Raw genomic sequence first — 57,671 nt, forward strand, 5'->3', positions numbered from 1 at the left:
ATGTCGCCGGAGTAGGCGTACGTCGTGTCGGCCCGCGAGAACCCCCGCTTGGGATAGGTGACCCCGTTGATCTCGGTGCCCTCGCCGTCGATGTCGACGACCACCTTCTCCTCCCACGACGTGACGGTGAACCTGCCTGTGCTGGTGTGTGCTCTGCTCATGGTTCGACGCTAGGAGGCCATGGCCGGAAGTGTCTTGGACAAACGCGACACTGGACGCATGACCTCAGAGCCCGCCGGCAGGGGAGACTCGGCGATCGTGCGGCCGACCGCTGCCGCGCAGCACATCGACATTCGCCGCGTCGTGCCGTCGGAGCGGTGGCAGCCGTTCATCCAGTACCACTGGATCGTCCGCTGGGAGTGCCCCGAGCCGTTCGCGCAGCAGGTCATCCCGCAGCCGTGCGTGCACGTGTCGGCCGAGCCTTTCGAGGGCGCCCCGCGGCTGCTCGTCAACGGGATCACCCGCGAGCCGTTCGTCCGTACGCTCACCGGCACGGGTCACGTGCTCGGCGCCGCGTTCAGGCCGGCGAGCTTTCGTGCCGTGCTCGGCGCCGACCTGAGCTCCGTGGCCGGCCGGATCGTGCCGCTCGGTGAGCTGGTGAGTCACGATGACTCACCAGCCGCCACCGAGATCCTGCGGCCGGACGCGACCGACGAGGATATGGTCGCGGCGCTCGAGGCATGCCTCGACCGGCTCGACGTCATCGCCGATCCCTACGCCGAGGAGCTCAACGACCTCGTCGACGCTGCAGAGCGCGACCGGTCGCTGATCCGCGCCGAGCAGCTGGCTGAGCTCGCCGGGGTGAGCCTGCGGACGCTGCAGCGGCAGTTCACGGCCTACCTCGGCATCGGTCCCAAGTGGGTCGTGCAACGGTTCCGTCTGCTCGATGCCGCGGCGGCTGCGCACACCGGCGTGCGCACGGACTGGGCGGCGTTGGCGACCGACCTCGGCTTCAGCGACCAGGCGCACCTGACCCGCGCGTTCACCGCGGTCGTCGGCACCCCACCCGCGACGTACGCCAGGGACGCCTGACCGCCGCGATGTGGCCTAACCGCCGCGATGTGGCGGCAGAACCACCACGGGAGCGGCACTCCATGGTGGTTCTCCCGCCAGATCGCGGGCGACTACTCTGGAGACATGAACGTGTACGCGATTGCCTCCTTCGTCACGGCCGAGCCGGCCTTCACCGACGACGACGTCAAGCCCGGCTGGCTCGCGCTCGGCATCGTGGTGGCCCTCTGCGTCGCGACGTACTTCCTCGCGCGTTCGTTCCTCCGCCACTCCAAGAAGGCGCAGCAGCCCTGGGAGGGCGAGGACCGCTAGCCGGTCAGAGCCTCAATCGCGGACGACTGAACCAGGCGGTCACGAGTCCGATGACGGCCGCTGCCGCGCACCAGATGGCGATCGAACGCACGGTGGCGGTCGGCATCGGGTCGTACATCGTGCCCGAGTCGTCGCCCAGGTCCGAGATCTGGGTCCCGAAGAAGAAGGCCAGCCACGCACCATTGACCGCGGATGCCGTGCCGGCCGCGAAGGCGACGTCGCGCCACATGAGTCTCGGGTTCCTGACGGACAGGAGGATCAGGACGAGAGTCGTGAGCACCGCCGAGATGACACCCCATTGGAGATAGCTGAGGTTGTCGGCTCTTCCGGGGAGGTCATTCATGAAGTAGCTCGACAGGCCGGCCCAGAAGTAGATGGGGATGCCAACCCCTAAGGTCACGCCGAGCGCGATGAGGGTCGCTCCTGTCGCCGGACTGGAACGCGCCATGCCGACATCGAATCACGCACCTAGGCTGGCGGTATGCCGAATCGCCTCGCGCAGGCCACCAGCCCGTACCTGCAGCAGCACGCTGACAACCCCGTCGACTGGTGGGAGTGGAGCGACGAGGCGCTGGCCGTGGCCCAGGAGCTGGACCGGCCGATCCTGCTGAGCGTCGGCTACGCCGCATGCCACTGGTGCCACGTCATGGCGCACGAGTCGTTCGAGGACGCGGCGACCGCGGCGTACATGAACGACCACTTCGTCAACATCAAGGTCGACCGCGAGGAGCGGCCCGACATCGACGCGGTCTACATGAAGGCCACGACCGCGATGACGGGGCAGGGCGGCTGGCCGATGACGTGCGTGCTGACGCCGACGGGTGAGCCGTTCTTCGCCGGCACCTACTTCCCGCCGGAGCCGCGGCAGGGCGCGCCGGCGTTCACCCAGGTGCTGCAGGCACTGGCGGAGGCGTGGCGTGATCGCCGTGACGAGGTGCTGAAGGTCAGCGGCGACGTGCTCGAGCACCTCCGGCAGAACACCGACGCCGTGGGTGGGCCGCTCGGCGCCGACGTGCTCGACGGGGCGGTCGCGGAGCTCGCCAAGCAGTACGACGCGGAGGCCGGTGGTTTCGGCACCAGCCCCAAGTTCCCGCCGTCGATGGTGCTGGAGTTCCTGCTCCGCAACGCCGCACGTACGGACTCGGACCAGGCGCTCAGCATGGTCGCTGGGTCGTGCGAGGCGATGGCTCGCGGCGGGATGTACGACCAGCTGTCGGGCGGGTTCGCGCGCTACAGCGTCGACCGGTTCTGGCGCGTCCCGCACTTCGAGAAGATGCTCTACGACAACGCGCTGCTGCTGCGGGTCTACCTGCACTGGTGGCGGCAGAGCGGATCGCCGCTCGCCGAACGGATCGCCCGCGAGACCGGGCGGTTCCTGCTCGACGAGCTGCGTACGCCTGAGGGCGGGTTCGCCTCGGCGCTCGACGCCGACAGCGACGGTCATGAGGGGACCTTCTACGTCTGGAACGCCAACCAGCTCATGCGGCTGCTCGGCGCCGACGACGGCGCGTGGGCGGCCCAGCTGCTGGGGGTCACGGGGCCGGGGACGTTCGAGCGCGGGTTCTCGACTCTCCAGCTCCGTGTGGATCCCGACGACCGCGAGCGCTGGGATCGCGTACGCACGACGCTGCTCGCCGCCCGGGCCGAGCGCACCCGGCCGGCTCGTGACGACAAGGTCGTCGCGTCCTGGAACGGCTTGGCGATCACAGCACTCGCCGAGGCCTCGGTGCTGCTCGGGGAGCCGGACTTCGCCCATGCCGCGATCGCGGCAGCCCAGCTGCTGGTCGACGTCCACCTCGCCGACGGCTTCGCACGCACGTCACGCGACGGCGTCGCCGGCGCCAACTCAGCGGTGCTGGAGGACCACGGCGCAGTGGCCGAGGCGTTCATCGCGGTGCTCGGCATCACCGGAGAAGCGGTGTGGCTCGACCGGGCGCGGCAGCTCCTCGACCGCATCGTCGAGCACTTCGCCGACCCCGAGGGCGGGTTCTTCGACACCGCCGACGACGCCGAGTCCCTCGTCGTACGCCCCAAGGACGCCTCCGACAACGCCTACCCGTCTGGCACGTCGGCGGCGGTTGCCGCGTTGCTGTCGTTCGCCGCGATCACCGGCGAGCACGGCTATCGCGCAGCGGCGGAGTCCGGCATTGCCTCGGCGGCCAACATCGCGACGCAGGTGCCGCGCTTCGCCGGCTGGACGCTGGCTGCCGCCGAGGCCGTGCTCGCCGGGCCCCTGGAGGTCGCCGTCGTCGGTCCGCGAGAGGACCGCGTCGCCCTGCACGAGGCAGCCCTGCGGCTCGCGTCGCCGGGCGCCGTCGTGATCGCCGGCGAGGTCGGTCTCGGCATCCCGCTGTTCGAGCAGCGCGGTCTCGTCGACGGCCGCCCTGCGGCGTACGTCTGCGAGGGCTTCGTCTGCCGCCGGCCCGTCACCGATGCCGACGAGCTGGTCAGTGCTTCTGGTACGCCAGCAGGCTGACGCCGATGTAGTGCACGATGAACGCCGCGATCGTGAACGCGTGGAAGATCTCGTGGAAGCCGAAGTACTTGGGCGAGGGGTCGGGCCACTTGAAGCCGTAGACCACGGCGCCGAGCGAGTAGAGCGCTCCGCCCGTGATGAGCAGCACCAGGACCGCGGTCGACGCGTTGTCGACGAACTCGGGGAAGTAGAGCACCGCCGCCCAGCCCAGCAGCAGGTAGAGCGGGACGTACAGCCACCGCGGAGCGCCGATCCAGAAGATCTTGAACGCGACACCGAGCAGCGCGCCGCCCCACACGAGCGAGAGCATGATCGCCGCGTGCTGCTTCGACAGCAGGAGCAGCGAGAACGGGGTGTAGGAGCCGGCGATGAGCAAGAAGATGTTGGCGTGGTCGAAGCGTTTCCAGAAACCCTTGACGCGGTCGTTCCAGGTGCCCCGGTGATAGACCGCGCTGACGCCGAACAACAGCATCGAGCTGACCATGAACACCGCGACACCGACGCGCACCAGGAAGTCGTCGGAGATGACCAGCATCACGATGAACGCGAAGAACGCCAGGGGCAGCGTGATGGCGTGCAGCCACCCGCGGAGCTTGGGCTTGATCTCGTCGACGGTCTCGCGGATCCGATCGGTTGCCTCGTGCACGATGCCCTCGGGCTGCCGGTCGGTCATGCGCACAGCGTAGTGCGTGGCCGGGTACTACTCTGGCCCGCATGGGAGTCAGCGACCTCGCGTACGGCGTGTATGAGCGGCGTCTCGTCAAGAGCCTCGATCCCGCCCGGCTCCCACACCACGTCGGGGCGATCGTCGACGGCAACCGGCGCTGGGCGAAGGGCGCCGGCACGCGGTTCGAGCACGGCTATCAGGCTGGTGCCGACAAGATCTCGGAGTTCGCCCAGTGGTGTGACGAGCTGGGTGTGGAGATCGTCACGCTGTGGCTCCTGTCGACCGACAACCTGCAGCGCTCGCCCGAGGAGGTCGGCAGCATCCTCGCCGCCGTCGAGGGCTTGATGGAGAAGCTGTCGGCCGAGCAGCGCTGGTCGCTGGCGGTCATCGGCAACCTCGACATGCTGCCCGACGAGTCGGCCGGGCGGATGAAGCGGCTCGCCGACTCGACCTCGAACGTCAAGGGCATGCGGGTCAACATCTGCGTCGGCTACGGCGGTCGCCAGGAGCTCACCGACGCGATGCGTTCGCTGCTGCTCGACCAGGCGTCCAAGGGCCGCAGCCTCGCCGACGTGGCCGAGACCCTCGAGGTCGACGACATCGCCGAGCACCTCTACACCAAGGGCCAGCCCGACCCCGACCTCGTGATCCGTACGTCGGGGGAGCAGCGGCTGTCGGGCTTCCTGCTGTGGCAGAGCGTGCACTCGGAGTTCTACTTCAGCGACGCCCTGTGGCCGGCGTTCCGGCACGTCGACTTCCTCCGCGCGATGCGCTCGTACGCCGCAAGGGAGCGAAGGTTCGGCCAGTAGGGCGCACGGCTCGCTGCGCTCGCCGTTCCAGCGACTGCGTCGCTGCCGGGCTTCGCCCGGGCGCCTGCCTCGCTGCGCTCGGTCCATGGTCACCCTGGGCTCGTGTTCACGTGGATGTCACACGCAGTCGGGCGTGTCATACCGAAATCGGCGACCGGCCGCCGTACGTTCGAGATGTGTTGACGCTCGCCCCTGAGCCCCGATTTCCCGCCCACGAGTAGGGCCGGCGCAGGGTGCGCGCGGGCTCGTTGAGGAGACAGTTGTGGCCGCAACGCGCACGAAGAAGCCGAGCACGAGCCCTGTCCGCCGCACGTACGTCCTGGACACCAGCGTCCTGCTCGCGGACCCCAACGCGGTCAACCGCTTCCACGAGCACGAGGTCGTCATACCCGTTGTGGTGATCACCGAGCTCGAGGGCAAGCGGCACGACCCGGAGCTCGGCTACTTCGCCCGCAGCGCGCTGCGCTTCCTCGACGACCTGCGGGTGCTGCACGGCACCCTCGACGTGCCGCTGCCCATCGGCGACGAGGGCGGCACGATCCGTGTCGAGCTCAACCACACCGACTCGTCGTCGCTGCCGTCGGGCTTCCGCCTCGGCGACAACGACACCCGCATCCTGTCGGTCGCCAAGAATCTCGCCGACGAGGGCAACGACGTCACGATCGTCTCCAAGGATCTGCCGATGCGGGTCAAGGCGTCGGCGGTCGGCCTGATTGCCGAGGAGTACCGCGCCGAGCTGGCGCTCGAGTCCGGCTGGACCGGCATGCGCGAGCTCGAGGTCGAGAGCATCGACCTCGACACGCTCTACGAGGGCGGCACGCTCGACCTGCCCGAGGCGCGGGACCTGCCGTGCCACACGGGCCTGGTGCTGCTGTCCGACAAGGGCAGCGGACTCGGCCGGGTCACCGCCGACAAGGAAGTGCAGCTCGTACGCGGCGACCGTGATGCGTTCGGCATCCACGGCCGGTCGGCCGAGCAGCGGGTCGCGCTCGACCTCTTGCTCGATCCCGACATCGGCATCGTGTCGCTCGGCGGCCGCGCCGGCACCGGCAAGTCGGCCCTCGCGCTGTGCGCCGGGCTCGAGGCGACGATGGAGCGCGGCCAGCACAAGAAGGTCGTGATCTTCCGCCCCCTCTACGCCGTCGGCGGCCAGGAGCTGGGCTACCTGCCGGGCAGCGAGTCCGAGAAGATGGGTCCCTGGGGCCAGGCGGTGTTCGACACGCTCGGCGCGGTCGCCTCACCTGCGGTCATCGAGGAGATCCTCGACCGCGGGATGCTCGAGGTGCTGCCGTTGACGCACATCCGCGGCCGCTCGCTCCACGACTCCTACGTCATCGTCGACGAGGCCCAGTCGCTCGAGCGCAACGTCCTGCTGACGGTGCTCTCGCGCATCGGCGCCAACTCCAAGGTCGTCCTCACGCACGACGTCGCCCAGCGCGACAACCTGCGGGTCGGCCGCCACGACGGTGTCGTCGCCGTGGTCGAGAAGCTCAAGGGCCACCCGCTGTTCGCCCACGTCACGCTGACCCGCTCGGAGCGCTCGCCCGTCGCCGCGCTGGTCACCGAAATGCTGGAGGACGTCACCTTGTAGGTCAGAGGGAGGCCGTGGAAGCCGCGGCCTCCCGAGGGGTGACCGGATGTCGCGGACATGTGGCGGCAAACCGGCTGGGGCGGGCCACGCCGTACGACGAGACTTGAGCCGTGCTCGGGGCCAGGTGGATGCGGCGACGCCCCGACCCGGCCGAGTCGCCGTGGCGATTCACCGACTTCAACGTTCTGTTCCGCTCCGCCAGCCTGAGCCAGCTCGCCAGCAACACCGGCTACGTCGCACTCCCTCTGATCGCCGTCACGGCTCTGCGCGCGGGCCCCGCCGAGGTCGGTGCGCTCGCCGCGCTCAGCACGGCGGCGTTCCTGCTGATCGGGCTTCCGGTCGGCGCGTGGGTCGATCGCACTCGGCACCGCCAGGTGCTGATCGTCGCCGACGTCGCCCGAGCGGTCCTGTTCGCCACGATCCCCGTCGCGTGGTGGCTGGACTCCCTCACGATGCAGCAGCTGTACGCCGTGGCGTTCGCAAGCGGCGCGGCGACGGTGTTCTTCGACGTCGGATCGCAGAGCGTGCTGCCCCGCATCGTCGGGCCGGCGGCGCTCGTGCGGGCCAACGCCGCGATCGTCACGATGATCGCGCTGGCCAACGTCGCCGGGCGTGGTGCGGGCGGGGCGCTGGTCCAGCTGCTGACCGCGCCCGTGGCTGCGTTGTGCTCCGCGATCGCCTACCTGCTGTCGGCCGTCACGCTCACCCGGATGACTCGGGTGCCGCGTGCACCGGCCGGCACGGAGGCCCGGCCCCGCCTCGGGGTCCAGATCGTGGAGGGCCTGCGCCACGTCCTGGGGCACGCGGAGCTGCGCGCCCTCGCGTTGACCGCGACGCTCAACAACCTCGGCAGCCAGGTCATCAACACGATGCTGCCGATCCTGTTCGTCCGCGGTCTCGACCTGCCGGCCGGCGCGCTCGGCACCTTCTGGGCGGCCGGCGGCGCGGGCCTGCTCATCGGAGCACGCTGTGCCTTGCCGACGGCGCGACGGCTGGGGTACGGCCGCAACCTCGCGCTGATCGGGCTCTGCGTCGCACCCGCCGCCCTGCTCGTGCCCCTGGTCGACCGGGGTCCGTTGCTGTGGCTCGCCGGCGCCGGCTGGACCCTGGCGCTCTGCAAGACCGGGATGGACAACGTCGTCGGGGTGAGCCTGCGGCAGCGGATGACCCCGCCGGCGCTCGTCGGCCGGATGAACGCCACGTTCCGCTTCCTGCTGACCGGGGCCCTGGCCCTCGGCGCCGTCCTTGGAGGTGTGCTCGGCGAGCTCATCGGCGTCCGCGGGACCCTCTGGGTGGGCGCGGTGATCCTCGCGCTGGCGTTCGTCCCGGTCTTCGTGTCGCCCGTCCGCCGACGCCGCGAGCTGCCCACAGCGCTGGCTGTGACGTGAGTCAACTCATGTGACGGAGGGGCCTTTCCCGGTATCCCCGGGAATGGCCCCTCCTCTGTGGCAAAGTTGCGCAGGTGAGCGCACCAGGGAGGGTATGGGCACGCGTGGGCGCCGCTGCCCTGCTGTGCGTCCTCGCTGCCTGCGGGTCGGCCGGCACCAAGCCCGGCGGGACCCCCACGCTCACCTGGTACGTCGGCCCGGATCGCGCCGACACCGCGGCCCTCGCGCGTACGTGCACCGAGGCGGCCAAGGGTGCCTACGACATCAAGGTCCAGCAGCTGCCGACCGATGTCGACGCGCGGCACGCCCTCCTCGTCCGCCGGCTGGTCGCCAAGGACACGTCGATCGACCTGTTGAGCCTCGACTCGGCGTTCACCGCCGAGTTCGCCGCCGCCGGGTTCCTCGCGCCGCTGCCCGAGGAGCTCAAGGCGCCCTTTGCGCAGGACATCGCGCCGGCTGCGCTCGCGGCTGCGACGTACGACGGCCAGCTCGCCGTGGCGCCGTGGTGGTTCGACCCGCAGCTGCTCTGGTATCGCGGCAACGTCGCCGAGCGGGCCGGTCTCGACACGACCAAGCCCATCAGCTGGGACGACCTCGTCGCGGGCGCGGAGCGGCTCGGCGTGACGATCCAGATCGCCGACGACGACGGCTCGGGGCTGGCGCAGTGGGTCAACGCGCTGGTCAAGGGTGCGGGCGGCTCACTCGTCGACGGCGCGGGTCGCCGCGCCAAGGTCGGTCTCGACACCGCAGCCGGACGAGCCGCCGCTTCGGTCGTCGAGTTCTACCTCGAGTCCGGGGGAGCCGGGCCGTCGAAGGACGCGCTCAAGAAGTTCGCCGGCGCCGAGGGCGGATTCCTGCTGGCCCCGAGCTCGGTCATCGCCGACCGGGACCTCGCCGCGGTGGCCTCGGACCTGTCGTGGACGGCCTATCCCACGGTCGCCGACACCAGCGTCGCGCCGCTGTCCGGTGTCGGCCTCGCGGTGCCGCTCTACGCCCCGCACACCGACCTGTCGTACCAGGCGATCAGCTGCTTGACGTCGCCCGCCGTGCTCACCTCGATCATGGCGAGCACCGGCCACAGCGCGAGCCGCCTCACGACGTACGACGACCCGGCGGTCAAGCGGGCCTATCCGCTGGCCGCGGTGACCCGTCCTGCCGTGCTCTCGGGCGCGACGCTGCCCGTGACGCCCTACTGGCAGGTCGCGGAGCAGGCGCTCGACGACACGTGGTTGCCGCTGCGGGACTTCTCGCAGGACACGACGCTCGAGCACTCGCAGAAGGCCGTACGCGCCGCGATCCGAGGGCAGCTCCGGTGAAGGGCTGGCGCTGGCTCGCCCTGCCGTTCGCGGTCCTGCTGACGATCACAGGCTGGCCGATCGGGCGCGGCATCTGGCTGTCGCTGCACTCCGCTCCGCTGACGAACCCCGACGACCGTACGTTCGTGGGCGCCGACAACTACACCGACGTGCTGACCAACCGAGGTTGGTGGCTCGCGGTCGCCACGACTCTCGTGATCGTCCTGGCCGTCGTGATCCTGCAGCTGCTCGTCGGTCTGGTGTTCGCCGTGGCGCTGCGGCGGCTCACGTTCCTGTGGCCGGTGACCCGCATCATCGTGCTGATCCCGTTCGCCCTGCTCGCGGTCGTGTCGGCCGTCGTGTGGCGCGACGCCGTCACGACCGGGTTCGCGGCCGAGTGGTTCCGTCTCGACGACGTTGGGCCGTTCGGCCAGCTCGTCGGTGTCACGGTCGGTGAGCTCTGGCGCGGCACCGGCATCACGGCCCTGATCCTGCTCGCCGGGCTGCTGCGGGTCCCGAGCTCGCTCATGGCGTCCGCCATCGCCGACGGCGCCACCGCCTGGCAGCGCTCACGACGTGTGGTCCTCCCGGCGATGGGTCCGGCGATCGCGGTCGCCGCGACCTATCGCGGCCTCGACACCTTCCGCATCCTCGAGGGGCCACTGCTGGTCGACCGGCCCGGCGCCACGATCCGCACCGCACCGCTGCTGGTCTGGGACACGACGTTCTCGTCGCTCGAGCTCGGTCTCGGCGCCGCGATGTCGATGGTCCTGCTGGTCATCGCGTTGCTGATGGGCGCGATCATGGTGCCGTTGTTCCGTGTGAGGAGGGTCGTGTGACGCCCTCCGTACGCTCGCGCCTCTGGGCCTCGGGCTTCGCGTTCGTCCTGGGCTTCGCGGTGGCCAACTACGGCATCATCCGGGTCGCCCGGCCCGACCTGTGGATCTGGGTCGGCCTCGCGGTCGTCCTGATGGTCACGAGCGCTGCCGGGGTGCTGTTCGCCGACACCTCGCGACCGCTGTCGATCTGGTCGATCATCGGCATCGAGCTGTTCGCGGTGTTCACCCTCGTGCCGCTGCTCTGGACGTTCACCGTGGCGACCGCGCCGGACGGCACCACCCCGCGATCGGTGTGGCCGCAGGACATCTCGTGGGACGCGTTCGACGGCGCGCTGCACTCGCAGATCCTGCAGGACGCCGCGGTCACCTCGGTCGTGGTCGCCGGCATCGCCACCGCCGTCGCGATGCCGCTGGCGATCGCCGCCGCATACGCCTTCGTGCGCCAGCCGATGCGGGGGCGCCGTGCGGCGTACGGGCTGGTCGTGGCGACGCTCCTGATCCCGCTGCTGGCGCTGGCGGGGCCGATCACCGACCAGGTCATCGCCGCCGACAGGTTCGGCAGCCGGATGTCTCTCGTCCCGCCGGCGCTGCTCATCACGCTGCCGCTGGCGATCTGGCTGTGCGTCACGGTGTTCCGCGACGTGCCGTGGTCGCTGCGCGACGCGGTGCGTGCCGACGGGGCCACCTGGCTGCAGGCATTCGTACGCTTCGGGCTGCCCAACGTCGCGCCGGGCGTCGCCCTCGCGACGGCGCTGGTCTTCGTGGCCGGCTGCAACGACTTCGTCCTCGGCGCCGCGCTCTCGGCCAACGACGAGTCGCGGCCGCTGCCGGCCACCCTGATGCTCGCGACGGGCCAGCTCGAGACCTCGAGCTCCGCCGTCGCCGCGGCCGGGCTGCTGTGGCTCGCGCCGGTCGTCCTCCTGCTGCTCGTGTTCCCGCGCCGGATCACTCAACTCCTGGGAAGGTCGTACCGATGACCTCGATCGAAGTCCGCAACCTCACGACGTCCGGCACGGGTGATCGCCCGCTGCTCGACGACATCAACCTCACGGTGCCGTCGGGTGAGACGCTGGCGCTCACGGGTCCGTCGGGTGCGGGCAAGAGCCTGCTGCTCAAGACCCTCATCGGCCTCGAGGAGCAGACCTCCGGCGACATCCTGATCGACGACGTCGTGGTCAACACCGCCGATCCGCGTCGACGTGACCTCGCGATGGTGTTCCAGGACTACGCCCTGCACCCGCACCTCGACGTGTTCGACAACCTCGCGTTCGCGGCGACCCTGCGTCGCGGCTACAACCGAGGCGAGCTGTCGGAGCGCATCCACGAGGTGGCCGACCTGCTGGCCCTCGGTGAGCTGCTCGACCTCAAGCCCGCCGAGCTCGACGACGCACAGCGCCAGCGCGTCGCCCTGGGCCGCTTGCTCGTGCGCGACGCCAAGGCGTACCTGCTGGATGCCCCGTTCTCGCAGCAGTCCGAGCGCGTGCGCACGCAGGTCCGCTCGGTCACCAGCCAGTGGCAGCAGGAGAACAAGCGCACCTCGATCTTCACGACCAACGACGTCGCGGAGGCGCTCAGCACCGCCGACCGGGTCGCCGTGATGCACCAAGGGTTCATCCACCAGGTCGGCACGCCGCGAGATCTCTACGAACGGCCCGCCGACATGTTCGTCGCCGGCTACCTCGGCTCGCCGCCGATGAACCTCGTGCCGGCGTTCCCGATGGGGCGCCAGCTCGTCATGCCCCTGGCCACGATGCTGCTCGACGACCACCTGCTGGAGCGCATCGGCGAGCGCGGTGTCGTCGTCGCCGGCATCCGGCCCGAGCACTGCTACGACGCGACGGGTCACGGTGGCCAGGCGGTCACCGACCGGGTCGAGTTCACGACCCGCATCGACGACGTGGAGTGGCGCGGCAGCAGCCAGTTCGCCTACCTCGGCTACGACATCGCGCCCGAGGTCGAGGAGCTGCTCAACGAGGTCGAGGACCTGCTCGAGTTCGACCTGTTCCAGAGCTTCCTGGTCGCCGAGCTCGCCGCCGAGAGCACGCTGCGACCGGGCATGTCGATCCGGGTCGTCATCCCGCGCCAGAGGGTGCACGTGTTCGACCCCGAGACGGGTGAGAACCTCACGCTCGCCCGATGACGGGGTCCACTCGCGGCCAGCGGCTGATCGCCGGGCTGCTCGCCGTCGCTGTAGGCGCGGCGTACGGCGTGCTGACGCTGATGCGCTATCGCCGGTTCACGATCTCGTCGTGGGACCACGCGATCTTCGAGCAGGCGGTCAAGGGCTATGCCCGGCCTGGCGCGCCGATCGTCGACGTCAAGGCGCCGGGGTTCAACATCCTCGGCGACCACTTCTCGCCGATCGATGCGCTGATCGCGCCCTTCTACCGGGTCTTTCCGTCAGCGCAGACGATCCTGCTGGCGCAGGTCGTGCTGATCGCGGTCTCCGTGGCGGTGATCGCCCTCGTCGCGATGCGGCACGTCGGCACGCTGACCGGCGCGGTGATCGGCCTCGCGTACGGGTTGTCGTTCGGGCTCCAGTCCGGGGTCGAGGCGGAGTTCCACGAGGTGGCGTTCGGCGCTCCTCTGCTGGCACTGGCCGGTGCGGCGTACGTCGACCGGCGGTTCCGGGCTGTCGTGCTGTGGTCGCTGCCGTTGCTGCTGGTCAAGGAGGACCTCGGACTGACGGTCGCGATGATCGGCGGCGTGCTGTGGCTCGCGGGGGAGCGGCGCCGCGGCGTGCAGCTCGCCGCGACCGGGCTCATCGCGATGGCGTTCATCGTGCTGGTCATCGTGCCGTCGTTCAACCCCGGCGACTCGTACGCCTACACGTCATCGCTCGGCGGTGATCGCGGGATCGTCGCGACGCTGCTCGACGACCCTGACCGCAAGCTGGGCACGGTGGCGCTGACGGTCGGGATCACCGGGCTCGCGGCGCTGGTGTCGCCCTGGGTGCTGCTCGTGCTGCCGACGTTCGCGTGGCGGTTCGCCGGAGACAACGCGTACTACTGGGGCACCGAGTGGCACTACTCGCTGCTGCTCATGCCGATCGTCTTCATCGCGATGGTCGACGGGATGCGCCGGTGGCCGGTGCTGCGGTGGGCGACGGTCGCGGCGGTCGTCGTCACCGGGTTCACGCTGGTCAGCTCGCCGCTCTCGACGCTGCTCGACTCCGAGACGTACGACGAGCCGCCACGTGCGACCGCCGCCCACGCGGTCATCGCCGCGGTGCCGAAGGGCGCGACCGTCGAGACCGACATCGCGATGATGAGCCATCTCGTCACCGACCACACCGTCTACTGGTGGGGCACGATCGGCAAGCAGGTCACTCCGTCGTACGTGCTGTTCGACGCCGCTGCCGGCATCGACTCACCCGTCGACGTCGTCGCGTACGCCGAGGAGGCCCACGGTGGGACGTACGACCTGGTGTTCAACCGCGACGGCTACGTCCTCGCCAAACGCCGCTGAGCCGGCTCAGGGGTGCGTCATGGACATGACGTCGAGCGCCTTATCCAGGTCCGCCTCGCTGATCTCGCCGCGCTCGACGAAGCCCATCTCGACGACGACCTGACGGATCGTCTTCTTCTCCTTGACCGACGTCTTGGCGACCTTGGCCGCGTTCTCGTAGCCGATGAACCGGTTGAGCGGCGTGACGACCGACGGCGACGACTCGGCGAGCTCGAGGCAGCGCTCCTCGTTGGCCGTGATGCCGTCGATGCAGCGGTCGGCGAGCACGCGCGACGCGTTGCCGAGCAGGCGCATCGACTCGAGGATGTTGCGGCCGATGACCGGCAGCATGACGTTGAGCTCGAACGACCCGGAGGCGCCGGCGGTGGCGATCGTCGCGTCGTTGCCGATGACCTGGGCGGCGACCATGAGCGTCGCCTCGGGCAGGACCGGGTTGACCTTGCCCGGCATGATGCTCGAGCCGGGCTGCAGGTCGGGGAGGGCGATCTCGCCGAGACCCGTGCGCGGGCCCGAACCCATCCAGCGCAGGTCGTTGCAGATTTTGGTGAGGCTGACCGCGATCGTGCGGAGCTGGCCCGACATCTCGACGAGGCCGTCGCGTGCGCTCTGCGCCTCGAAGTGGTCAGTGGCCTCGGTGATCGGCAGGCCGGTGTTGTCCGCGAGGATCTCGATGACCCGCTGGGGGAAGCCGATCGGCGTGTTGATGCCCGTGCCGACCGCCGTGCCGCCGAGGGGGACCTCGGCCGTACGCGGGAGGGAGGCCTCGACGCGCTCGATGCCGCGGCGGATCTGCGCCGCGTAGCCGCCGAACTCCTGGCCCAGCGTGACCGGGGTGGCGTCCATGAGGTGCGTACGGCCGGACTTCACGACGCTCGCGAACTCCTTGGCCTTGGCCTCGAGCGAGGTGGCGAGGTGGTCGAGCGCGGGGATCAGCTCGTTGGTCGCCGACGCGGTGGCGGCGACGTGGATCGAGGTGGGGAAGACGTCGTTGGACGACTGGCTGGCGTTGACGTGGTCGTTGGGGTGCACGTCCTTGCCGAGCGACTTCGTGGCCAGGGTCGCGAGGACCTCGTTGGTGTTCATGTTGCTCGACGTGCCGGAGCCGGTCTGGAACACGTCGATGGGGAACTGCGCGTCGTGGGCACCGGAGGCGACTTCCTCGGCCGCGGCGACGATCGCGTCGGCGATGTCCTGGTCGAGGATGCCGAGCTCGGCGTTGGCCTTGGCGCAGGCGGCCTTGATCTGGGCCAGGGCGCGGATCTGCGCGGGCTCGATCGGGGTGCCGGAGATCGGGAAGTTCTCGACGGCGCGCTGGGTCTGGGCTCGCCAGAGGGCGTCGGCGGGGACGCGGACCTCGCCCATGGTGTCGTGCTCGATGCGGTATTCGGTCATGCTTCCGACGATATCGCTGCGGTGTCGACGCGTATCGGGCAGGCGTGGGTCAGAACGCGGAGACCGAGCCGGGCGCACGTTGTGGCCGGCTCAGGGTGCGTACGACCGCCGCCTGGCCGTGCCTGCGCATCGCGACGCCGCCGAGCAGGTCGACCACGTGCGCGGCGACCGTGCCGGGGAACTCCGGCGTCGGGAGCCCGACGCTCGCGGCGAGGTCGTCGGAGTGCACCATCAGCTCCATCGACCGGGTGACGAGGAAGTCGTCGGTCGTGAGCGCCCAGCCCTGCCACGGGATGAAGATCGTGTCGGGGTCACGCGGCGTGCGCAGCAGGTCGGGCAGCTGGTCGAGCAGCGGCGCAACCTCCGCGAGCACCGCGTCGCGTCCCGCCCGGGCTGCCTCGTTGCCCTCGTCGCGGATCGAGGTGTTGGCCTCGTCCTCGGGACGTGCGGTCACCCACTCGGCCCCCGCGTAGTGGTCGAGCAGCGGGATCGGGTCGTCGGTCGTCGGCGGCTGCGCCAGGAACCGCGCCGCGTGCTTGACCTGCGCGAGCAGGTGGTGCGCCAGCCCGCCGACGGTCATCCCGGCACACGCGCTCTCGGCTTCCCACGACTCGGCGACCTCAGGGCGCTCGGCCAGCCGGTAGGCGATGTGGCCGGCGTCGACGAACTCGGTGCGATCCAACGGCTGCATGCGTACGACGTTAGTCGGCGGCGGCGGCATCGTCGCGCCGAGTGCCCGACACGATCCAGTAGCGCTCGGCCCGACCTTGCAGCTGTACGTCGAAGGCTTCCTCGCGGACGTCGGTCAGCACGGCGTCGAGGCTCGCGGTGAGGCTCGCCGACGGCGCCATGGTCCAGATGCACAGCCCCCCGCCGGGCCGGAGCCGCAGGGCGCACACCTCCACGAACTCGGCGGCATAGACCGCGGCATTGGCGTCGTGCACGAGGAAGTCCGGCCCGTTGTCGACGTCGAGCACGATCGCGTCGAGCGACGCGGGCGACTGCGCGGCGACCACGCCGCGCACGTCGCCGACCGTGACCTGCGTACGTGCGTCAGCCAGCAGGTCGGCGCCGGGGATCGTGCCGTCCCGCATCCAGCCGACGATCTCGGCGTGCAGCTCGGCGACGACGACGCGGGTGACCTGCGGCGACGCCAGCAGGGCGCGCAGCGTGTAGCCGAGCCCCAGGCCGCCGACCAGGACCTCGCGGGCGCCGAGGTCGATGACCGTCCGCGCGAGGGCCCGTTCCGACGAGGTCTCGACGTCGTCCATGACGAACACGCCGTTGACTCGCAGCTCCAGAGCGCCGTCGTCGCGGCGGCGGAGGGTTGCACCCGTCATGGTCCGACCCTACGGTCACCCGAACGCGTACGAGAAGACCTCCAGCTGGCCGCGAAATCGAATCGTGAGCGTCTCGCGGTCCGCCTTCGGCGCTGCGTAGACCTGCACGAAGTCCGGCCGCCCACGAACTGGAATGCGCCGGCTGACGCCCTCGGACGTCGAGACCTCGAGCCATCCCCGACCGCCGACGAGCACGTACGCCCGCCTCGCCCCGAACGTCACCCGGCCGACGGCGCGGGCCTTCGGCACGGCGCTCTCCGGGTCGACGCGCCAGCGGCCGCCGATGCTGGCGATGCCCGGTCGAGGCCGCTTCGCCAGCCGGTAGAGCTGCTCACGGCCGATGATGCCGTCGACCTCGGCGTCGTAGTGCGAACCCACCGTGCTGCCCAGCTTGATCTGCGGAGGGGTGCCGCGCGTGGCGTCGCCGCCGTCGTCGAGGCTGCCGACGGGGCGGGGGAGAGCACTCGTCGATCCGCCCTCGGTCAGGAGCTTGCGTACCTGTCGCTCGAGGCGCTGGCTGCCGTGATCGCCGATCGTGATGGCACGGACGGTCCCAAAACGATCGATGAGGTACGTCGTGGGCCGCACCGCGGCGCGGTAGCGGTCCATCGTCGCCCGGGCGTCGTCCATCAGCACGGGGAAGTCGAGCGACAGGTCGGCGACGGTCTGCTCGACCTCGGTGTCGTCGGTCTCGAACGAGAACTGGGGCGCGTGCACGCCGACGATCGCGAGGTCGTCGTACGCCGCCTGCCACGCCCGGAGGTAGCGGGACTCCCGCCGGCACTCCACGCACGAGCCCGAGAACACGAAGACGATCGCGACCCTGCCCTCGAGGGAGCCGATCGAGACGCCCGACGACCCGATCCACGGCCCCGGCCCGAGCGTGGGCGCACGGCCGCAGCGCGAGAGCCGTTCGATGCCCGGCGTGCAGGCGGTCAGCCGGGTGTTGGCGCGGGTCACGGTGCTCGTCAGACCCGTCGGCACGGGAGTGGGTCCGGTCCGCACCGGGGCGACGGCCGGAGTCGTCGTCGCGACCGGGTCCTCGGGCACGAGGTGCCCAAGTCGTGTCGGCAGGTCGCCGACCGCCGCGACGACGAGCAGGACGACGACCGCGATGCCGAGGAGGACGCGTCGGTCCGCGGACACTCGTCGGAGGAACACGCGGAGCTGGGTCATCACTGGAGGTTCGTCACCGCGGCACGCCATGACGGGTCATGCTCCGTAGATTGCCACCTCGCTTGCCTTGACCGCGAGGAACACTCCGGCCCCCGGTGCCAGGTCGAGCTCTGCGACGACGGGTGCCGTGACATCGGCGCTGATGGCACCGGCCCGGACTCGCACCTGCGCACCTCGCGGCTCGAGCTCCGTGACGGTTGCGGCGATCACGTTGCGCGGGCTTCCGGCCGGTCGTTGCAGGAAGATGCTGACCGCGGACGGGCTGAACACGGCCAGGGCCGTCGCGTCCGGTGCCAGCTCCTCGTCGGACAGGCCGGACACGACCAGGCCCTCGGGCGTACGGACCGCTCCTCCCTCGACGCGGCCGCGGACCAGGTTCAGCCCCGCGATGTTCGCACCGAACGCGCTGCGGGGGCGAGCCAGGACGTCACGCGTCGGGCCGGACTCAACGATGCGGCCCGCCTCCATGACGACGACACGGTCGGCCAGCAGCAGGGCGTCGAGGACGTCGTGCGTCACGATCACGGCGGTCCTGTCGGCGAGCACCCGGCGCAGCACCTGGCGCATCGCCGGGACAACCGTGATGTCGAGTGCCGCCATCGGCTCGTCGAGCAGCAGGAGCCTCGGCTCGGCGGCAAGTGCACGGGCAACCGCGATGCGTTGTGCCTGACCTCCGGAGAGCTCCGACGGCCTGCGTCCCGCGAGCTCGGCGGCGTCGACCTCCGCCAGCCAGGTCATCGCGGTGGCGCGCGACTGCGCTCGCGTACGACCGGCGCTGCGCGGCCCGAACGCGACGTTGTCGAGCGCGTCGAGGTGTGGGAACAGCAGCGGGTCCTGGGCGAGCAGCGCGGTGCCTCGGGCGTACGCGGGCTGCCACGTGCCTGCGGCGACGTCGAACAGGACGTCGTCGCCGAGGATCGCGCGACCGGTGTCGGGCCGTACGACACCGGCGATGGCCGCGAGCACGGTGGACTTGCCCGCCCCGTTGGGTCCGAGGATCGCCACGACCTTGTGCGCGCCGATGTCGAGGGACACGTCGACTCCGCGATCGGCGACCGTCGCCTCGAGGTGGAGACTCACAGCGCGGTGCTCCTCGTCCCGCGCACGAGACCGATGACCAGCACCGCCACGACGACCAGCACGAGCGACAGCGCGACGGCAGCGTCGGGATCGGTCTCGCGCTGCAGGTAGATCTCCAGCGGGAGCGTGCGGGTCACCCCCTCGAGGCTTCCGGCGAACGTGATCGTCGCACCGAACTCGCCCAACGCCCGGGCGAACGACAGCACCGCGCCGGCCGCGAGCCCCGGCAGCACCAAGGGGAGGGTCACCCGGCGCAGGACGGTCGTCGGTCGCGCGCCGAGTGTCGCCGCGACGACCTCGTAGCGCTCGCCTGCCGTCCGCAGCGTGCCCTCGAGGCTCACCACCATGAACGGCAGCGCGACGAACGTCTGGGCGATGACCACGGCGGTCGTCGAGAACGCGATCTGCAGGCCGAGCACGTCGATCGTCTCGCCGAGCAGCCCCTTGCGGCCGAACGTGTAGAGCAGGGCGATGCCGCCGACGACGGGCGGCAGCACCAGCGGCAGCAGCACGATCGACCGCAGCAGCGACTGGCCGCGGAAGGTCGTACGGGCCAGCACCAGGGCCATCGGCACGCCGAACACCACGCACAGCAGCGTGCTGGCGGCGGACGTACGCAGGCTCAGCCACAGGGCCGCACGCGACGAGTCGGACGTGATGAGCGAGAAGAAGCTGCCCCACTCGACCCGGGTCGCCAGTGCGACGAGCGGCAGCACGACGAACGCCGCTCCCAGCGCAGCAGGCACGAGGACCCACCGCGGCACGCCGGACTGCCGGGTCAGGCTCATGTCAGGGCTTCTGGAAACCGTACGTCGACAGGACGGACTGGCCCTCGGGACCGACGACGTAGTCCGTGAACCCTGCGGCGAGCGTCTCGTCGTGGGTGCTGCGAAGAGACGCGATCGGGTACGTGTTGACGGCCTGGCGGGACTCGGGGAACGTCACGCCGTGCACCTTGGCACCGGCCCCGAGCACGTCCGTGACGTAGACCAGCCCGGCATCGGCCTCCCCGGAGATGACCTTGCCGAGCACGTCCGTGACGGACTGCTCCTCGCTGACCGGCTTGATCCTCAGGCCGGCGGCCTCCTCGACACGCGCGGCGGCGGCGCCGCACGGCACCTCGGGTGCGCAGACCACGACCTTGGCGCTGCGGCCGGTCAGGTCGCGCAGCGACTCGATGTGTGCCGGGTTGCCTGGCGGGGTGACGATCTCCAGCGTGTTGCTCGCGAAGTTCTGCGGGACCCCGCCGATGACCCGCGCCTTGACGGCCTTGTCCATGTTGGCGGTGTCGGCCGAGGCGAAGACGTCGGCCGGAGCGCCCTGCTCGATCTGGGCGACGAGGTCGGACGACCCGCCGAACGTGAACTTCACGGTCACGCCGTCGTTGGCGTCCTCGAACCGCTTGCCGATCTCGGTGAAGGCGTTCTGAAGAGAGGCAGCGGCATAGACGTGCAACGTCTTCTCGGGCGCGTCCGCCTGGTCACGCGCGCCGCCAGAGCAGCCGGCCAGCGGGACGAGCAGGAGCAGAGCCGCCGCGAGTCGCCTCATGACGCCACCTCCAGCGACTCGATGATGACGTTGGTCGACTTGATGACCGCGACCGCGACGGAGCCGGGCTCGAGGCCGAGCTCGTCGACGGCCTCGCTGCTCATGAGCGACACGACGCGGAAGGGTCCGCACTGCAGCTCGACCTGGGCCATGACGGCGTCGGCCTTGACCGCGGTGACCAGGCCGACGAAGCGATTGCGGGCGGAGCTGGCGGTGCCGGCATCGCCAGAGGAGCCGGCCTGCGCCTTGGCGAACTGTGCCAGCTCTCGCCCGTCGATGGCCATGCGGCCCGCTGCGTCCGTCCCGGACGGCAGGCTGCCGGCACTGACCCATCGGCGGACGGTGTCATCACTGACGCCGAGGAAGCGGGCGGCGTCCGAGATCCGTATGTGCGGCATGCACCGAACTCTAGGCCATGATCTGCGGGAGTGTGGCGCGAAAACCTCCGCAGGCGCGGTCAGCGGGAGATGGCGCGTTCAGCCGTGCGCACGATGGCGTCGACGTACGTGTCGTAGAGCTGCACCGGCAGATCGTGCCCCAGGCCGGCGATCTCGATGTGCTCGGCGCCTGGCACGGCATTGGCCACGGCCCTGCCGCCGGAGCGGTGCACCAGCGGGTCGTTGAGCCCGTGGATCACGGTGACCGGGAGGTCGAGCTTGGCGAGGTCGCTGGTGCGGTCGGGCTGCGTCAGGACGGCGAGCATGTGCCGAGTGACCCCGCTCGCGGTCCAGCCGCGGTCGTACGTCTCGTAGGCCCGGGCCCGCGCGAGCTCCTCGTCGCCGGGGAATGCCGGGGAGCCGAGGATTGTCGACGTCCGCAGCGACCGGGCGACGTACGAGTCGCGGGTCGAGCCGGCCGAGGCGAGCAGCGTCGGCATGATCTTGGGGTGCTGCCAGCCGACCCGGCGGTTGCCGGTCGTCGACATGATCGACGTCATCGACATCGCCCGCTCGGGTCGCGCGATCGCCATGGTCTGCACGATCATGCCGCCCATCGAGACCCCGACGAGGTGCACCCGCTCGACGTCGAGGTGGTCGAGCAGCCCGAAGGCGTCCTCGGCCAGGTCGGCGATGCCGTAGGGCGGCTTGCCGAGCCCGGCGAACGCGCGGATCACGTCGAGCTTGCCGACGCGGTGCTGGCGCAGCTTGGTCGACCGTCCGGTGTCGCGGTTGTCGTAGCGGATCACGAAGTAGCCGCGCCCGGAGAGCCGCTCGCAGAAGTCGTCCGACCACCAGCCCATCGGCCCGCCGAGACCCATGACCAGCAGGATCGCCGGGTCCTCGGCGTCGCCGAACGTCTCGTAGCAGATGTCGATGCCAGACGGCAGCGACGCGAACTCTTCCCCCGAACCCGGCACGATCAGGACTCGTAGTCGATCGTCGAGTAGGCCTTGAGCTTGGCGAGCTGGTGCTCGCTCGTGATCTTGCGGATCGTGCCACTGCGCGAGCGCATGACGATCGACTCGGTGTAGGCCTTGCCCGCGCCGTAGCGGACGCCGGCCATCAGCTCGCCGTCGGTGATGCCGGTCGCGACGAAGAAGCAGTCGTCGGCGTTGACCAGGTCGTTGGTGTAGAGCACGCGGTCGAGGTCATGGCCGGCGTCGACGGCGCGCTGGCGCTCGTCGTCGTCGATGGGCCAGAGCTTGCCCTGGATCGTGCCGCCGATCGCCTTGATGGCGCACGCCGTGATGATGCCCTCGGGCGTACCGCCGATGCCGACCAGCAGGTCGACGCCGGTGTCGGGCCGCGCGGCGGTGATGCCGCCGGCGACGTCGCCGTCGATGATGAACTTGATGCGGGCCCCGGCGGCCCGGATCTGGTCGACGAGGTCCTGGTGGCGCGGCCGGTCGAGCACGCACACCGTGACGTCGTTGACCGAGATGCCCTTGGCCTTGGCGACGAGCGCGATGTTCTCGGCGACCGGCAGCCGGATGTCGACGACGTCGGCGGCCTCGGGCCCGGCGATGAGCTTCTCCATGTAGAACACGGCGGACGGGTCGTACATCGAGCCGCGAGGCGCCACGGCCATCACGGAGACGGCGTTGGGCAGGCTCTTGGCGGTCAGCGTCGTGCCGTCGATCGGGTCGACCGCGACGTCGCAGTCGGGACCGGTGCCGTCGCCGACGTGCTCGCCGTTGAAGAGCATCGGCGCTTCGTCCTTCTCGCCCTCGCCGATCACGACGACGCCGTTCATCTGAACGGTGTTGATCAACGTGCGCATCGCGTTGACCGCGACCCCGTCGGCACCGTTCTTGTCACCGCGGCCGACCCAACGGCCGGCCGCCATGGCTCCGGCCTCCGTCACCCGGACGAGGTCGAGGGCGAGGTTGCGGTCGGGCGCCTGAGCGGCTGGCTGAAGGCTGTTCACGCGGTCATCGTACCCGCCGGTAGCCGTCCGTGACCGGCCGAGTTCGCGCCGATCGCGCCCCGTAAAGTTGCGTGGCATGAGCGAGCTCGCGAGCGAAACGACATGAGCACCCCTCGGTCGAGCCGCGGCAATCCCTCGATGGGTGACATCGTCCGGTCCGTCGTCGTGATCGGCCTGATCATCATCGGGTTGTACGGCATCGGCAAGGTGTTCAGCGACAAGCCCGACACCCCGACGCCGGCCGTCGACTACGCCAAGCTCACCGATCAGGCCCGTCCGGTCGCGGGCTTCGACCTGCTCGCGCCGTCGAGCCTGCCGAAGGGCTGGCACGCCAATGCCGCCCAGCTCAACATCGACTGGTGGCACCTGGGCATCGTGAAGGGTGACCACGACTACATCGGGCTCGAGCAGGTCAAGGGGATCAGCGTCACCCGGGCGCTCCAGCGCTTCGCCGACGGCACCCGCGCCGACGGCAGGACCGACATCGGCGGCGAGACCTGGTCGGTGCGCAAGGGTCCTGGAGACCGCACGACGTACGTCCTGACCAAGGGCGAGGTGACGACGGTGGTCGTGGGCACGCCGTCGCGCTCGGTGATCGAGGACTACATCGCGTCGCTGTCGACGTCCTGACGCAGCGGCTAGAACGGCGCCGGCTCGTCGTCGACCGGCGGACTCTGGGCGGCCGCCAGATCCTGGTTCTCGTGGACCTGCCGGTCCGGGCACCACTGGCGCACGGGGCACCACGCGCAGTGCGGCCCCGGCCGGGTGTGCCACTCGGCGTCGACGTGCCAGTCGCGCGCCGCGGCGGCGACGTCGGCCCTCACCGCCTCAGCAAGCTCCGGCTCCTCGAGGTCCCAGGCGTAGACCTCACTGGTCTCGGGCGTCAGCATCTCGACCTCGACCGTCGCGGTCGTGCAGCCGTGCGCCTCGGCGACGCCGGCGCCCAGCATCGCGAGCAGGAACGGCACCTGCAGGTTGTCGGCATAGACGTCCTCGGCCCCGCCGGCCGGCAACGACGAGGTCGTCTTGACCTCGCGGGCGACGAGCCGGTCGCCGACGCGGAACACCAGGTCGGGCTTCGTGACGGCGATGACCTCCGCGTCGTGGTCGAAGCCGTGGAGCGCCGTCTCGCTCGCCACGTACGCCACACCGTCCGTCGCGAGCGGGCAGCTCGGGACGTGGTGGCGGAGGTAGGGGTGCGCGATCGCGTAGTCGTCGGCGTCCATGACGGTCGCGGCGAGGCCGATGTCGCCGCCGGGCTCTGGCAGGTCGTCGATGCTGCACCCGGTGCCACGGGCATGCGCGGTCTCGAGCCACGTGTGGACCAGCAGCCCGCGGGTCTGGGCGCCGGAGTACTCGGCGTCGCGCGGCACGCGGGCATCGGCGAGGAACCACTGAGCGGGGCAGCGCTGGTAGCGGTCGAGGTCTGACGGCGACACCGACCGTGAGGCGTAGCCCTTGCTCGGCTGGCCCAGCATCTCGGGCACGGGGATGAGGGCGTCGCAGGCGCCAGCGACCTTGCAGCTCGCGCACTCGCTGCCGGGCACCGCCGTGCCGAGGTCGCCGAGGCTGCCGGCGACATGCTTGGCCTCGGCGGAGAACTCGGCGCCGGCGTCGGCGGGCGTGCCGTCGAACAGCACGGCGATGCTGCCGTCGGCGGCACCGATCTCGACGACCCTGATGCGTACCGGGATGTCCCGCGACGGGTAGCCCGCGGCGACCTGGGCCGCGGTGTGGGTCCACAACAGGTCGTCGTGCGTCGGCTCGACGTGCGCCGTGCCGAGCCGGTAGCGCCGGACCTCGCGCACGCCGTCCTCCGTGCGGTAGAGCGGCCCCCACACCGTCAACGTACGTTCGACCGTGCCGATCGTCGGGTCGGTCTGGAACAGCTGGAGTGGCCCGATCTCGTCCTCGATGTCCCAGTGCGCCTCGAGGATGTTGGTCACCGCGGCGGTGGCGTAGGGGCGCAGCAGGCGGTGGACGCGGCGCCGTTCGAGCTCCTGCGCGATCCAGCCGGCGAGGTGCTGCGGGTCATGGGCCCACTCCGACGAGTGGGACGCGCGCACGAGGTCGGTCACGATGCCGAGGACGAACGTCTTCTCTGAGCCGAACGAGCGGCGCCAGCGCCGGGACTTCACGTCGGGGCGGATCTTGACCGCCAGGTGGCGGGGGCACGAGTCGGCCGAGGCGATGTCGGTCGCGGAGACCTTGAGGATCGAGGGATCCCCGAACAGGTCGAGGGCGTCGATAGTCATGCTGACCCCTCTCCGCGTGGAGTCACGATGATAGGCCGCGCGGCTAGTCGTCGGTGGCATCCTCGGCGTCGAGTCCGGCCGCAGCGGCCAGGCGGCTGCGGGCGCCGTCGAGCCACTGCTGGCAGATGCCGGCGAGGACCTCGCCGCGCTCCCACAACGCGATCGACTCGTCGAGGCTCGTGCCGCCGACCTCGAGCTTCTGCACGACCGAGATGAGCTCGTCGCGCGCCTGCTCGTAGGGGATCTCGGGAGTCTGTGGGTTCTCAGCCATGGGGCATCTCTTCCTTGGTCAGGGTGCGTACGCCCAGGGTGCCGTCGGACACGCGCACCGTGAGCTCGTCGTCGGGGGCGACCTGGTCGATCGAGGTGACGACCGTGCCGTCGGAGAGCTGCGCGACGGCGTAGCCGCGTTCGAGGGTCGCGAGCGGGGACAGCGCGCGTACGCGGGCCAGGTGGTGACCGACCTCGTCGTGCGCCCGGTCGAGTCGGTGGCCCAGCGAGCGGCGGGCCCGGTCGCGGGTCTCGTGGACCAGGTTCTGCTCGGCATCGACCAGCGTCGTGGGGTTGGCCAGCACGGGTCGGGACCTGATCGCGGCGAGCCCCTGCACCTCGCGGCCGAGGATCGCCCGGATCGCGTGCGACGAGCGCCGGCGCATCGCCGAGAGACCGGCGAGCTCCTCGCGGACGTCGGGCACGATGCGCTTGGCGGCGTCGGTGGGCGTCGACGCGCGCAGGTCGGCGACGAGGTCGAGGATCGGGCTGTCGGGCTCGTGGCCGATCGCGCTGACCACGGGTGTCGTGCACGCGTGGACGGCCCGGATCAGCGCCTCGTCGGAGAACGGCAGCAGGTCCTCGACCGACCCGCCGCCGCGGGCGATGACGATGACGTCGATCGAGGCGTCCGCGTCGAGGTTCTTGAGACAGCCCATGACGTCGAGCGCCGAGCCGTTGCCCTGCATCAGCGCGTGGCGGACCACGAAACGTACGTCGGGCCAGCGCAGCTGCGCGTTCTGGAGCACGTCGCGCTCGGCGGCGGAGTTCTTGCCGGTGATCAGCCCGATGCCGCGGGGGAGGAGCGGCAGCGTCTGCTTGAACCGCGGGTCGAACAGCCCCTCGGCGGCGAGCAGCTGCTTGCGGCGCTCGAGCTGGGCCAGCAGCTGGCCCTCGCCCTGCGGCCGGATCTCGCGCAGCTCGAGCGCGAGCTGGCCACGGGGGAGGTAGAACGACGGCTTGGCGTGCACGATGACGCGGGAGCCCTCGGTGATCGGCGTGGGGGAGGCGTCGAGGATCGAGGCGTGGCACGTCGCGTCGATCGACATCTTGGCGACGAGGTCGCGCAGCGTGAGGAAGCAGACGCCTTGGCGGCGGGTCAGCTGGGCGATCTCGGCCTCGACCCAGACCGCTCCGAGGCGGCCGATGTAGCCGTCGATCAGCTGGGAGATCTGCCGCAAGGGCGCGGGTGCGTCCGAGGTCGTCTCCAAGGCCATACCGACACCCTAGGGTGCTGGGCGGACACCGTTAGACTCGTCCACATGTCTTCCACGATCGAGCTCGGCATGCCCCCCGTCGGAGGCAGCGTCCTGCTGGCCGACCCGCGCGGCTACTGCGCCGGCGTCGACCGCGCCGTGATCACAGTGGAGAAGGCCCTCGACCTCTACGGCGCACCGGTCTACGTGCGCAAGGAGATCGTGCACAACAAGCACGTCGTCAACAACCTGCGGGACCGCGGGGCGATCTTCGTCGAGGAGCTCGACGAGGTCCCCGAGGGCGCGACCGTGGTGTTCTCGGCGCACGGCGTCTCGCCGATGGTGCACGCCGAGGCGGCCGAGCGCAGCCTCAAGACGATCGACGCGACGTGCCCGTTGGTGACCAAGGTGCATCACGAGGCGCGGCGCTTCGCCAACGAGGGCTACCGCATCCTGCTGATCGGGCACGAGGGCCACGAAGAGGTCGAGGGCACCGCCGGCGAGGCACCCGACCACATCACCCTCGTGCAGACCCCCGACGACGTCGACGACCTCGAGTTCCCCGAGGGCACGCGCCTGTCGTGGCTGTCGCAGACGACCCTCAGCGTCGACGAGACGATGGAGACCGTACGCCGGCTGCGTGAGAAGTTCCCGCAGCTGGAGGACCCGCCGAGCGACGACATCTGCTATGCCACCCAGAACCGCCAGGTCGCGGTCAAGGAGATCGCCAAGAACGCCGATCTCGTGATCGTCGTGGGCTCGGCCAACTCCTCCAACTCCGTACGCCTCGTCGAGGTCGCGCTCGAGGCCGGCGCCAAGGCGTCCTACCGCATCGACGACATCTCCGAGATCGACGAGGCCTGGCTCGACGGCGTCGAGAACGTCGGCGTCACGTCAGGTGCTTCGGTCCCGGACGACCTGGTGCAGGAGGTGCTGGGCTACCTCGCGGAGCGCGGCCACCCGGGCGCCCAGGCCGTACGCACCGCCGACGAGAGCCTCATCTTCGCCCTCCCGCCGGAGCTCCGCCGCGACATGAAGGCCGCTGCTCAAGCCTGACGCTCCGAAATTTGGCGGCTGAACCACCACGCCGGTCCGTGCGCGTGGTGGTCGAGCCGCCAAATCTCGGCGGTTAGCGTGACGGGTGCACCACCAGGGCTGAGCCGCCGCCTCGGCGTACGGGTTCGGACGCCGCGATGAGCCTGCCGTGGCGGCCGACCTCGATCGTGGCCGCCGCACCGATCTCCGCCGCCGACGTGAACTGGTCGCCCGACGGCGTCAGCGCCTGACCGTACGGCGCCAAGAGGCCCTGGTACGCCGTGATGAACTCCGGCTCCGCCGGCGTCGCGGCAGCGTTGCGCTGCGACGCCCGCGGCGCCGCGACAGCCTCGGGCAGCGTCATGCCCAGGTCGATCCGGTTGAGCAGGATCTGCAGCACCGTCGTGATGATCGTCGCGCCACCCGGCGACCCGACGACGTACTTGACCTTGCCGTTCTTGAGCACGATCGTCGGCGACATCGACGAGCGCGGCCGCTTGCCGGGCTCGATGCGGTTGGGGTCCTTGGGGTCGTAGACCGCGCTGAAGTCGGTCAGCTCGTTGTTGAGCAGGAAGCCGCGCCCGGGCACCGTCATCGCCGAGCCGCCGGTCTGCTCGATCGTCAAGGTGTAGGCCGCGGCGTTGCCCCACCTGTCGACGACCGAGAGGTGCGTCGTGGAGACGTTCTCCGTGTCGGCCTTCTCCTCGTGCTTCGCGGTCGCGCAACCGGATCCGTCGAGCGCGCCCGCGGCGACTGGCTTGGGTGTCGCGTGGTCGGGGTCGATCGTGCACGCCCGCGAGTCGGCGAACTTCTGGCTCAGCAGCGTCGTGGTCGGCACGTCGACGTAGGCCGGGTCGCCGACGTATGCGCCGCGGTCCGCGAACGCCCGTGCCGACGCCTCGAGGTAGAGGTGCAGGCTCTGGGCGAGCTCGGGCCCGCTGCCGAGGTCGTAGTTCTCCAGGATGTTGAGCGCTTCACCGACCGACGTACCACCCGACGACGACGGCGCCATGCCATAGACGTCGAGCCCGCGATAGCTCACCTTCGTCGGGTCCTGCTTCCTGACCTCGTACGCCGCCAGGTCCGCGGTCGTCATCGATCCCGCCGGAGCCGGCAGCGTCGACGCCGGATCCTTGCGCGGGTGCTGCACGACGTCGGCGATCTCGGCGGCCAGCGGACCGCGGTAGAACGCTCCGGGTCCGCGCTTCGCGATCGTGCTCAGGGTCGCGGCGAGCTCGGGGTTGCGGAACCGGGTCCCCACCTGCGGGGCGTCGCCGCCGGGCAGGAACAGCTTGGCGGTGTCGGGGAACGCCGCGAACCGCGCCTTGTTGTCGAGGGTCTGGTTGCGGAACGTGCTGTCGACGACGAACCCCTTGCGGGCCAGCTCGATCGACGGCGCGAGCGTACGGGCCAGTGAGAGCGTGCCGAATCGCTTGAGCGCGGAGTCCCAGGTCGCCAGCGTGCCGGGCACGCCGACCGCGACGCCGGAGGAGACGAGCTGAGGGGTGAACGGGTAGGGCTTGCCGGTCGCCGGGTCGATGAATGCGTCGTGCGTGATGCCGGCGGGCGCCGTCTCGCGGCCGTCGATCGTGCTGACCTTGTGGGTGCGGGCGTCGTAGTAGACGAAGTAGCCGCCTCCGCCGATCCCGGCGCTGTAGGGCTCAGCGACGCCGAGCGCCGAGGCAGTCGCGACCGCGGCGTCGGCGGCGTTGCCGCCCTTGCGGAGCACCTGGAGCCCGATGCGGCTGGCATTCGCATCGACGGACGACACCGCCCCGCCATACCCGTACGCCGTGGAGCCGCTCGCCTTCGCCGAGCTGGGGCCTGCGGTGCTGGTCGCGACGAGTGAGCCGGCCGCAAGCGCTGCGGCGAGGCCGACCCCGAGTCGGCGCGGTGTGCTGATGGACATGCCCATGGCTTCCCCCCGAAAGACAGTCAGTGGTGTCCCATCACGCTAAGCCCAACCCCGACGTCACGCGAGATGACGCCCGAGCGAAGCGAGGGAAGGGTTCCTGGGCGAAGCCCAGGCCGCGACGAAGTCGCGGGCGGCGGCGGAGCCGCCGCTACCCCCACCAGAACGCCACCGCGATGATCGCGTACAGCGCGATCAACGCAGCGCCCTCGAGCCAGTTGGACTCGCCGTCGATCGTGATCACCGTCGCCAGGACGACCGACAGCAACAGGCAGGCGACGAGCAGGGGGCTGAACACCAGCGTCAGGGTCGAGAGCCCGAACGCGACGCTGATCAGCACGAGCGCGGGTGCGAGCACCAGGGCGATCTGGATCGGGCTGTTGAGGATCACCGCGAACGCGTACTCCGACTGGCCCTTGGCGGCGAGCTGCACGCCGACGATGTTCTCGATCGCGTTGCCGGCGATCGCGACGACGACGAGCCCGGCGAACACCTGCGAGACGTCGAGCGCGTCCATCGCGGGCTCGAGGGCATCGACGAACCAGTCGGAGACGAACGCGGCGAGGGCGCTGGCGATGGCCAGCAGGCCGATCGCGAGCCCGACGTTCCACCGCGGCGCCTCGGCGTGCGGGTCAGCCGTGTCGGTCGCGCCGCGCTTCAGGGACGCGGGCAAGGACAGCGCGAACAGCGCCAGCAGCACCACGGCCACGATCACCGAGAACGCCTTCTCGTGCGCGACGGCAGGCGTGTGGAGCCCGTGCGCAAGGGAGGGGATCGCCATCGCCGACACCGACAGCAGCATGAGGACCGCGATCGTACGGGCGCGCTCCGAGTCGAGCCGTTGCGTCCCGTGCTTCAGGCCGCCGACGACGAACGCCAACCCGAGGACGAACAACAGGTTGGCCAGGACGGAGCCGACCAGTGCCGCCTTGACCACGTCGACCAGGCCGGCGCGGAGCGCGAAGATGCAGATGAACAGCTCCGGCAGGTTGCCGAGGGCCGACTGGAGCACGCCGGTCGCGCCCGGACCGAACCGGTCGCCGAGCTGCTCGACGCTCCGCCCGACCAGCGTGGCGAGCAGGGTGACCGCGACGGCGGAGACGACGAACGCGACGACGGCGGTCCAGTCGGCGTAGTGGGCGATCCCGGCGAGCACGACGGCGATGCCGCCCCCGCCCAGGATGATGAGGTCCGAGCGGATGAACGTCGGCGACGAGGTCAGGCTGGTCATGGCTCGATCGTGGCAGACGCGCGCGGACGGTGCTGGACGCCACTGAGAGAATGGACCCGTGCACACCGCCCTGACGCTCGTGACCCTGCTGGCCATCGTCGTCACGGTCAGCGCCGCGGCCGGCCGCTTCAAGATCTCGGCGCCCTTGGTGCTGATCGTCGTGGGAATCATCGGGTCCTACCTCGAGTTCGTCCCCGACTTCAAGCTCACCCCTGAGATCGTGCTGGTGGGCCTGCTGCCACCCCTGCTGTACGCCGCGGCGATCCGCACGTCGCTGATCGACTTCCAGACGTACCGGCGGCCGATCGCGCTGCTGAGCGTCGGACTGGTGCTGTTCACGACGGTGGGCGTGGGACTCGTCGTCTGGGCCATGCTCGACGTCAAGCTCGCCGTCGGCCTTGCGCTCGGTGCGGTCGTGGCGCCGCCCGACGCCGTCGCCGCGACCGCCATCGCCCGCCGGGTCGGCCTGCCGCGCCGGGTCGTCACGATCCTCGAGGGCGAGAGCCTGGTCAACGACGCCACCGCGATCGTCACGCTCCGCACCTCGATCGCGGCGATCTCCGGCACCGTCAGCGTGTGGCAGGTCGGCGGCGGGTTCCTGGTCTCGGCGATCGGCGGCGTCGCCATCGGGCTCGGGGTCGCGTTCGTCATCGGCCACATCCGCAAGCTGATCCAGGACGACGTGACCGACGTGGCGGTGTCGCTGCTGACGCCGTGGATCGCCTACCTGCCGGCCGAGGAGATCCACATCCCCGGCATGGACTCGCAGCCCTCGGGCGTGCTGGCGGTCGTCGTCGCCGGGGTGATCCTCGGGCACAAGTCGCCGCGCATCCAGTCGGCGTCGTCGCGACTCTTCGAGCGCACCAACTGGACCACGATCTCGTACGTCCTGGAGAACGCCGTCTTCTTGCTGATCGGCCTCCAGATCCGGTCGATCGTGGACGACCTCAGCAACAGCGAGCTGTCGGCCACCCGTATCACCTGGTCGTGCGTGGCGGTGCTCGCGGCCGTCATCGTGCTGCGCATCGTCTGGGTGTTCCCCGCGACCTACCTGCCGCGGATGATCCCCAGGATCGCCGAGGCCGAGGCGCGGCCCACCCCGCAGGCGGCGTTCCTCGTCGCGTGGACCGGCATGCGCGGTGTCGTCACGCTGGCGGCGGTGTTCCTGCTGCCCGAGGACACGCCCGAGCGCGAGGTCCTGGTGCTGATGGCGTTCGTCGTCACCGTCGGCACCCTCCTGATCCAAGGGCTGACGATCCCGATGTTCGTGCGCTGGCTCAAGGTGCCCGGCCCGGACATCCAGGAGGACCACCTCCAGGAGGCCACGGTGCTGCAGTCCGTGACCGATGCCGGCATGGCCTATCTCGACGACGAGGTCGACGACTCGGTGTCCGACGCCGTCATGCACCGCCTGCGCGAACGTGCCATCGATCGTACGAACGCCGTGTGGGAGCGGCTCGGTGGCGCGGAGACGCCGAGCGCTCAGTACTCCCGCATCCGCGGCGAGATGATCAGGCGCGAACGCGACGAGCTGCTCCGCATCCGCAAGCTCGGCACGGTCGACCAGGCGGTGCTCGCCCAGGTCATGAACGCGCTCGACGTCGAGGAGTCGATCCTCGACGTGGCTTCCCAGGACGAGTCGACCGCCGACCGCGAGGAGGACCTGCGCCCGTCAGATCCGGGCGCGCCGTGCGAGCACCTGGCGAACGCCTGCTCGTTGCCCAACCCGGTGACCCCGACCGGCTGCGAGGAGTGCCTCGCCGAGGGTGGCGACTGGGTGCACCTGCGGCTCTGCATGGACTGCGGTCACGTCGGCTGCTGCGACTCGTCGGTGGGCAAGCACGCCACCCAGCACTACGAGTCGGCGCAGCATCCCGTCATCCGCAGCTTCGAGCCCGGCGAGGCCTGGCGCTGGTGCTACATCGACCAGGCCAACGGCTGACGCGAACGTTCAGTCGCGGCGATCCCCGAGGATGCGCAGCGCGATGACGCCGAGCGCCAGCCCGTGCCCGATCACGAGCGTCAGGCCGTGGTCGATCACCGTGCCGATGAACCGTCCGACAAGACCAGCGTCCTTGGCCAGCCCGTCGACGTGAATCGCTGACGGGTCGACCATGCAGATCAGCAGCAGGCTGCCGAGCAGCAGCGCTGGGGGCAGGACACCGGCCGGAAACAGCGAACGTACGTCCACCGCCAGCGGCACGGTCACGGCGATCAGGACGAAGCCGACCGAGAACAGGAGCCCGAGCTGGCCGTCCATCAGGTCGAGGACGATGATCCCGGCCATCGCGAGGCAGGCGACGACGATCGCCTGGCGAGCGCTCAGATCGCGTTGCGCCATGGCTGAGGGTGTGCGCGACACCGCCTGCGACATGCTTCGACGGTAGTTCACCGACACCTCAGGACACCGGCATTGCCGCGGGGTGTCGGCCCTGTACGGTGTAGCCCGACGCAGATGCGACAGGCTGACAACTCGTGGGTGCGGCATGAGAAGGACAATTGCGGCGATGGTTGTCGCAGGTGGGCTGGTTGTCTCGATGGCGGGCTGTGACGGGTCGCACGACAAGGTCTCGGTTTCGCCGGTGAAGTCGGTCGCGACGACGACGGCCCCCACGGGCGGCCCCACCACGTGGCGCAACGTGAAGGTCCTCTCGAAGTCGGACGACTCACGCTCGCACACGTTCGCCTTCGCTGGGGAACGCGGACGCACTCGCGTCAACTACCAGCTGGCTGATGCCGCCTCGATCACGATCCTGGTGGTCGGCCCCGACGGCAACGTCGTCGACAGCCTCGAGAACACCGCGGGAGGCGAGGGCAGCTTCTCCCTCGACCTCGCTGCACCGGGGGACTACTCGCTCAAGGTCACGAACCCCAAGCACGTGCCCTACAGGATCAGCGTCACTCAGCGCATCTCCGGCTAGCCTGCATCCGTTCCACACGACTGAAGAGAATGGCATTCCACGTGATCGAGACCGAACGACTCACCCTTCGACCGTTCACTCCCGAGGACGCCGACTTCCTCTACGACGTCTTCAGCCGGCCCGAGGTCGCTCGGTGGAGCGGCGACGGCGTGCCCATCGCCGATCGTGACGAGGCGCTCAGGCGCATCGCGGGCCAGCCCAAGCGCGCCGGCGACCACCCAGCCGCGGGCATCTTCCACGTCAGCGTCAGGGAGACCGGTGTCCCAGCGGGCCTGGTGCTGTTCGCGCCGCTGCCGCCGAGCGAGGGCGTCGATCGCGACGACATGGAGGTCGGCTGGCACTTCCACCCCGATGCCTGGGGCAACGGCTACGCCACCGAGGCGGCGCAGGCGCTCGTCGACCGCGGCTTCGCGGCCGGGTTGGGCGAGATCTACGCCGTCACCCACCCGGACAACGCCGCCTCGCAGGCCGTCTGCCGGCGGCTCGGCATGACCGACCTCGGCCTCAGGTCGGAGTGGTACGACGTGGAGCTCCGCGCGTTCCGCATCGATCAGCCGCGCGAGTAGCTCAGCGCCCGGATCTCGTCGGCGACCCGCTCGGGCTCGTCGAGCGGGAGGAACGTACGTCCGTCGTCGACCTCGACCAGCTCGGCGTTGTCACCGAACGCCTGGCGGAGCCGCTGGCCGTCGGCGAGCTTGAAGAACCGGTCGGCGGTGCCCCACACCAGTCGTACCGGCTTGCCGAACGCGCCGAGCCGGGTCGAGACGTCGAGCAGCTCGGCCGGCTTGACCTTGCGAAGGAACTTCGCGGTGTCGCGGCGCACCTCGGCGTCGCTCAGAGACGGGGTGATCCAGCGCCTGGTCAGCGCGGGGTCAAGCGGCTTGGCCACAAGCCCGCCGAAGCCCAGCATCGAGTGCCGGAGCATCCGCGGCCGCATCGTTGCCATCATGGCGCGCAGCCGCATGGGGCTCCGGCCGGTCTTGACGATCAGCCCGAACGGCGCCGGCGGGAACTTGTCGAACGCGTCGCAGTTGGTCAGCACGAGGCGGCCGATGCGCGCATGGTCGGTGTCGACCAGGAACTGGCACAGCGCGCCGCCGGTGTCGTTGCCCACGAGCGTCACGTCGGTCAGGTCGAGCGCCGCCATGAAGTCGGTGATCAGGCGCGCGATGTCCCGGGGGGACAGGTCCGCGTCGGCGCTGAGGGCGATCGGGTGCGAGCCGAGCGGGAGGTCCGGGGCGTACGACCGGATGCCTTCGGCAGCGAGCCGGTCGGCGACCCCGGTCCACAGCTCGTGGTTGACCAGCAGGCCGTGCACGAACACGACCGGAGGAGCAGCGCTGTCCTGGGGGCCGGCGACCCGGTAGTTGACCTGCCCGAACGGTGTGTCGACGGTCGCCATGATTCTCCTTCGCGGGTACGGTGAGAGCGTGCTCCGACTAACATACATACAGACTGTATGAAAGATCAACCGCGTACCCAGGCCCAGCGATCGGCCGCCACGCGCGACGCCCTCGTCCGGGCCGCGCGTCCGCTGTTCGCCGCCGACGGCTTCGGCGCCGTGAGCGCCGAGGCGATCGCCCGCGCCGCGGGGGTCACCCGCGGCGCGATGTATCACCAGTTCGCCGACAAGACCGAGGTCTATGCCGCGGTGCTCGAGGTCATCGAGGACGAGATCATGGCGCGCATCAGCGCTGGCATCGCGGACGCCGACCAGGACGACCTCGTCGAGGTCATGAAAGTGGGCGCGCGCATCTGGCTGGACGCATGCGCGGAGCCGGCGGTGCACCAGATCGTGCTGATCGAGGCGCCGTCCGTCCTCGGCTGGGAGCGGTGGCGCGAGGTGAGCCTGCGGCACGGCATGGGCATGGTGCAGGCGTTGATCCAGGGTGCCATCGAGAGCGGCCGCATCCCGGCGCAGCCCGTGCTCCCGCTGGCCCACGTGCTGATCGGTGCGCTCGACGAGGCGGCGATCTATCTCGCCCGGTCCGACGGCTCTGCCACGACCCGCACGGAAGTCGACACCCTCATCGATCGGCTGGTCGACGCCCTCTTCGCCTGACCACCAGCCGCGGGCGGCGACTCCGGTGCCAGCCCGTACGATTGATCCTTGTGGCTCTCAGCATCGGCATCGTCGGACTCCCCAACGCGGGCAAGTCGACCCTCTTCAACGCCCTGACCAAGAACGACGTCCTCGCGGCGAACTACCCGTTCGCGACGATCGAGCCCAACGTCGGTGTGGTCGGTGTGCCCGACCATCGGCTCGGCAAGCTCGCCGAGATCTTCGGCTCGGAGCGCCAGCTCCCCGCGACGGTCCAGTTCGTCGACATCGCCGGCATCGTCCGCGGCGCCTCGGAGGGGGAGGGGCTCGGCAACAAGTTCCTCTCGCACATCCGTGAGTCCGACGCGATCTGCCAGGTCACCCGCGTGTTCCGCGACGAGGACGTGACCCACGTCGACGGCAAGGTCTCGCCCGCCGACGACATCGAGACGATCTCGACCGAGCTGATCCTCGCCGACCTGCAGACCCTCGAGAACGCGCTGCCGCGTCTCGACAAGGAGTCGCGCAAGGACAAGTCGCTCGTGCCCGCGTTCGAAGCCGCCAAGGAAGCGCAGGCCGTGCTCGAGGGTGGCAAGGGTGCGTTCCAGGCCGGTCTCGACCTCGACGCGATCCGCGACCTGCACCTGCTGAGCGCCAAGCGCCAGCTGTTCGTCTTCAACTGCGACACCGACGAGCTCAACGACGATGACCTCAAGGCCCGGATGCGCCAGATCGTCGCGCCGGCCGAGGCGATCTTCCTCGACGCCAAGTCCGAGGCCGAGCTCGTCGAGCTGGGCGACGACGAGGAGGCCGAGGCGATGCGCGCCGAGATGCTCGCCGACATGGGTGTCGACGAGCCCGGCCTCGACGCGCTGGCCCGCGTCGGCTTCGACACGCTGGGTCTGCAGACCTACCTCACCGCCGGCCCCAAGGAGTCGCGCGCCTGGACGATCCCCAAGGGCGCGACCGCCCCGCAGGCCGCCGGCGTCATCCACACGGACTTCGAGCGCGGCTTCATCAAGGCCGAGATCGTCTCGTTCGACGACCTCGTCGAGGCCGGCACGATGGCCGCGGCCAAGTCGGCCGGCAAGGTCCGCATGGAGGGCAAGGACTACGTCATGGCCGACGGCGACGTCGTCGAGTTCCGCTTCAACGTCTGAATCGCCGCGTTTGCGCAGGTCAGAGGCCTGCCGAGGGCTGGCGGTCCGCAAACAGTCCGCAAAATGTTCCGAGCTGCTCAGGCGAACGGCAGCGGCGCCGGCGTTCAACGACGTCATGAATATGAGTGGCTATTGCCTGCCTGCGGGTCGCACGCTGCAACTGCCCTTCTTTCGTCGGGCCCGTAAGCCCTGGCTGCGCCCTGAACCCGCACCGTCGCTAGTCGGCCTCGCGTTCGTCGACTGGAGGCGGCCTGACGGTCGCCAGGCCATCCGCCCGCGCCCGCAGCATCATGCTGGTGTCGAAGGTTACGAGCGTGACCTTTCGCGAAGCCTCGATCCCGAGAGCGAGGGCCCGATCGATGAGCTCGCGATCTGCGTCGGGCATACGGGTGTGCCGAGGCGGATCTAACAACAAGTGCATGCTGGTGTCGTCCGTGGACGTCCCAGGGACCAGGTTGGCGCTTCCCCGTGGGTCCGCGAACAGTTCCTCCAAGGTGCGGAGCGTCTGCCTCGCGCGCCCGCGAGTCGGCGCGCGGTCCCATTTGCGCTTGTCAAGCTCGTTGACTACCAAGATGGGGATGACCAAACGAACCATGCTGTCTGAAGCGATCGACCTCCAATCGACCTGCTCGATCGGCAACTTATGGTGCAGCAGCACATTCGTGTCTGGAACGAGGATCGTGCCGCGGCGCATTCGCCAGCGACGTCGCGCCATATTCAAGTCTTCTACTGCGCCGCTCAGAACCTTGCGCCGCTCCTCGAGCTCGGTGTTCACCAACGTGTGAAGTGCCTCATTCGCAGCCGGGTCGATTCCGCAGAGCACCCAATGGCGCTGAGTCAAAATCAGGTGATCGACATCGTCGGGCGAGACGACTTGACCCAGACTATTCGCGGCCTGTGTTGCCCAGCGCAGGTATTCACTGAGTTGCTCGTACTTGTTGCCTGGCCCTAGCGCGCTCAACTTGTTCAAGTGTTCGGTCAAGGTATTGATCGTGGCATCCAATGAAGCGCCGGGCAGCATTGCTAGAGGCATTGGCGCATTCTAGGAGACCGGGCGGCACTTGGATGCGGACCTCCGATTCTTGCGGCGGCCTGGTGGCATGGGCCGACTTCAAGACATGCGCGTCGGGCGCCACGGCATCTTCTGTGTTGGGTACGCTGACCAGCAATGTCTACTAATGACGTGCCGGCTGTTGACTTGGACAACCTCGAGGTCGAAGAGTTGGAATCGGCCCCTGACACCCTTCCGGGTGAAATTGACGAGCCATTCGATCCTCGCCGCATCGAGGTGGTCACCAAAGGCATGACGGTTGACTTGCTCCTCAAACGGTTCAGGCAGGACGAACTGACGCTTCAGCCAGACTTCCAGAGGTCGGCGGTGTGGAACCGGTCCGCTCAGAGCCGTCTCATTGAGTCGATGCTTGTCCGCCTCCCGCTTCCCCTGTTCTATTTTGATGCTTCCGATGATGACAATTGGTTGACGGTCGATGGACTGCAGCGGTTGACCGCCATCAAAGAATTCGTGATCGACAAGGTGTACGTTCTGCAGAATCTCGAATTCCTTTCAGACTTCGAAGGAATGAGTTTCGACGAGTTGCCGCGAGCCTTCCAGAGACGAATCGAAGAGACCGAGTTGCAGGTCTCGCTGATTCAGGCTGGCACTCCGGACGGACTGAAGTTCAATCTTTTCAAGCGGATCAACACCGGTGGAATGCCGCTATCTCCGCAGGAGATCCGGCATGCATTGAATCAGGGTCCGGCGACCAAACTGTTGGAGGAGTTGGCGACGAGCGACGCCTTCCTCCAAGCGACAACCGGCGGTGTCGCCCCGCTCCGGATGGGGGACCGTGAACTCGCGCTCCGATTTCTGGCTTTCTACCGGGTAGGCGCGAAGGGGTATTCGACGAAGGACCTTGACCTCTTTCTGCACAACGAAATGCAAGACCTGAACCAAACGGATCCTGGGGAGTTTGTGTCACTCCGGGAGCACTTCTACGAGTCGATGAGCCTCGCGCACGACGTATTAGGAAGGCACGCGTTCCGAAAGGTCTTTAGCGTCGATCAGGAATCAAGATCGCCCATCAATAAGGCACTTTTCGACGCATGGTCTGTTGGCTTTGCTCGGCTCACGAAGAAGCAGCGGGCGACCGCTCGCCAGCGGTCCACCGAGGTCTTTCAAGGCTACGTTGATCTACTTGCGAATGACCTTGAATTCCTGTCCGCGGTCTCACAAGGCACTGGACAGCCGGCCAAGGTTGCCCTCCGACTGAATCGAGTGCAGGAATTTCTCGTGAGAGTGGTCAAATGATCAAAAAGTATGAGGTCTCAAACTTCAAGTCCGTCGCCCACGCGTCGCTGGACCTGACCAAAGCGAACGTGTTGCTTGGCCTCAATTCATCCGGGAAGTCCTCCCTGATTCAGCCCCTTCTTCTTCTAAGGCAATCGGCGGTCGTCGGTTCACTGAGAGACCAACGCGTGTCACTAAATGGGCCGCTTGTAAACCTTGGTACCGGGCAGGATGTGTTGTCAGAGTTCGCTTCTGACGAAGTAAGCACAGTGTCGTGGGATGGAACGACGGTTCGGATGCCGTATGTACCCACAGCGAGCGAACTAACTGTTGAAGTGTCCGGGGGAATTCGAGACGACGAACCTCCGCTCAGTAACTTCATCTATATATCGACGGCTCGAATACCTCCCCAAGTGCTCTATGGAAGACACCACCAGTACGAAAGCGCCTCACCAATGGTCGGTGCGCAGGGCGAGGATGCGCCCGGCTACCTGGCTGTGCACGGCAACTCGAATCTCGGAGGAGATCGCACGCAGCGAGACAAGGGCGCAACGGGAACGCTTTTGGAGCAGGTCACAACGTGGATGGGCAGAATTTCGCCTGAGGTTTCACTAAGCCTGAACGAGCTTGATCAACTCGATGGTCTGGAACTTCGGTTCGAATTTGACGGACAAGCCGGCGTACGTACAAGGCCATATCGAGCCGGCAACGTTGGGTTCGGACTGTCGCATTCGCTCGGCGTGGTCCTGGCGTTGGTAGCAGCTGAAGCTGGCTCCCTTGTTGTGCTTGAAGGACCGGAAGCTCATTTGCATCCTAGGGCGCAGCGCTTTCTTGGTCACCTCATCGGGCAGGCGGCCGGAGATGGCGTACAGGTGATCGTCGAGACCCATAGTCAAGAGGTCGTACGCGGGATGTCTTCTGCGGTCTCTTCCGGGTGGTTGCCGCGACCCGATTTCACGGTGCACTACTGCATTCGCGATTTGGCTGAGACCAAGGTTGCGCAAATTCAAGCGGGTCATGACGGACGCCTCAAGCATGTTGGGGGGTACGACCGGATTCCCGAGGAGTACTACGCCGAATTCAGTCCGTGAGGTTGTTGGTAGCGCGACGTGCTTGGCAGGCCCGGGGGATTGCTGTTGCTCCACGGCCTTCTCGCGCCGCTCCATTCGACTTTGCTGGACTCATCTCGCGTTGGGCCTGCTTCGTGACTATCTCAAAGGCTTTCAACCCCAGTTCGATCGCCTAGCGAGACCTCCATGATCGACTGTGCGGCTGCCCGCGTGCGGTCTTCGGCGGTGGGCCACAGGTGGGCATAGGTGTTGAGTGTCGTGGTGGCCTTGGCGTGGCCGAGGGAACGTTGGACGGTGACGACGTCGCAGCCTGCTGCGATGAGGCCGGAGGCGTAGAAGTGGCGCAGGTCGTGGAGCTTGATACCGCTGAGCCCGGCGGCCTGCAGAGCCTTGCGCCACCAGTAGCCGACCGTGTTCTGGTGAGGTGGCTCGTCGTCCTCGCCGAACAGCCATTGCTCGTCGCCGACGGTGCCAATGTCGGCGACGTGTTGGGCGAGGAGATCGATCAAGCCGTCGGCGAGGTGGACGATTCGCTCTGATCCGTACTTTGGAGCCCGGACGTCGATGGCACCGCCGGTGACGCGTTGCACCTGCCGACTGACGTTGAGCGTCTTCCGCACAAAGTTCACGTCAGTGAGCTGGACCGCGGCAGATTCGCCGAGACGTAGTCCGGCGAAGGCGCACAGCGCGATGAACGTTCGCGCCTGCTCCTCGGCGACGGCCATGAGCAGGCCGACTTCCTCAGGGGTCGGGATCGACATCGCTGCGTCAGCCCGTCGGCGTCGAGGCAGACGAACGGTGTCGGTGGGGTCCATCCCGATGACGCGATCCCTGACGGCGGCGCGGAACACTGATCGCACGTTGACGTACCGGGTCTTGATCGTGCCGGGCGCCAGCCCTGCGGCGTCCATCGACTTAATCCACACCTCGACGTCCGAGCGACGGATCTGGCGCATCGGCTTGTCGCTGAACGGGACCGAGCGCGCGGCGAGCGACATCGCCACGACCGTGCCCGGCGCCCAGATCTGACGCGCCGACCACGCGCCGTAGAAGGCCGCGAACGTGATCTGTCCGGCCCTCGGGTCTGCATATGTCCCGGTGACGACGGACGTGGTGACCTGGTCCAGCCAGAACTGGGCGTCGACCCTGCGGTCGAAGTGCCGGGTTCGTTCCTGGCCCGTCTCGTCGCGATAGCGCGCGCGCCATTTCCCATTCGGCCGTCGTGCGATGTTTCCAGCCATCACGGGCTCCTTTCCGGCGTCTTGCTCGGATGGTCCGCCAGATCATCGGCGGAGCGCATTGCTCAATCGCCGACCTGTGGATGGCGGGACTGTTCGTCGAGCCAGTGGACAACCTCGTTGCGCCAGTAGCGGACCGATCGTCCGATGCGGAAGCCGTGCGGCCCCGTGCCGAGGTGTCGCCAGTAGCGCAGCGTCGCTTCCGGGACGCGGACTAGGGCGGCGACCTCCTTCAACGTCATTAGGTCGTCGTCGGCATGGGGAAGGTCGCGGTGCAGGGAAGATGGTGTGGTGCTCACGATGGTTCTCCTTGAACTGGGCCGGTAGGCCACGACTTTGGTTGGTTCCCAAACTGGGCAGGGGATGTCGCCGGTTTTGTTCCCCCGGGCTCGAATTCCGAGGGGGAACGTTTGGGCGCGACCTGTGTTGTCGCAGGTCAGGGGAACGTTCCCCCGAAAGTTGCGAACTTTTACGGATAGGGCGCCAGAACAAGTCAGATTGAGGTCGATAAGGTCGCCTTATGGCTCTGCTGGCCGAGTATCGCGACGCGCGACGTGACGAGGATGTCGCACGGCTGCGTCGTGTCATCGCGTTGCGCGCCATGGTCGCCACGGGCTTGAGTCAGCGGCAGGTCGCCAATGCGTTGGGCATCTCGCAACCTGCCGTGAGTCAGCAGCTCCGCTCCGCGCCTAACCTCGATGGCGTTCATCCGGAGGAGCTGCTCAAGGCGGCTGCGTCCGTCCTCACGACGTTGGCAACAGAGCGTGGTTACGAACGCCTGGCGATGTTCGGCTCGGTCGCGCGTGGAGAGGCTCGTCAGGACTCCGACATCGACCTCATCGTAGAAGCGCCGGCCGGTACGTCGTCGTTCGAGTTCGTCAGGTTCAAGCAGTTGATCGAGCAGGTCCTCGGCCGTGAGGTCGACCTGATCTCGTACGGGGGACTGACGCCGACGATGGACGACGACGTCCGCCGGGATGCGGTGCTGCTGTGATTCAGAAACCGATGCTCGGGCTCGACCCGGGACGACGGGACATGGTGGGGAGGGGTTCGGGCCGTCGACGCGTTCCGCGTGCTGATTGGTCACGCTCGGCGAGTCGCTGAGGATCGATGTAGGGCTCGTACTTGGCTGCTTCTTCGGCGGCGAGTCGGCCGGCGTGCGCCGGTCCGAGGTCGGCACGGTTGCGGGCGAAGGTGAGGAGCCATTGCTGGCGGGCATCGTCGAGATTCTCGGCGACGAGGTGCGCGGTGTTGGCCTCTCGGCCGCGGGTCATGGCGACGTAGGCCGATGCCGCACCGGTGTGTTCGCCGAGCATCAGGTGGGCGGTGCGGGTGGTCTCACCCTGGGCACCGTAGACGGTCGAGGCGTAGGCGAGTTCGACGTACTGGCGTGCATATCCAGCCGGGACCTGGCGTGTGCCTGCCTTCCCTGTGAGCTGGACGGTGCCGTCGTCGCGCAACGCGGTGACGGTCCAGGTGTCGCGGTTGGCGACGCCGAGCTCGGATGCGTTGCGTCGGGTCGCCACACGGTCACCGACCCCGATCCGCTCACCGTCATGGGTGATGAGTGCGCGGGAGTCGTCGATGTGTCCGCTGGCGATGAGGCGGCCGCGGACTGCTTGGTTGAGGTCGGCTACTTGTTCGCGGGTGTCCGCCACGACGAGCGCTCCGGTCGTGGCCGCGTCACCAGCGAGCGCAGCGGTGCGCGATGTTTCGTCGGCGTACAGGACGACCTGACCACGTCTGAGGAGCTGGTCGAACACCGTCTCTGGGTGCTCGCCAGAGCGCATGGCGAGGCTGAGGGCCGCGTAGTCGGGATCGGTGAATCGGTGAACCCCGTCCAGCGTCACCGTCGCCTCTGGATCGACCCACCGCGCCGCAAGATCGAGGACGCCACCGCGTCCGACGGCAGGCAGTTGGTGACGGTCGCCGATCAGGGCGAGCCGTGCGCCGGTCTCGTCAGCGATGACCGTCAGTGCTCGTGCCGTGTCCTGGTCCAGCATCCCTGCCTCATCGATCAGCAGGAGGTCGCCGCGACGCAGGCGGGCGTCGTCGGATGGGATCGAGGGTTTGCGGCTCCACCGACCGTCGTCGTCCCACGAGAAGCCGTACTGATGGGCAAGCCACGCTGCGGAGTACGCCTTTGTACCGATCTCCGCAGCGGCGACGTGTGCCGCCTTCAGAGTCGGCGTGACGACCATCATTCGCTCGCCGGCATGAGTGAGGGCGGCCCCGGCGGCTGCGAGAGTTGCCGTCTTGCCGGCGCCAGCAGCTCCCTCGATCACGACGAGCCGGTAGGTCCCGGCCAGACGGGCAACTGCTTGCGTCTGCGCTTTATCCAGGTTCTCGACGTCGACCGGCTCAGGCAATCCCGGCAGCGACGCACGTGAAGCGAACGATGCGCTCAGGTCGGCCTCCACCGCGAGCACGTCGCGGGAGGTGAGAGACCGGATGTGCTCGGGTACGCCGTCGTTCTCGAGCATCGACACGGATGCCGCGACAGTGCGCGCGGTCAGATCTTCGGCCAGCTCGATCCGCACAGCAGGGTCAGCGACGACCCCCTTGCTAGCGATGAGCTGCTCGACCGAGCCGCGCACGTCGGCGGCGTTCCACGCCGATCGCTTCGTGCCGAGTCGCGCCAGGACCGCGGCGACGGCTTCGTCTCGGTCGAGAGCGCCCGTACGCGTCGCGGGCAGACTCGCTGGGTGTGTGGGGGAGCGGAACCCGAGCTGGTGCAGCTCATCGACCCACCGGTCTGTCAGCTTCGCGCCGTCGGTCGGGATGACCTTGTCGGGGCGTGCCTCCGACCAGGCGCGGCGGTCCCAGGTGCGCAGGAGGTCCCGGCTAGGCTCAGCGCCGGGGTGGGTGTCACGCCACGCGGCCTCGTGCCGCTCGATGTTCTTTCCGATCTGGCGGGCTCGAGCCGAGAACGGCCCGGCGAAGCCGGCCAGCTCGTTCACCTCTCCTGTCTGGCTGTCGAGGGAGAAACTTCGTTTGGCGAGCGCCTGTCGAAACTGCGGGTCGCACATCACTGCTGCGTGGCCGATGCCGTTGATCGCGTCGATCATGTCGCGGACGCCCACGGTGTGGAGGCCTCGCCACTTGCCCGCGGCCCAGACGCGGGCGTTGATCTGCAGGTGCAAATGACGATGTGGGTCGCCCGCGCGTGAGGTGTAGTGGCGGACGGTCGCGGCCTCGATCCGCTCGACCGGCACCTGCACCTGCCGTCCGCGTGGGCCGACGCGGGTCGTCGCGTGTTGTGCCAGCCACCCGATGATCTGTCGGGCGGCTCTGTCCTGGGCTGCGTCGTAGGCTTCGGCGATCTTCGGGTCGAGAGCCGCAGCCAGCGACCAGGTCTTCGGACCGTTGACCACGAGTTCGACGAATCGCACAGCCGAGGTGTCCTGGCGCAGTCGGCCGCGCGGTTCGCCGCTCAGCGGATCACGGCCGGCCACCCACGCCTCGTACATGTCACCGTCGAGCGCACCGACGGCCTCGATCCCATCGGGTGTGGCGACGAATCGTTCAGCCAGCCCGGTGCCCTCGGCGAGGTAGTAATCGTCCACGCGTGCGTGATCGGTCTCGACGTAACTGCGGGCGGCAGCCGGGTTGCCGCGGTAGACCTTCACACCACCATGCACGACTCATCACCCCCAACGACGTTCAACGACAGGCCCGAAAATGCGTCGTGGGCCGCCCGTTGTCGGGCGACCCATCTACGTCCTTCGTAGCATGCGTGCCGGACGATTTGAAGGCTTCAAGGACGATGTTTGACACTGAAATCTCAGTGATTATGCGGAAACAGTTGATAGTGATTGAACGTGCTGGGTGAAGTGTCAGCCGTGGAGGAGGAGGTCGAGCGCGTCGACTGCATCTTGCCGCTCGGCCGGGGCGAGGGTGGTCCATTGGGTGGGCCGGCGAGAAGCCGGCCGGCCCGACGGCGGCGAGCTGCTAACTCCCTCGCGAGCGTCGACGTGTCGACCTAACACGATGGTGCGTCGTCTGCGCTGTCGAGATAGCCGATCCCGATGATCGATGAGTTGATCGATTTGAGATCGGGACTGAGGTCGCCATCGTCGGTGGTGTGGACGAGTGCGACCGAGATGCCGTCGGTCAGGTCGTGATCGGCTTTGCTGATGCGAGCCAACGTCTTGCTGCGGTACTCAATCTGGATGCAGGTCGCGAACTTGCGTTGCCAAAGCTCGGTAGTGTCGCTGGGCAGCTGATCGAGGATCAATTGTTTCGCCTCAGTGGGAGAGGTGCCTGGCGGGAAGTTTTGGTAGTAGCTGTCGACGTGGCCCTTGTCTGTGCGGGTGACACCATTGAAGCGGTATGACCCGACTGCGGCCGAGTCCAGAGATCCGTCTTTGTCGTAGACCGCACCCTTGGCGAACTTCGTCCCACGGGCCTCGGAGTGGTGTTGATCCCACACTTTGCTGGTCGCTCCGTATCCCGTCAGGGAGCTCGCGGGATCTCTCGACGTCGTTGCGATCGGTGTGGGAGTGGACCTCTCTGGTGACGAGCTGCGTGAGGCGCTTGGCGCTGCGTTTGGGTCGTCCTGCGAGGTGCTGCAGGACGCGCCAAAGGCAAACATTGCCAGCACGATGGAGGTTGAGAGCCAGGCGCGCATCGGGTGATCGTTTCATGACGATGACAATTGGGTGCGGGTTTTGACCCGGTGGCCGCGCGACCCTTGTTCGAGATTCCTCCGCGAACAGGTCCGATCCTCCCGCCAATGCCCATCTTCCTTTCCCAAGTTCACTGCGACGACCTGCTAGCTCCCATTTGCGGGTCGAGCTGCCTGTTCCGTCTGGGCGACGTGGTTCCATCAGCACTGTGACTTCTGGAATCTGCCCACTGTGCGGCACTGAACAAGGTGAGTTCGCTCTAGGGGAAGGGCCGTTCTCACTGCGGCAGCGTGAGGTGTTCAAGTACGCCTGCGATGCGTGCCTTCACTACGGAATGGTCGGCGAGCACCAACTTGTCGACGATCTCTGCGACAGCGTGATCCGCGAAACGGTCCCGGGCATCGTGGCCATCGTGGGTGAGTCCCCGTGGACGGCATGGCTTCCGTTTCGGCACGGAGAACGATTCGATGATGACGAAATGCTTGAGTTGCTCCGCCTCGGTCGACGGTTGCCGCCATTGGAGGCTATCCGGGGCGTGTATGGCGGCTGGGGGAACGTGGTGGGCGTTGCGGGATACGCGGACGTCCCCCCTCCGTCCTCTCGCGGAATCAGGAGCACGGCCAATGACGGGCATGCCTGCTTTTCGCAAGGAGAACGTCTCTTAGATGACTGGTTTGAGGCCAACGGCGTCGAACACTCGCGAGAGCCGATGTACCCAGGCAGTCGGTTCCGTGGCGATTTCCTGATCGGTCAGCAGATCGTGGAGTTCTTCGGGATGGCTGGTGACGCGGGCTACGACGTCAGGATGAGTGCGAAGGCGCAGGCAGCAACTGCTGCAGGCATCACTGTGGTCGGGGTCTATCCGGATGACCTGGCTCCGATGAACTGGCCGACCACACAGCAGCGGCTGTCAGAGATGTTGGGGTTCGAGATCACCACGCGCAAGGCCACTCCGAGGAGTACAACAAGCATTGACCTGGTCAGGGAGCCGCTCGGCGCTGTCGTACCGACATGGTCTGGAGCGCCGACCTACGACGTCGAGCCAGGCTTCTACCCTGACCCGTACGAGGTCGACGGGCTGCGATGGAACGATGGCTCGGCCTGGACTTACCGCGTGCTGATCGACGGAGTGCCTCGTTCTCATACGCTCGGAGTGCCTGGTAGTGAGCGCAGATGGGTGTCATCGACGCTGCATTACAGCGACCGTCTCGGCCAGCCAACGATCGCCGGCCGCAACTGGATCGAGGACGTCGAGAACGCGATCCTTGACGCGCAGATTGCGCGGAATCCCGAGCCAGACCCGAAGACTATTCGGGCGCTGGTCGCGTGGCTCGACCTGACCGATAACTCGCAATGGCCCACTTCGTTTGACGACGCATATCGATTGGCTCTTCGCTATTTCGGGGCTCATCGGATGCGCGGGTCAGAGCTAGCAGTGCACGAGCGATACGCCGCCCAGTTCCACGTACCCCTTGAACCCATGAGCTTTGACGTCAACTCCGCGCCAGCACTTCGAAGCCGCGGCCACCAGGCCGATCTTGTCGAATCCACGCTCGCATTTCGAGGGAAGCCGCCGACCCCAAAGAGCGCCGCATCGAACGACGGCCTCGACGTGCTCGACGAGTACTGGACGCAAGCCGCAGCCTTCCTGTCCGACATCGGGGTGACAAGTATCGTCGACACACGGAGCCCAGGATCTGCCATCCACCTGTCTGCGGACGATGCGCTGGTCCACCTGCAAATCGGGCAATCCGTTGACATTGATGGGCTACGCCGGTTTGCCCAGACGAACGCGAGCGACGACCTCGTTCGTTTGTTGTTTTGCGCAGGAGATGCCGGCGAGGAAGTCCGCGACTTCGCGACGGACCATGCCATCGGGCTCTTTCAATTCGATCCGCCAGGTCGACCTCGCCCCTTGAATTGGGACGCTGGCGAGTACTTCGATGACCACAGCGACGACACCTCACTCATCGACCCAGATCCGGACTTCTTCATGAACAACTAGTGGTGGCGCGGTCGTCCCAGTTCGAGCTCGGATCGGCAACGGAAGAGCGAACCGCAGTTGAGCCGGCCTCTCCACCTATAGCCTTACTCGCATCATGAGCTCGGACGATGAAGCACGCCTTGCCGCGGAGCAGCGAGCACGGGTGCTCATCGACGCCCAGCTCGTTTCGGCGGGGTGGGCCGTCCAGGACAAGAAGGGCCTCAACCTGTTCGCATCCGCCGGCGTAGCCGTCCGCGAGGTCGTGATGGCGGCCGGGCACGGCCGTGCCGACTATCTCCTGTACGTCGACAAGCGTGCGGTCGGAGTGATTGAGGCCAAACCGGTCGGGACAACATTGTCGGGTGTCGAGTGGCAGTCGGCGATGTACGCGGAGGGGTTGCCCGCCGAGGTACGCCTCAAAGCCCTGACCGTCGAAGGTCGCTTGCCGTTCGTGTTCGAAGCCTCGGGTACGGAGACTCACTTCACCAATGGGTACGACCCAGACGCGCGGGCGCGCCGCTTGTTCCATTTCCCGAAGCCGTCAACGCTTGCCCGGATTCTGCGCGACGCCGAGGCCAACGAGAACGCCGCCACGTGGCGGGCCAAGGTTCGCGCATTGCCGGTGCTCGACCAGGCGCCCATGCGTCCGGCGCAGATCACCGCGATCGAGGGCATTGAGCGGAGCCTCGCCGAGCAACGGTTTGACCGGAGCCTCGTGCAGATGGCCACAGGTGCGGGCAAGACGTTCACTGCGGTCACCGAGGCCTATCGGCTGCTCAAGCACGGTGGGTTCACCCGGATCCTGTTCCTGGTGGATCGCAACAACCTGGCCGACCAGACGCTTGCGGAGTTCCAGAACTACCGTGCGCCGGATGATGGGCGCCGATTCACCGAGATCTACAACGTCGACAAGCTCACCAGCGCCGGGATGCTGGGCTCCTCGTCAGTGGTGATTTCCACGATCCAACGCGTCTTCAAGGTGCTCCGCGGCGAGAATGTGACCACTGGCGACGACCCGGGCTTGGACGACTTCGTGCCCGACGCTCCGGTGACCGTGGCCTACAACTCCGAGATGCCGCCCGAGACATTCGACTTGGTCATCGTCGACGAGGCTCATCGGAGCATCTACGGGGTGTGGCGAGGCGTGCTCGACTACTTCGATGCTCATGTCATTGGATTGACCGCGACTCCGGGCAAGCAGACTTTCGGCTTCTTCCAGCAGAACCTAGTCTCTGAATACACCTACCCGCAGTCGGTGGCCGACCGGGTCAATGTCGATTTCGACCTCTACCGGATCCGCACGGAGATCAGCGGGCACGGAAGCAACATCGAGGCCGGCACGATCGTTCCGAAGGTCGACCGTCGTACACGTGTCCAACGTCTGGAAGCGCTAGACGAAGATTTCGAGTACACCCACAAGCAGCTGGACCGCGCTGTGACGGCCAAGTCGCAGATCCGCACTGTGCTCGAGACGTTTCGGGATCGGCTCTTCACGGAGATCTTTCCCGGTCGTTCGGCTGTGCCGAAGACGCTAATCTTCGCCAAGGATGACGCACACGCCGAGGAGATCGTCACCACCGTGCGGGAGGTGTTCGGCAAGGGCAACGACTTCGCCGCCAAGATCACCTACGCCGCCCGCGACCCCAAGGGCCACCTCCAGGCGTTCCGCACCAGTCCGACGCTGCGGATCGCGGTCACCGTCGACATGATCGCCACTGGCACCGACGTGAAGCCGTTGGAGTGCGTCTTCTTCATGCGCGACGTTCGCTCGGCGCAATACTTCGAGCAGATGAAGGGCCGCGGAGCTCGCACCATAGCGCCAGCAGACTTCCAGGCCGTCACTCCCGACGCCGCGGCGAAGACGCGGTTCGTCATCGTCGATGCCGTTGGAGTGACCGAACACGACTTCGTTGATCCGCCGCTCAACCGCGACAAGTCCGTGCCATTGAAGAAGCTGCTCGACAAGGCCGCAGCACTCAACCTCACTGAGGACGAGGCCGCGACCCTCGCGTCACGCCTGGCAAAACTTGAGCTTGAGCTGACCCAGGAGGAACGCGCCGAGCTCGACGCCGTGGCCGGATCGCCTGTGCGCGACGTGGTCTGGGGACTTGTCGATGCCGTCGACCCCGACGTGCAGGCCAAGCACATCGGCGCTGGTGGATCGCTGGTCGACCTCATTGACACCGCCATCGAGCCGATCGCCGCCAACCCGGCACTACGGCAGCGCATCCTCGAACTGCGCGCCACGCACGACAGGGTCATCGATGAGGTGAGCAAGGATGTGTTGCTGGACGCCCACGGGGTCGTTGACCCCGGGCGCGCCAAATCGATCGTCGACTCCTGGCGCGCGTACCTCGACGAGCACCGCAGCGAGATCACCGCCATCCAACTCATCGGCGAAGCCAAGAAACGCCGGATCGCGTTCGACGACATCCGCGAGCTCGCCGACCGGATCGCCCGCCCGCCCTACAACTGGACACCAGACATCATCTGGGATGCCTATGTGGCGATCGAGGCGCCCAACGTGCGCCAGACTCCGCAGCACACGCTGACAGATTTGGTATCGCTGCTGCGCTATACGGTCGGTACCGACGACGAGCTCGTCCCGTACGCCGACCGCGTCCATGAGAAGTACGCCGGCTGGCTCATCCAGCAGGACCAGGCCGGCGTGACCTTCGGCGACAAGGAAAGGTGGTGGCTCGACCGCATGGTCTCCGTGATTGCGTCGTCCGCTGGAATCACGGCAGATGACCTCGACGACGCCCCTTTCTCCGAACGAGGCGGAACCGATGGCGCCCTCCGCGACCTCGGCGACCGCACGGCCGATCTCATCAATGAACTCAACACGGAGCTCACCGCGTGACTTGGCCGATTGTCCCCTTGTCCGAGCTCCTCGCCTCCCCGCTAGCCAATGGCCGATCCGTTCCGACCCAGGCCGGTGGCTTTCCAGTTTTGAGGCTTACCGCGCTCCGCAATGGAACGATCGATCTCAACGAACGTAAAGGAGGGGCGTGGACACGGGAGGACGCAGAACGTTTCCTCGTCCGCGCGGGCGACTTCCTCATCGCGCGTGGCAACGGCAGCTTGAACCTTGTTGGTAGGGGAGGGCTAGTCGGCTCGGATCCAGATCTGGTTGCTTTCCCTGACACGATGATCCGAGTACGACCAGACACGACCCGGCTCGAACCGCGCTACCTCGCAGCGGCGTGGACTGCACCGGCGACTCGCACACAAATTGAAGACTCGGCCCGTACGACCGCCGGGATCTACAAGATCAATCAGGCGCATCTGGGCGCCATCCGGATTCCCGTCCCGCCTCTCGCTGAGCAGCGCCGCGTGGTCGAGCTCGTTGCGGACCACCTCTCCCGACTCGATGCCGCTGATGTACAACTCGCCGTTGGGCTCCATCGAGTCGATTCCCTGCGCGTGGCCTCGATGCGGCGAGCGTTGGGCGCACAACCGGATTGGGAAGTCGCTCCGATAGGCAACTGGCTAGATTCATCGATTGGAGGACTGTGGGGAAATCCGCCTGGGACAGACGAAATTGACGTTCGAGTCGTCCGCGTAACCGAAATGAAGGCCTGGGGTCGGATTGCGCCAGGTACCGCGGCTGTGCGGTCGATCACAGCGCGCCAGTTGGCCGGCCGTGCGCTTGAAGAGGGCGACCTACTCCTCGAGAAGTCAGGTGGAGGCCCGAAGACGCCGGTAGGTCGAGTCGGCTTAATTGAGTCGCTGCCAGAGCCGTCCATCTGCGCGAATTTCATGCAATTGATGCGACCCGATAGGAGCCGGGTGAATCCGCGATTCCTTTACTACACGCTGAACGCCTTCCACCTTTCGGGCGGGACAGCACCAATGCAGACGGCTTCTACCAATATCCGTAATATCAAGGCGTCCGAGTATCTCCGAGTGGAGGTCGCGCTTCCTAGCCTCGAACAACAGGAGAGGCTCGTTACACAAATCCAGGCCGAGCAGGACGCCGCAGATCGGCTTGCAAGGGCGGTCGTCGCAATGCAAATCCGCAACGCTGGGCTTCGAAGATCGCTGCTCGCAGCTGCGTTTTCGGGTCGGCTTTCGGCTGGCCGATGGGACCTCTACCGCGACCAGGAGGCAGCGGAATGAACACTATGTGGGGTATTCACAATGATGCTCTTGGAGCTGAATTGGTCGAGAAGAGTTTTGTGTCCATCGGGTGGGAAGAGATTCCGGACCTGCGCACGATTGGGGGTGACCGATCTCTGTTGAAGGACGTCGTGCGGCGGACGTACCCACACATCAAGCCGGGGGCCGTTCCTGTTTGGGCAGGAACCCTCTATCGATTCGGCTTTGAGATGCAAAAGGGTGATCTCATTGTCGCGCCCTACAGGCCGGATAGCACTCTGAACTTTGGGTTAGTAGACGGTGACTATCAGTATCGCTCGGACGTCTCAAGGCATCCTCACCGCAGGAAGGTTCGGTGGCTTAGAACGGGTGTGGCGCGCGGACTCTTCCCGCAAGCTGCCCTCTACGAGATCGGATCAGCCGTGACGCTGTTCCAGGTGCGCAAGCACGCAGACATATTTCGGCAGTTCCTAGAGACGTCATCGGAAGAGGTCTTCGAGAAGGCGACCACCCCGTCGATAGTTCCTGAAGACGACTCGTCGACTACCGTCGAAGACGAGCCCAACGCTGATCGGATCGAGCAACACACCCGCGATTTCATAGTGGGCGTGCTACTACGCGAGTTGTCGCACGAGGAGTTCGAGCACTTCACTGCTGATCTTCTTCGAAGTATGGGCTACCAGGCTCGAGTCACCGCTTTCAGCGCCGACGGGGGTGTCGATGTCATCGCACACAAGGATCCTCTTGGCCTCGAGCCACCCTTAATCAAGGTGCAGTGCAAACACTCGACCAGTACTCAGAGCCGGCCTGATGTCCAGCGGCTGATTGGCACACTTTCAAGTGGCGAGGTGGGCTTGTTCGTGACGCTCGGCACGTTCAGCAAGGACGCCGTTGACTTGGAAAGAGAAAGGCAGAATCTGCGTCTGTTCGGCGGCGCAGATATTACTCGTTTGACCCTCCAGAACTACGATCAACTCCCAGCCCGGTGGAGACAGCTCCTGCCGCTTCGCCCTCTGCTCGTAGTGGACCGACCTCCGGAGTCGCAATGACCAGCATGGCCTCACCTGACTCCCGACGCTTGGTCGACAAGCTCTGGTCGTACTGCAACGTGCTGCGCGATGACGGCGTCGGGGTCATCGAGTACACGGAGCAACTCACCTACCTGCTGTTCTTGAAGATGGCGCACGAGCGGGCCAGCAGGAAGCTGAACCCGCAGCAGATCGTCCCGGCCGAGTACTCGTGGCAGAAGCTCCTTGACTCCGAGGGCACCGAGCTCGAGGTCGCCTACAGCGAGATCCTCGTGGGGCTCGCGCAGCAGCCCGGCACGCTCGGGACAATCTTCCGTAAGGCGCAGAACCGGATCCAAGATCCCGCGAAGCTGAAGCGGCTGATTGTGGACCTGATCGACCAAGAGAACTGGTCGGCCTCCGGCACTGACCTCAAAGGCGACGCCTATGAAGAACTCCTGTCCAAAGGCGCGTCCGACAAGGGCTCGGGTGCTGGTCAGTACTTCACACCGCGCGACCTGATTGCCGGCATCGTCGATGTGATCGACGCCAGGCCTGACGACACGGTCGTCGACCCAGCTTGCGGCACCGGCGGATTCCTGCTCGTAGCTTACGAACACGCCGCACGCGACGCCGAATCACTCACGCCAACACTGCGCGCACACCTGAGCGACGGCTTCGCGACTGGGTTCGAACTGGTCGACGGGACAGCTCGACTCGCCGCGATGAACCTACTGCTGCACGGTATCGGGAGCGCCGATGGGGACTCGCTGATCAAGGTCCGCGACGCGCTCATCGCTGATCCTGGTGAACGTTGGTCGGTGGTGCTGTCCAACCCGCCTTTCGGGACCTCGTCCAGCGTCCCGGTGGAGCGACAGGACTTCGTCGCCACTACCTCCAACAAGCAGCTCAACTTCGTCCAACATATCATGACGATCCTCGACATCAACGGTCGCGCGGCCGTCGTGCTTCCCGACAACGTGCTATTCGAAGGGGGTGCTGGCGAGACGCTGCGCCGCAAGTTGCTGGCCGACTACGACCTGCATACGATGCTGCGGCTGCCGACCGGCATCTTCTACGCCCAGGGTGTGAAGGCGAACGTTCTGTTCTTCGACAAGAAGCCGGCGTCCGAGCGGCCGTGGACGTCGAAGCTGTGGGTCTACGACCTGCGCACCAACCAGCACTTCACGCTCAAGCAAAACCCTTTGCGACGCCGTCACCTCGATGAGTTCGTGGAGGTCTATCTGCCCAACAAGGCTCGCGACGAGCGCGTTGAGTCGGAGCGCTGGAAGTCGTTTTCTTACGACGAGCTGATCGCGCGCGACAAGGTCAACCTCGACATCACCTGGCTTCGCGATGAGACGCTCGAAGACGTCGACAACCTGCCGGCGCCCGAGATTATTGCTCGCGAGATCGTCGAGGACCTAACTGCCGCGCTCGTCGAGTTCGAAGCCGTAGCGTCCGCACTGGAGAGTCGGGTGCAAAGCGACACGAGTGCCGGGACCGAGTGATGATCTGTCGGGCAGAGTGTCCTCGGCCGATCACCCAGCGGTCCGCAAACAGTCCGCAAGAAGTTCGAAAACAGTCGAATTTGACCAACATTGACAAACTGATGAAGGGCGACGTTTCCGCAGGTCAGAGGCACTTTTCAACCGTTTCCAGTAGGAGCCAAAAACCCCAACTTCTGTTCCGCTTCAACGTCTGAATCGCTGCGCAACCGCAGGACCCGACCGCAGGGCATGTTCTCGGCGATGCCAGTGAGAAAGCATGTTTGTGTGCTTCCATGAGGTCGAGGTGGAGGGACTCACCGAGAGGATCTCCACATGAAGCTGCTTCGTATCGGCACGGCCGCCGTGGCAGGCATGGCGTGTGCCTTCGCGCTCACCGCCCCGGCTGACGCCGCCCGGCCTCCGTCACACCCCGGCGGCAAGCCCCCTGGAGCCGGCCCGGCGTCGCAGTGCACGCGCGGCGGCTATGCCAACTATCAGACGACGAGCGGCGCCCGGTTCGCCACCGCTACCGAGTGCACCAAGTACGTCGCGGGTGGTGGAGTCCTCGTCCCCGTGCCGGTCGGATTCGTCAGCGTGACGCTGCAAGCCACGCCGAACCCGGACTTCTGCAAGGTGTTGATCTCGGGTCAGGGCTTCACGCCATTGACCACGTACGACGCCGAGATCCTGTGGACCGACCGGCTAGGTAGCCAGGGCTACATCGGCAACTACGCAACCACTGATGCTGCAGGCTCGTTCATCGACAATGACACGTACATCTACACGGCACCGGGAGAGAACCTGACGGTGACGGTCGGTGGCGTCACGTCGGCGCCGGTGCCGGAGCAGTGCTGAGTCGCAAGTAGGACGCAGGGTGGTGCAGGGGCCGGCGGTGGAGGAAGACCGCCGGCCCCAGCTCGGTGTCAGCGCCGCGACGTCAAGGACGCCTTGTCGTCGAGCGGCGTGACGCGGATGCGGTCGATGTTCGGTGCGAACTTCGAGCGCAACGGCTCTTCGTAGAGATCCGACGCGTACGTCTTGCCGTCGAAGTTCGGCAGCTCCTCGGACGAGAACCGGATCGTGTTCTTCCCCTTGACCAACGTCACCGGGAACGACAGCTCCCAGAAATTGTTCTGGTGGAAGCTGTGCGGGAACCACACCCGCTGCAGCGTGCCGCCGTTGACCTTCACGTCGGCGTGCCGGGCGAGCGGGTCGGGGTTGTAGTGGGTCGCGGGGGACTGCTCCGGGTTGGAGTAGCGCACCGTGACCATGTCGACGCCGGCCTTGGCAGCCGTGACCTTGAACGTCAGGGTGTTCCCGTTGCCGGGAGCACCGCCGATCCCGGTCACGGCCTTGCCGCCGCTCGCGAGCGAGAACGTGTCGGCCTTGGCCGTGCCGGCGATGGTCGCCGCTTCGGCCTCGTACGACGTCGTCGGCAGCGTGCCCTTCGACGGACGTACGCCCAGGCTGTCGACCGCGAGCGATCCTTCGTGCCCCGTGACGACGATCTTGTTGATCCCGCCGCGCAGGAACACCTTGGCCGCCGGGACCGGCCCGGTCACCGTGGCAAGCGTCTTGCCGTTGACGCTCCACCGGGCCGAGCCGTGTCCGGCAGCCTTGAGGCTGAGGGTCGACTCGCCGTCCTTGGCCGAGTAGACCCAGAACGTCGCGGAGCCCTGCTTGCCCAGCGGCACCACGCCCGAACCCGAGACGTGCGTGCGGTTGTAGACCGGCTTGGCGCCCTTGAGCACGGCGTTCTCAGCTTGGTAGACCGACGTCCTCGCCGCCGGGTTGGCCAGCGAGAGGTCCATCTTGTCGATGATCGCGTCGCCCTTGGTCGACTTGCTGCCGTCGAGGCTCTTGGCCGCCAGCGAGATCACATGGTCGCCTGCGGTCAGCTTCACCGTGGTGTCGCTGTGGTCCCAGACGCTCCACTTGTAGCCCAGCGGGAGGAACATCTCCTGCTCGGCCGCGCCGTCGACATTGAGGAACACGTTGGTCGGTCCTTGCTCGGCGACCAGGTCGTACGTGTTGAGCGAGTCGGCGAAGACGCTGAGGTCGTACGTGCCGGCCTTCGGCACCGAGACCTTGAAGCTGAGCACGCCGTCGGAGCCCGTCCGCAGGCCGCCGATGTCGTACCCGCCGGAGGTGTAGAACTTGCTCACGTCGTTCGGCGAGCCCTCGGGACCGTTCTTGCTGTAGCCCCCTCCGGTGTACGTCGCGTCCTCGGCCTCGTACGTCTTCTGCCAGAGCTTCGGCGCCTTGGACGGTGAGGTGGTGTCCTTGCCCGGCGTCAGGATGACCTGGTAGGCCGACGACTCCTTGAGCGCGGGCAGCTTGCCCTCGCCGAAGTCGAGCGCGACCGTGCCGCCCTTGACGGACGCGTCGTACTCGGCGACGGTCGCCGGCTGTGGCGAGTCACCCAGCTGTCCGGTCCATGGGATCTCCTGGACCAGGACGTGCGCCTTGTTGCCGAACTTCTTGGCGTCGACGTGGTCGAACTCGACCGCGCTCTTGCCCGACGCGCCGCCGAGGATCGCCCGGGCCTGGCTCTTCGCCGGGTCGTACGTCGCGACGCCCTGCAGCGTGTAGTTGGCGTTGGGTCGCGGCGGGTTCACGGCGACCGTGTGGCCCGTCATGTTGCCGTAGGCGTTGAGCAGCCACCACTGGCCGTTGCCGCGATTGGCCTGGACGGCGGAGTCGCTGAGGTTGCCGTCGATGTTCCAGTACGCGATGTCGGCATCGACCTTGGAGTCCTCGATCGCCGAGACCCACTGAATCATCTGACCGGGCACCGACGTGTGGTAGTTGAAGGCGTACTCGTCGATGTTGATCGGCAGCTTCTTGCCGGCGTACGCCGTGCCGTCGAACGCGGCGGCCTCCCAGGTGCGGTACTTCGCGACGTTGCTGCGGATGCTCGCGGGATTGCTGAGCTCGTGCCACGTCATGACGTCCGGGACGGTCTTGGCCGCGACGACGTGCTTGAGGTAGCCCTGGATCTGCGTGTAGAGCACGCTCGTGTTGGGGCCCGCGATCCTGGCGTCGGGCATCTTGCCCTTGATCAGGGCGTACACGTCGTCCCAGGC

General features: G+C 67.7%; 53 protein-coding genes (2 of these 53 only partly in view). 27 read left to right on the top strand and 26 right to left on the bottom strand.

The genetic code is table 11. The features are described from left to right. Positions 1–161, bottom strand: partial view of a DUF3224 domain-containing protein gene (locus tag ASC61_RS12315; protein WP_056212296.1) — the beginning only. 277 nt of this gene lie to the left of the window's left edge; only the first 161 of its 438 coding nucleotides appear in the window; it begins with the start codon at positions 159–161; its stop codon lies beyond the left edge, outside the window. Between the two features lie 58 nt (positions 162–219). On the opposite strand from ASC61_RS12315, the gene ASC61_RS12320 reads away from it, so the two are divergent. Together ASC61_RS12320 and ASC61_RS12325 are read left to right on the top strand one after the other, a co-directional pair. Continuing rightward, positions 220–1,032: a helix-turn-helix domain-containing protein gene (locus ASC61_RS12320; RefSeq protein WP_056212299.1), complete on the top strand. Its 813-nt coding sequence runs from the start codon at positions 220–222 to the stop codon at positions 1,030–1,032. 105 nt (positions 1,033–1,137) lie between these two features. Next, a complete protein-coding gene (locus ASC61_RS12325) occupies positions 1,138–1,323 on the top strand; it encodes a hypothetical protein (RefSeq protein ID WP_056212300.1) in 186 nt (61 codons plus the stop codon). Between the two features lie 4 nt (positions 1,324–1,327). On the opposite strand, the gene ASC61_RS12330 is transcribed toward ASC61_RS12325, so the two are convergent. Further along, complete coding sequence (locus ASC61_RS12330) at positions 1,328–1,771, bottom strand: hypothetical protein (RefSeq protein WP_157439480.1); 444 nt, start codon at positions 1,769–1,771, stop codon at positions 1,328–1,330. Positions 1,772–1,804: 33 nt separating this feature from the next. On the opposite strand from ASC61_RS12330, the gene ASC61_RS12335 reads away from it, so the two are divergent. Next, entirely contained in the window at positions 1,805–3,799 is a 1,995-nt protein-coding gene (locus tag ASC61_RS12335) for a thioredoxin domain-containing protein (RefSeq protein ID WP_056212305.1), read from the top strand. Here ASC61_RS12335 and trhA read toward each other — a convergent pair. Next, positions 3,771–4,472, bottom strand: a complete 702-nt coding sequence (gene trhA, locus ASC61_RS12340; protein ID WP_056212307.1) for a PAQR family membrane homeostasis protein TrhA — start codon at positions 4,470–4,472, stop codon at positions 3,771–3,773. The two genes, ASC61_RS12335 and trhA, sit on opposite strands and share 29 nt — an antisense overlap. Before the next feature lie 41 nt (positions 4,473–4,513). Here trhA and ASC61_RS12345 point away from each other — a divergent pair, with 41 nt between their 5' ends. From ASC61_RS12345 to ASC61_RS12380, 8 genes are all read left to right on the top strand, one after another. Beyond that, positions 4,514–5,275: an isoprenyl transferase gene (locus ASC61_RS12345; protein ID WP_056212309.1), complete on the top strand. Its 762-nt coding sequence runs from the start codon at positions 4,514–4,516 to the stop codon at positions 5,273–5,275. A gap of 262 nt (positions 5,276–5,537) precedes the next feature. Beyond that, complete coding sequence (locus ASC61_RS12350; protein WP_056212311.1) at positions 5,538–6,866, top strand: PhoH family protein; 1,329 nt, start codon at positions 5,538–5,540, stop codon at positions 6,864–6,866. Between the two features lie 110 nt (positions 6,867–6,976). Continuing rightward, entirely contained in the window at positions 6,977–8,254 is a 1,278-nt protein-coding gene (locus ASC61_RS12355) for an MFS transporter (RefSeq protein WP_200935447.1), read from the top strand. 104 nt (positions 8,255–8,358) lie between these two features. Next, the gene (locus ASC61_RS12360; protein WP_056212315.1) at positions 8,359–9,570 is read left to right on the top strand and encodes an extracellular solute-binding protein; all 1,212 of its coding nucleotides are present in this window, start codon (positions 8,359–8,361) and stop codon (positions 9,568–9,570) included. Then, positions 9,567–10,388, top strand: coding sequence for a carbohydrate ABC transporter permease (locus tag ASC61_RS12365; RefSeq protein WP_056212317.1), 822 nt, complete (start codon positions 9,567–9,569; stop codon positions 10,386–10,388). Before ASC61_RS12360 ends, ASC61_RS12365 begins: the two co-directional genes overlap by 4 nt. Further along, entirely contained in the window at positions 10,385–11,365 is a 981-nt protein-coding gene (locus ASC61_RS12370) for a carbohydrate ABC transporter permease (RefSeq protein WP_056212320.1), read from the top strand. The genes ASC61_RS12365 and ASC61_RS12370 overlap by 4 nt, the downstream gene beginning before the upstream one ends. Further along, entirely contained in the window at positions 11,362–12,528 is a 1,167-nt protein-coding gene (locus tag ASC61_RS12375; protein WP_056212322.1) for an ABC transporter ATP-binding protein, read from the top strand. The genes ASC61_RS12370 and ASC61_RS12375 overlap by 4 nt, the downstream gene beginning before the upstream one ends. Beyond that, positions 12,525–13,856, top strand: a complete 1,332-nt coding sequence (locus ASC61_RS12380) for a DUF2079 domain-containing protein (RefSeq protein ID WP_056212323.1) — start codon at positions 12,525–12,527, stop codon at positions 13,854–13,856. Before ASC61_RS12375 ends, ASC61_RS12380 begins: the two co-directional genes overlap by 4 nt. A 6-nt stretch (positions 13,857–13,862) precedes the next feature. On the opposite strand, the gene ASC61_RS12385 is transcribed toward ASC61_RS12380, so the two are convergent. From ASC61_RS12385 to glpX, 10 genes are read right to left on the bottom strand one after another with little or no spacing between them, the layout of a single operon-like run. Further along, complete coding sequence (locus ASC61_RS12385; protein ID WP_056212325.1) at positions 13,863–15,248, bottom strand: class II fumarate hydratase; 1,386 nt, start codon at positions 15,246–15,248, stop codon at positions 13,863–13,865. A gap of 49 nt (positions 15,249–15,297) precedes the next feature. Further along, entirely contained in the window at positions 15,298–15,939 is a 642-nt protein-coding gene (locus ASC61_RS12390) for a maleylpyruvate isomerase N-terminal domain-containing protein (protein WP_056212327.1), read from the bottom strand. 10 nt (positions 15,940–15,949) lie between these two features. After that, a complete protein-coding gene (locus ASC61_RS12395) occupies positions 15,950–16,588 on the bottom strand; it encodes a hypothetical protein (protein ID WP_056212329.1) in 639 nt (212 codons plus the stop codon). Between the two features lie 15 nt (positions 16,589–16,603). Then, the gene (locus ASC61_RS12400; RefSeq protein ID WP_162243674.1) at positions 16,604–17,764 is read right to left on the bottom strand and encodes a TlpA family protein disulfide reductase; all 1,161 of its coding nucleotides are present in this window, start codon (positions 17,762–17,764) and stop codon (positions 16,604–16,606) included. 36 nt (positions 17,765–17,800) lie between these two features. Further along, a complete protein-coding gene (locus tag ASC61_RS12405) occupies positions 17,801–18,844 on the bottom strand; it encodes a sulfate/molybdate ABC transporter ATP-binding protein (RefSeq protein ID WP_056212333.1) in 1,044 nt (347 codons plus the stop codon). After that, positions 18,841–19,632: an ABC transporter permease gene (locus ASC61_RS12410; RefSeq protein WP_056212336.1), complete on the bottom strand. Its 792-nt coding sequence runs from the start codon at positions 19,630–19,632 to the stop codon at positions 18,841–18,843. The genes ASC61_RS12405 and ASC61_RS12410 overlap by 4 nt, the downstream gene beginning before the upstream one ends. 1 nt (position 19,633) lies before the next feature. Beyond that, positions 19,634–20,392, bottom strand: a complete 759-nt coding sequence (gene modA, locus ASC61_RS12415; protein WP_056212337.1) for a molybdate ABC transporter substrate-binding protein — start codon at positions 20,390–20,392, stop codon at positions 19,634–19,636. Beyond that, positions 20,389–20,790, bottom strand: coding sequence for a TOBE domain-containing protein (locus tag ASC61_RS12420; RefSeq protein ID WP_056212339.1), 402 nt, complete (start codon positions 20,788–20,790; stop codon positions 20,389–20,391). The genes modA and ASC61_RS12420 overlap by 4 nt, the downstream gene beginning before the upstream one ends. Positions 20,791–20,849: 59 nt before the next feature. Continuing rightward, entirely contained in the window at positions 20,850–21,749 is a 900-nt protein-coding gene (locus tag ASC61_RS12425) for an alpha/beta fold hydrolase (RefSeq protein ID WP_056212341.1), read from the bottom strand. Between the two features lie 2 nt (positions 21,750–21,751). After that, a complete protein-coding gene (gene glpX / locus ASC61_RS12430; RefSeq protein ID WP_056212343.1) occupies positions 21,752–22,759 on the bottom strand; it encodes a class II fructose-bisphosphatase in 1,008 nt (335 codons plus the stop codon). Positions 22,760–22,861: 102 nt separating this feature from the next. Between glpX and ASC61_RS12435 the strand changes: the two genes are divergently transcribed. Further along, positions 22,862–23,389: a DUF4245 domain-containing protein gene (locus ASC61_RS12435; RefSeq protein WP_082530639.1), complete on the top strand. Its 528-nt coding sequence runs from the start codon at positions 22,862–22,864 to the stop codon at positions 23,387–23,389. Between the two features lie 8 nt (positions 23,390–23,397). Here the strand turns inward: ASC61_RS12435 and ASC61_RS12440 are convergent, their stop codons facing one another. From ASC61_RS12440 to xseA, 3 genes are read right to left on the bottom strand one after another with little or no spacing between them, the layout of a single operon-like run. After that, the gene (locus tag ASC61_RS12440; RefSeq protein WP_056212348.1) at positions 23,398–25,014 is read right to left on the bottom strand and encodes a PD-(D/E)XK nuclease family protein; all 1,617 of its coding nucleotides are present in this window, start codon (positions 25,012–25,014) and stop codon (positions 23,398–23,400) included. Between the two features lie 43 nt (positions 25,015–25,057). Beyond that, positions 25,058–25,285, bottom strand: coding sequence for an exodeoxyribonuclease VII small subunit (locus tag ASC61_RS12445; RefSeq protein ID WP_056212349.1), 228 nt, complete (start codon positions 25,283–25,285; stop codon positions 25,058–25,060). After that, a complete protein-coding gene (gene xseA, locus ASC61_RS12450; RefSeq protein WP_056212351.1) occupies positions 25,278–26,501 on the bottom strand; it encodes an exodeoxyribonuclease VII large subunit in 1,224 nt (407 codons plus the stop codon). The genes ASC61_RS12445 and xseA overlap by 8 nt, the downstream gene beginning before the upstream one ends. A 45-nt stretch (positions 26,502–26,546) precedes the next feature. Between xseA and ASC61_RS12455 the strand changes: the two genes are divergently transcribed. Continuing rightward, positions 26,547–27,536, top strand: coding sequence for a 4-hydroxy-3-methylbut-2-enyl diphosphate reductase (locus ASC61_RS12455; RefSeq protein WP_056212354.1), 990 nt, complete (start codon positions 26,547–26,549; stop codon positions 27,534–27,536). Positions 27,537–27,609: 73 nt separating this feature from the next. On the opposite strand, the gene ggt is transcribed toward ASC61_RS12455, so the two are convergent. Together ggt and cax are read right to left on the bottom strand one after the other, a co-directional pair. Beyond that, a complete protein-coding gene (gene ggt / locus ASC61_RS12460; protein ID WP_056215631.1) occupies positions 27,610–29,424 on the bottom strand; it encodes a gamma-glutamyltransferase in 1,815 nt (604 codons plus the stop codon). Positions 29,425–29,578: 154 nt separating this feature from the next. Continuing rightward, positions 29,579–30,658: a calcium/proton exchanger gene (gene cax / locus ASC61_RS12465; RefSeq protein ID WP_056212356.1), complete on the bottom strand. Its 1,080-nt coding sequence runs from the start codon at positions 30,656–30,658 to the stop codon at positions 29,579–29,581. 58 nt (positions 30,659–30,716) lie between these two features. Here cax and ASC61_RS12470 point away from each other — a divergent pair, with 58 nt between their 5' ends. Continuing rightward, positions 30,717–32,600, top strand: a complete 1,884-nt coding sequence (locus tag ASC61_RS12470) for a Na+/H+ antiporter (RefSeq protein WP_056212358.1) — start codon at positions 30,717–30,719, stop codon at positions 32,598–32,600. A gap of 9 nt (positions 32,601–32,609) precedes the next feature. Here the strand turns inward: ASC61_RS12470 and ASC61_RS12475 are convergent, their stop codons facing one another. Further along, positions 32,610–33,032 carry a DUF6542 domain-containing protein gene (locus ASC61_RS12475; protein WP_157439482.1) on the bottom strand — a complete coding sequence of 141 codons (423 nt, stop codon included), beginning with the start codon at positions 33,030–33,032 and terminating at the stop codon, positions 32,610–32,612. A 208-nt stretch (positions 33,033–33,240) separates the two neighbouring features. Between ASC61_RS12475 and ASC61_RS12480 the strand changes: the two genes are divergently transcribed. Together ASC61_RS12480 and ASC61_RS12485 are read left to right on the top strand one after the other, a co-directional pair. After that, positions 33,241–33,579, top strand: a complete 339-nt coding sequence (locus ASC61_RS12480) for a hypothetical protein (RefSeq protein WP_157439483.1) — start codon at positions 33,241–33,243, stop codon at positions 33,577–33,579. A gap of 29 nt (positions 33,580–33,608) precedes the next feature. Then, on the top strand, positions 33,609–34,145 hold the full coding sequence (locus ASC61_RS12485; protein WP_056212364.1) for a GNAT family N-acetyltransferase: 537 nt from the start codon (positions 33,609–33,611) through the stop codon (positions 34,143–34,145). On the opposite strand, the gene ASC61_RS12490 is transcribed toward ASC61_RS12485, so the two are convergent. Next, entirely contained in the window at positions 34,130–34,981 is an 852-nt protein-coding gene (locus ASC61_RS12490) for an alpha/beta fold hydrolase (protein ID WP_056212367.1), read from the bottom strand. The two genes, ASC61_RS12485 and ASC61_RS12490, sit on opposite strands and share 16 nt — an antisense overlap. Before the next feature lie 57 nt (positions 34,982–35,038). Here ASC61_RS12490 and ASC61_RS12495 point away from each other — a divergent pair, with 57 nt between their 5' ends. Together ASC61_RS12495 and ychF are read left to right on the top strand one after the other, a co-directional pair. After that, complete coding sequence (locus ASC61_RS12495) at positions 35,039–35,641, top strand: TetR/AcrR family transcriptional regulator (RefSeq protein WP_056212370.1); 603 nt, start codon at positions 35,039–35,041, stop codon at positions 35,639–35,641. 50 nt (positions 35,642–35,691) lie between these two features. Further along, a complete protein-coding gene (gene ychF, locus ASC61_RS12500) occupies positions 35,692–36,780 on the top strand; it encodes a redox-regulated ATPase YchF (protein WP_056212373.1) in 1,089 nt (362 codons plus the stop codon). Positions 36,781–36,997: 217 nt separating this feature from the next. Here ychF and ASC61_RS12505 read toward each other — a convergent pair whose 3' ends face one another. Continuing rightward, positions 36,998–37,813: a PIN domain-containing protein gene (locus ASC61_RS12505; RefSeq protein ID WP_082530641.1), complete on the bottom strand. Its 816-nt coding sequence runs from the start codon at positions 37,811–37,813 to the stop codon at positions 36,998–37,000. 150 nt (positions 37,814–37,963) lie between these two features. On the opposite strand from ASC61_RS12505, the gene ASC61_RS12510 reads away from it, so the two are divergent. Further along, positions 37,964–39,088: a DUF262 domain-containing protein gene (locus tag ASC61_RS12510; protein ID WP_056212378.1), complete on the top strand. Its 1,125-nt coding sequence runs from the start codon at positions 37,964–37,966 to the stop codon at positions 39,086–39,088. Beyond that, complete coding sequence (locus ASC61_RS19430) at positions 39,085–40,158, top strand: AAA family ATPase (RefSeq protein ID WP_082530643.1); 1,074 nt, start codon at positions 39,085–39,087, stop codon at positions 40,156–40,158. Before ASC61_RS12510 ends, ASC61_RS19430 begins: the two co-directional genes overlap by 4 nt. 122 nt (positions 40,159–40,280) lie before the next feature. On the opposite strand, the gene ASC61_RS12520 is transcribed toward ASC61_RS19430, so the two are convergent. Together ASC61_RS12520 and ASC61_RS19435 are read right to left on the bottom strand one after the other, a co-directional pair. Next, complete coding sequence (locus ASC61_RS12520) at positions 40,281–41,378, bottom strand: tyrosine-type recombinase/integrase (RefSeq protein ID WP_056212381.1); 1,098 nt, start codon at positions 41,376–41,378, stop codon at positions 40,281–40,283. A 62-nt stretch (positions 41,379–41,440) separates the two neighbouring features. Next, positions 41,441–41,674: a helix-turn-helix transcriptional regulator gene (locus tag ASC61_RS19435; RefSeq protein WP_235503550.1), complete on the bottom strand. Its 234-nt coding sequence runs from the start codon at positions 41,672–41,674 to the stop codon at positions 41,441–41,443. 221 nt (positions 41,675–41,895) lie between these two features. Here ASC61_RS19435 and ASC61_RS12525 point away from each other — a divergent pair, with 221 nt between their 5' ends. Then, positions 41,896–42,369 carry a nucleotidyltransferase domain-containing protein gene (locus ASC61_RS12525; RefSeq protein WP_056212383.1) on the top strand — a complete coding sequence of 158 codons (474 nt, stop codon included), beginning with the start codon at positions 41,896–41,898 and terminating at the stop codon, positions 42,367–42,369. A gap of 1 nt (position 42,370) precedes the next feature. Here the strand turns inward: ASC61_RS12525 and mobF are convergent, their stop codons facing one another. Together mobF and ASC61_RS19755 are read right to left on the bottom strand one after the other, a co-directional pair. Continuing rightward, a complete protein-coding gene (gene mobF, locus ASC61_RS12530; protein WP_056212385.1) occupies positions 42,371–45,004 on the bottom strand; it encodes a MobF family relaxase in 2,634 nt (877 codons plus the stop codon). Positions 45,005–45,357: 353 nt separating this feature from the next. After that, positions 45,358–46,005, bottom strand: a complete 648-nt coding sequence (locus tag ASC61_RS19755; RefSeq protein WP_157439484.1) for a hypothetical protein — start codon at positions 46,003–46,005, stop codon at positions 45,358–45,360. 293 nt (positions 46,006–46,298) lie between these two features. Between ASC61_RS19755 and ASC61_RS12545 the strand changes: the two genes are divergently transcribed. The 6 genes from ASC61_RS12545 (at position 46,299) to ASC61_RS12570 (ending at position 55,440) form a co-directional block, all read left to right on the top strand. Next, complete coding sequence (locus ASC61_RS12545) at positions 46,299–48,008, top strand: DUF2510 domain-containing protein (RefSeq protein WP_056212391.1); 1,710 nt, start codon at positions 46,299–46,301, stop codon at positions 48,006–48,008. Between the two features lie 94 nt (positions 48,009–48,102). Beyond that, entirely contained in the window at positions 48,103–50,850 is a 2,748-nt protein-coding gene (locus tag ASC61_RS12550; protein ID WP_056212393.1) for a type I restriction endonuclease subunit R, read from the top strand. A gap of 17 nt (positions 50,851–50,867) precedes the next feature. After that, the gene (locus tag ASC61_RS19760) at positions 50,868–52,109 is read left to right on the top strand and encodes a hypothetical protein (RefSeq protein ID WP_157439485.1); all 1,242 of its coding nucleotides are present in this window, start codon (positions 50,868–50,870) and stop codon (positions 52,107–52,109) included. Continuing rightward, positions 52,106–53,137: a restriction endonuclease gene (locus ASC61_RS12560; RefSeq protein WP_056212397.1), complete on the top strand. Its 1,032-nt coding sequence runs from the start codon at positions 52,106–52,108 to the stop codon at positions 53,135–53,137. The genes ASC61_RS19760 and ASC61_RS12560 overlap by 4 nt, the downstream gene beginning before the upstream one ends. Beyond that, a complete protein-coding gene (locus tag ASC61_RS12565) occupies positions 53,134–54,606 on the top strand; it encodes a type I restriction-modification system subunit M (protein WP_200935449.1) in 1,473 nt (490 codons plus the stop codon). Before ASC61_RS12560 ends, ASC61_RS12565 begins: the two co-directional genes overlap by 4 nt. Before the next feature lie 312 nt (positions 54,607–54,918). Continuing rightward, positions 54,919–55,440, top strand: coding sequence for a hypothetical protein (locus ASC61_RS12570; protein ID WP_056212402.1), 522 nt, complete (start codon positions 54,919–54,921; stop codon positions 55,438–55,440). 68 nt (positions 55,441–55,508) lie between these two features. Here the strand turns inward: ASC61_RS12570 and ASC61_RS12575 are convergent, their stop codons facing one another. Next, on the bottom strand, positions 55,509–57,671 hold the 3' portion of the coding sequence (locus ASC61_RS12575; protein WP_056212404.1) for a LamG-like jellyroll fold domain-containing protein. The gene runs 1,500 nt beyond the window's last position; only the last 2,163 of its 3,663 coding nucleotides appear in the window; its start codon lies off the right edge, out of view — the gene reads right to left on this strand; it ends in the stop codon at positions 55,509–55,511.

The organism is Aeromicrobium sp. Root344 (assembly GCF_001425755.1).
GTDB lineage: Bacteria > Actinomycetota > Actinomycetes > Propionibacteriales > Nocardioidaceae > Aeromicrobium.

Coding starts and splice junctions, on each gene's coding strand:
- ASC61_RS12320 (WP_056212299.1), top strand. CDS start 220: ATGACCTCAGAGCCCGCCGGCAGGGGAGACTCGGCGATCGTGCGGCCG.
- ASC61_RS12325 (WP_056212300.1), top strand. CDS start 1,138: ATGAACGTGTACGCGATTGCCTCCTTCGTCACGGCCGAGCCGGCCTTC.
- ASC61_RS12330 (WP_157439480.1), bottom strand. CDS start 1,771: ATGGCGCGTTCCAGTCCGGCGACAGGAGCGACCCTCATCGCGCTCGGC.
- ASC61_RS12335 (WP_056212305.1), top strand. CDS start 1,805: ATGCCGAATCGCCTCGCGCAGGCCACCAGCCCGTACCTGCAGCAGCAC.
- trhA (WP_056212307.1), bottom strand. CDS start 4,472: ATGACCGACCGGCAGCCCGAGGGCATCGTGCACGAGGCAACCGATCGG.
- ASC61_RS12345 (WP_056212309.1), top strand. CDS start 4,514: ATGGGAGTCAGCGACCTCGCGTACGGCGTGTATGAGCGGCGTCTCGTC.
- ASC61_RS12375 (WP_056212322.1), top strand. CDS start 11,362: ATGACCTCGATCGAAGTCCGCAACCTCACGACGTCCGGCACGGGTGAT.
- ASC61_RS12380 (WP_056212323.1), top strand. CDS start 12,525: ATGACGGGGTCCACTCGCGGCCAGCGGCTGATCGCCGGGCTGCTCGCC.
- ASC61_RS12385 (WP_056212325.1), bottom strand. CDS start 15,248: ATGACCGAATACCGCATCGAGCACGACACCATGGGCGAGGTCCGCGTC.
- ASC61_RS12390 (WP_056212327.1), bottom strand. CDS start 15,939: ATGCAGCCGTTGGATCGCACCGAGTTCGTCGACGCCGGCCACATCGCC.
- ASC61_RS12395 (WP_056212329.1), bottom strand. CDS start 16,588: ATGACGGGTGCAACCCTCCGCCGCCGCGACGACGGCGCTCTGGAGCTG.
- ASC61_RS12400 (WP_162243674.1), bottom strand. CDS start 17,764: ATGACCCAGCTCCGCGTGTTCCTCCGACGAGTGTCCGCGGACCGACGC.
- ASC61_RS12410 (WP_056212336.1), bottom strand. CDS start 19,632: ATGAGCCTGACCCGGCAGTCCGGCGTGCCGCGGTGGGTCCTCGTGCCT.
- modA (WP_056212337.1), bottom strand. CDS start 20,392: ATGAGGCGACTCGCGGCGGCTCTGCTCCTGCTCGTCCCGCTGGCCGGC.
- ASC61_RS12420 (WP_056212339.1), bottom strand. CDS start 20,790: ATGCCGCACATACGGATCTCGGACGCCGCCCGCTTCCTCGGCGTCAGT.
- ASC61_RS12435 (WP_082530639.1), top strand. CDS start 22,862: ATGAGCACCCCTCGGTCGAGCCGCGGCAATCCCTCGATGGGTGACATC.
- ASC61_RS12440 (WP_056212348.1), bottom strand. CDS start 25,014: ATGACTATCGACGCCCTCGACCTGTTCGGGGATCCCTCGATCCTCAAG.
- ASC61_RS12445 (WP_056212349.1), bottom strand. CDS start 25,285: ATGGCTGAGAACCCACAGACTCCCGAGATCCCCTACGAGCAGGCGCGC.
- xseA (WP_056212351.1), bottom strand. CDS start 26,501: ATGGCCTTGGAGACGACCTCGGACGCACCCGCGCCCTTGCGGCAGATC.
- ASC61_RS12455 (WP_056212354.1), top strand. CDS start 26,547: ATGTCTTCCACGATCGAGCTCGGCATGCCCCCCGTCGGAGGCAGCGTC.
- ggt (WP_056215631.1), bottom strand. CDS start 29,424: ATGTCCATCAGCACACCGCGCCGACTCGGGGTCGGCCTCGCCGCAGCG.
- cax (WP_056212356.1), bottom strand. CDS start 30,658: ATGACCAGCCTGACCTCGTCGCCGACGTTCATCCGCTCGGACCTCATC.
- ASC61_RS12475 (WP_157439482.1), bottom strand. CDS start 33,032: ATGTCGCAGGCGGTGTCGCGCACACCCTCAGCCATGGCGCAACGCGAT.
- ASC61_RS12485 (WP_056212364.1), top strand. CDS start 33,609: ATGGCATTCCACGTGATCGAGACCGAACGACTCACCCTTCGACCGTTC.
- ASC61_RS12490 (WP_056212367.1), bottom strand. CDS start 34,981: ATGGCGACCGTCGACACACCGTTCGGGCAGGTCAACTACCGGGTCGCC.
- ASC61_RS12495 (WP_056212370.1), top strand. CDS start 35,039: ATGAAAGATCAACCGCGTACCCAGGCCCAGCGATCGGCCGCCACGCGC.
- ASC61_RS12505 (WP_082530641.1), bottom strand. CDS start 37,813: ATGCCTCTAGCAATGCTGCCCGGCGCTTCATTGGATGCCACGATCAAT.
- ASC61_RS19430 (WP_082530643.1), top strand. CDS start 39,085: ATGATCAAAAAGTATGAGGTCTCAAACTTCAAGTCCGTCGCCCACGCG.
- ASC61_RS12520 (WP_056212381.1), bottom strand. CDS start 41,378: ATGGCTGGAAACATCGCACGACGGCCGAATGGGAAATGGCGCGCGCGC.
- ASC61_RS12525 (WP_056212383.1), top strand. CDS start 41,896: ATGGCTCTGCTGGCCGAGTATCGCGACGCGCGACGTGACGAGGATGTC.
- ASC61_RS19755 (WP_157439484.1), bottom strand. CDS start 46,005: ATGCGCGCCTGGCTCTCAACCTCCATCGTGCTGGCAATGTTTGCCTTT.
- ASC61_RS12550 (WP_056212393.1), top strand. CDS start 48,103: ATGAGCTCGGACGATGAAGCACGCCTTGCCGCGGAGCAGCGAGCACGG.
- ASC61_RS12560 (WP_056212397.1), top strand. CDS start 52,106: ATGAACACTATGTGGGGTATTCACAATGATGCTCTTGGAGCTGAATTG.
- ASC61_RS12565 (WP_200935449.1), top strand. CDS start 53,134: ATGACCAGCATGGCCTCACCTGACTCCCGACGCTTGGTCGACAAGCTC.
- ASC61_RS12570 (WP_056212402.1), top strand. CDS start 54,919: ATGAAGCTGCTTCGTATCGGCACGGCCGCCGTGGCAGGCATGGCGTGT.